Genomic DNA, 57,671 nt, shown 5'->3' on the forward strand with positions numbered 1-57,671 from the left:
ACGTTGAATCAAGCTGCAAGCACGGCAATCTGCGCTTCAAGTCTGTGCGAGTTCTTGAGTGAGGCGTTTCGATTGCTAACCCCCGAGGATCGTTCCCTTTATTTGGGAATCATGTTGCAGAGCAACCGCTTCTCCAGGTTCCTAAAGTACGCGGCTTCAACACGCAGTCATCACAATGGCGATCACGGACTTGTGTTGCACACAGCAGAAACTGTGGCCAATGTTTTGCTTGGCTTTTTAGCGGCGTCGCCGTGGCAACGCAGCATAGGTAAACCCGCTTTTGACTTAAGTCTGACACTTCTTGCAGCACTCTTACATGATGCCGCCAAGGTGGACGATTACTACCGTCTTGCGCCAGACGTCTATTCTACAAATCTAAATTGCAAACTACTTGGCCATGAGCAAACCATGCTCAAGTGGATCGCAGCGGCTTGCTCTAATTCAGGGAATTATCCACTTAAGCGTGAACTACAGCTTGAACATGCCATCTGCGCCGTGAAGCGACAGCATGATCAGTCGGGTGCTCGAAAGCGTAAAACTCCCGAGAGCTTTGTGTTGCACGAAGCTGATTGCGCAAGCGCGCGTGCATTCGATAAAGGTGAGAAAAGTGTCTTGCTGGCCCATCATTTTGTACGTGGAGAATCTGCATGAATAACCAGGGGCAGGGCAGCAAATATCCATTTGGTGAGACCGCTTTCCTACGGAGAGGGATTCCCCAACAGGAAAGTGTAGTTTGCAGTGAGTACTACTACAGCGACTTGTGTGAAATTCTCATTCCTAGAAATCGACAAGAAGAGCTGCAAAGCAGAATGCAATTGCTTTCCAAGGATAAATTTATCAGGCAACTTAACAGTCTAGATTTTCATGAAGAACTTCATGATTTTTTTGACTCTCAGCGATTCGAAGAATTAAAGAAGAAGTGGTCTGACAATCCGAACGAGCACCCCAGTTGGGTATTTCAAGATGGTGGGGAGAAGAAAAATCACTCTCAAAAGGCGTTGAAAAAAGCAGAGAATCTCAAAGTTCCAGACTCTACGAGCTTGTTTCTTAAGCACTTGAAGGAGTGCATGAGTGATAGCAAAGCATACCTAAGGGCATATAAGGGTATGGCGCGGATCTTTACAGCCAGAGCCACATCAGAATTTGTCGAACAAATTGGTGAGGACCGTGAACGTATTGGTCGCTCCTGGCGGCTGTTTGTTTCAATGTCTCAAAACAACGGCTTTAGAAGAATTATCAAGCCCAGCACGCCGATTGAAAAGCGGCTGCAAAACCTGCGATCTAACTTTCCAAATTTTGCACATGTCGTGGATCACGTGCTTAGGCAGATGCGAATCTGGTCTTTAAAAAGCTCTCATGAGCGAAGGCTCAAGCCAATTTTGCTGGATGGACCAAAGGGGACAGGTAAAAGCGCATTTGCTCGCGAATTGGCCGAGGCTCTGAACACCCGCTACGCGTATATAAACATCTCGGCCACATCAATGGGTGGGGTGCTGACAGGTACATCCAACAAATGGGGAAACGGTCAGACGGGTTTAATTTTCTCTGAATTGGCAAGAAGTGAAACAGCCTCGCCCCTTATTCTTCTCGATGAAATCGACAAGATGTCCTCATTTCAGCAGCACCCTGTTGAGGGGCCGTTGCTTGCAGCACTGGAGCCACAAACCGCCCGCGAATTGCGAGATGAATATGGGTCCATTGAGTTCGACGCTTCAAGGGTGATCTATGTCGCGACTTCGAATAATTTAAGTTCGGTTTCGGCCCCTCTTAGATCTCGGTTTGACGTATTTGATATTTCTTACCCTGATCGCAGCCAGAGATTGATCATTATTCGCAGCATGCTGGCGAAGGCCTATCGCAATGTCGATTTCGCACCGCAGGCTTTGAATTTTCTGGCAAGACAAGAAGGTGATCTTCGTTTGCTTCAGTCGATTTTGGATCGTGTGGTTGCCTGCCATGTTGATTTAACTCTTGCTCAGATGGGGTTGGGGCGAGGTGCAACGCTTCGTGGAAAACAGTTAATTCAGGAGCTCACGGTGAGGATCGCTTTGGAACAGATGGGGGCCAAGGTCAGGTTCTTTGATCACATTGAGGTGTGAAGGCCGAGTGATCTCAGCGATGATCCGCGTTCGATATATCAAAAAAACTGTCCTCCCCTGATGCTCTGAAAAACGGAAGTGCATGGGGGAGGACTCAGTTCAGTAAGGAAGATTACGGTGAACAAAAAAACCGGCTCATCTGATAAAGCTAGCAATGAAAGGTTTGCACAGGAAAACCAAAAGTCGTCTACGCAAATTAAACAGGCGTACCAGTGGGGGGTCATTAAATATATCGACAAAGAAGGAGTGGTTTATCGATTGGTTTCGGCGCCTCATGATGGTGAAGATGCTGTCTGGAGTCTGAACTCCGGCATTCTTAGCTTCGAAATTCAGGATGGCTTCGTGGACTTTCACGGGTTTTCAGGGTCGATTTATCGTTGCAAATTTCAGGATCAAGGCTTCAGTCAGCAGATGTTAATAACCATCTTGGGCTGGAGGGCGACGGAGCTCGAGCTAGGAAATGATCTTGATTTGATGCCTTTCGCGTTGTTCTTGAGAGAGTGGGAGGCAAAAACGCCAAGGGTCATGTGAAGTTAAAGAATTCAAAGTTGGTATCCACCGAGCACAAGAAGCCGAAGAAGCTGCACAGGAACCTGCGCAGCATGTCCGGGATTTGGTGGCCTTGGGCTTTACCGGGTCTATGACCGGGTCAGGCAGTGGAAAGATTTCGAGTAGTTCAAGGCAAAACATCGGGCAAGGGTTGTTTTGCGTATTTTGGTCGAAACTGGACACTGATTCCAGCATAAACTGGAAACCTAAAATCGCTCGCTGATAACCGTGGCGCCTTGCTTGGTTTTTTAACCAAACAACAGCGGCCACACCAATGCCTAACCGGAGGTTGTCCATGAGGAAGATTTTAGAAACACTGCGGCTGCGCGAACGGCTTGGGTTCACCAATCAGCAAATTGCTGAGGTCATCAAAGCCGGCCCCATCACCGCGTGAGACTATCTGTGACGGGCCGAGATGGCCGCTATCGATTATTCAATTGGCGTTAAAATAGATGAGCAGCGCTTGTTTCCTCCTGCTTTGCCATCAAGCGTGAAGCGCCCACAACCGAACTCGGCTTTCATTCACAGCGAATTGAAACGCAAACACGTCATACTCGATTTGCTGTGGCGCGAGTACAAGTAAAACAGGCAACGAAAGTTACCGCTTCAAACACAGTTCAACGCAAAACAGGAAGGAGGAAAAACAGATCTAAAAACTGAAAATCGAGACATAATTCTGACCCCAAGGGGGGGCAAAATTCAATGCAAACCCCAATTCAAATCCCAATTCAAATCTGGGTGTAAATCAACAGAATGCCGTTGGCACTGTTATTCAGGAGGCAAGTTCAGTGTTTTTTCGAATAGCAAGGGGAGAGCGCCCAAAGTGACGCCTGCAGAATCTGACTAAAGTGGCCTGTTCGGAAAACCCTAGGATAGAGGATAGGTGAGACATAGAAACTTCCGTCTCGGTGAGATATCGAATCGCTTCTTGACAAATGATTTGTGTCTTTATTTGATCAAAAGAAGTGCCTTCATCAGACAAATGCCGTTGCAAAGTTCTTGGGTGAATCGCCAACAGGTTAGCAACTGCAGATTTGTCGCACACTGTTCTTCCAAGTATTTTTTTGATTACTTGGGCAGTCCTCGCTGAATAAGTACCACGGAGGCTTCGGAAATTGGTTTGAATGTGTAGATCTACGATGTGACTAAGCTCAATATTGGGCTTATCGAGCCGAGTTGCCAGAGTCGAATTACTCAAGAGTAGTGCTGCTTTGTCACGATCAAACTCAACAGGAGCACCAAAGAATCGATCATAAACTTCATGGTGATTTTTCGAACCATGAGGCAAGATTACTTTAGTCAATTGATAATTATCGCCTGCCAGAATCTTTATAAAACGGTGAAGATTGCCCAAGCAAATATCCAAGGTTTGTGTGTGGACTATCGGCTTTCCCAAATTAATTGAAATACTTACCCAGCTATTGAACGAGGACCTTTGAGGCAGTGACGGTTCCGGAAAACTGTCAATCTCAATTGCTGGGCTCATGATGTCAATATGTTTGGCTGCGTATTCAACTGCCTCGCGCACTGTGGGCAAATTGCTGATTACCAGCGAAAGCGGGCCTAGGATGCTGATGTCGTGATACGGAGACATGCTTAAACCGAGACAGGGAAGATTCTTCGCTCTGGCGGCGTATTCGAGCATCTTGACAAAGTCATCTATCGGGACGAACTCGTTGTCTTGATTCGCAAGGTCTAGGTCCAGACCAAACCGCGAAGCAATTTCGCGAGCATCACTACCACTACTGCTCAATACCTCAAGAAATCCCAACATGACCGTCGATCTAAGTAAAAGACTCATTTGTCTCCAAAGGTCAAAAAATAGTCTTCAATGGTCAAGAGTATATGTTTTTACCAATGTAATAATCAAATGAAATATTAAAACCATATGGAGACAATAACGATGAAATTTACTACCCGCGTTGGCCGCAAAAAACTTTGGGCATTTCTGCTCGCAAGCTCATTCAGCTTATCCGCCCAAGCACAGCAGGGTAATCAAAAATTATGTGTATATGATCTTTTAGGTGCTGCGGGTGATATTTTTGCCATGGCTAAAGACTATGAAGTTGCCTCTAAAGCTTGGGGCGGCAACGTCAAAATTCATGCTTACACGGATGAGCGAATTGCCACTCAAGACTTTATCGCGGGTGAATGTGATGCAGTGTTTGCGACTGGTTTCCGTACCCGTCAATTCAACGCCATCACTACATCTATTGACTCACTGGGCGCATCCTCAATCGTCAAAGACGGCAAGGTGGACATGAACGCCAGTTACGAAGTAGTACGTCGCGCAATTCAGGTATTTTCCTCACCAAACTCCACAAAAACCGCAATCAATGGAAAATTTGAGATCGCCGGTATTATCCCTTTTGGGACGGCTTACCCAGTGCTGAACGATCGAAAAATCCAGACCGTTGAAGATCTTGCTGGCAAGAAAATTGCAGCTTTTGACTATGACAAGGCACAGGCCGTGATGATCCAGAAAATTGGTGCTCAACCAGTTTCTGCAGATATCACCAACTTCGCCAGCAAGTTCAACAATGGCATTGTTGACATGATTGCAGCACCAGCCGCCGCATATAAACCGCTAGAACTCTATCGAGGCATTGGCACCAAAGGTGCTATCAATCGTTTTCCGATTGTGATCTTGAGCTATCAGATGGTGATCAACACCAGCAAGTTTCCGGTCGGCTTTGGACTTGAGTCAAGAAAGTATTGGAGCGGTCAGTATGATCGTGCTTTGAAATTGATTCTTCGAGCAGAGCAAACAATTCCAGAGAAAACATGGAGTGACCTGACCCCTGAAAACATGATTAAGTACACCATCATGTTGAGGGAAAGCAGGGGGTCGATTGTCGAGCAAGGCATATACGACAAGCAGGGTTTGAGCATCATGAAGAAAATCCGGTGCAGTGTGAATCGGGCGGACTCAGAATGCACACCTGACAGCAAAACGTTCTGATAGTTGACCAGTCCGATATGTGACGAGAAAGGATCATATCGGCCTTTTTATCTCCTGGTCTCAACCACCCAAGCCACTCAAATCAGTCTCTGTAAGCATCTTGAGACTGCCGCTTGTTGGCGATATAGAAAAGCTGGTTTATGTCTTGCACTCAGTGAAATGCAATACGACCTCATTTCCCGACGGATATAACATGAACAAAAAAATACAGTACTGCCCAAACTTCAAGATGCTAATTGTAGGCGCATTGACAGCAACCCCAATTCTGTCTTTTTTGTCGAGCAAAGCATATGCGGGAGGAACCGCATTTGATGCAACCTCAATCAGTTCTATGGGAAGTGCCAATGCGGGGATGGCTGCCGAAGCAGGTGACGCATCTGTTCTATTTGCGAACCCTGCTGCATTGACCAGACTCAAAAGAGCGGAAGTTGTACTTGGCGCTGCATTTGTTGGTATCAACACCTCTTACACCTCCGGTCAAACACCGGATGGATCTCCAACGAACAGCGGCACTACAGGCAGCGCTGGGCAGGAATTCAATCGAAAAAGTGGATACGATTCAACTGCCCTTGCGCCCAACCTGTTCGTAGCAATTCCAATTACTAAAAAACTCGTTGTTGGTTTCGGAGGGGCCGCCTCCCATGCACTGATTGTTCGCTACGATGAAAATTTTCCGGGACGCAACCAAGGCCGCGATATTGACTTTAAGGTCAGCCGGGCAAACCTTGGGTTTGGCTACAAACTTACTCCGACTTTGTCGATTGGCGCCAATGGATCTTATGAGCGATACTTTCAATCCCTTAAGCTGAAACTGAACTATCGGGATGCCGTTGATGGGCTGTTGAACAATGGGTCAACACTTCTTGATGGGTTGAATGCCGCTGGGCTGGCACCGCCTATTCCTGAAGAAGCTGATTTAAGTTTGCGAATGTTCGGTTGGGCATTCAATGCACAAGCCGGCGCGCTTTGGGAACCCACGATCAATACACGAATTGGTATTTCCTATCGACCGAAAACGGAATTCACCGGTATGCGTGGCAAACTGAAAATACAGGAAACAGCGGAGGGTGCTGAGTTCAGGGAGTTCCTTAATGGAGGACTGATCGGGGTATCAGGTCCTTTACTCGGTGTGAACGGACCGCAGGCTGCTGGCGACTTGCTTCCGGAGCAACGAATCAAGCAAGACATCACGTTGCCGGATGAGCTTCGCTTGAGTATTTTTCATCATGCTAGCCCCAAACTTGATCTAATGGCCAGCTACACGCGTCAGGACTTTTCGGTGACAAATCTTAAATTTGTTCGGGAATCGAATGGGCGGGTACTTCAAGAGATTCAACAAAATTATGTAGCAGCCAACAGCTATCGCGTTGGTCTTAATTATAAAGCATTCAAACGCCTCGTTTTAAAAGCTGGCTACGCAGTAGAGAACAGCGTAATTGATGATGACACACGAATTACACTGTTACCCGACTCAGACAGACAATACTTTGGCTTAGGAGCACAACTTGAGTTGCGACGGGATACCACACTGAATTTCTCATATATGAAATTTGACCTGGAGCCAGGCGCAACCGGTGCCAACGGGCAAGTCAGCCCTGCTGAAGTAAGGGGGGGCGATTTTCAGGGTACAACCAAACTTGACATCGACTTTTTTGGTGTAAGCATCACCGAGCGATTCTAAAGGGCAGGCATCGACATGATAGTGATACAAAAACTGACAAAAAAACTCTTGGTCTTTGGAACTGCAGCAATATTGACTGGTTGTTCCAGCATTCAGGGCGGCATCACAAACTTTGCTATTGGCATCGTGGAAGACCGAATTGTGCCACCTATTCTTGAACTGAACGATGTAGACATGGGTTGCCAGTTTGCCACCAGCGGCTTTCCTCTAATATCAGGTGCCACGCGAGCGTTCTATGGCGACCCAGCGTTATTGGAATCATTGTTGTACACCACATCCGCAGTGTGTTCTGAGAAGCGCTCTGTTGATGAGGAACTTCGTTATCTGCGAGCCACACGCGCGAATCAAATTTCAGATGCACAAGATGCCCGAATTGCACAAAAGCGCCTTCTTGAGATCACCGCAAGACGACAGTTCTCGGCATTCAAGGTTATGCGCAGTCATTTGGAGGAGAAGTATGATTTTGAATACGGCAAAACATGCCCAAATTTTGAGCGTGATTACGATGAACTTACCTTCATATTAGGGACAGTCGCAGGCCTGCAGGCAGTGATCAACGACATCGCATCTCAGCAAATGGTCGGCGTTCCAACTGATATAGCACCATTGTCTGAACGGGCCTTGAAATGCGTTTCCAACACCAAATGGTGGGGGGTCCCTCTCGCAGCAAGATCTGTCGTTTGGAACATCCTGCCTGGCGGGGCAGAAGGCAAAGACGTCTGGGGCAGTTTCAATCGCTCAATGTTGATTGGCGAGCGAAGCGGTGTGCGATTGGCACACGTGATGTACGCAATATCGGCGCAGGCGGCTGGGGACGAAAAGCGTTTCAGGGATGCTACTAAACGTTGGGCAGCGGCGCAGAATTTTAAGCCGAGCAAGCAGTATCGCTTGGTCGAGGACATATCCACACTCACGATGATTAATCTTTCAGATCGCTACTGGTCAGCAAATATCGGTACACGTACACCGATAGCGTCAATTGGAACTTACTGGGACGAATCAAATTCTGCCGCCCAAGATATTGATTTGGGAGACCTGCTTGAGTAACAAAAATGAAGTCTCCGCAACTTGTTGCTTAAAATGTTAGCTTTACAAATCAAAAAGAGTTCAGATAAGTTGACAGACTTCCTACAATTTGGACGGTGGAAAACCATACCAGCGGGTAAACGCCCTCCTAAAATTTGCGATATCGCCATAACCCAATAGATAGGCTGTTTCCTTTACACCCAAATGCATCATCTTCAGGTACTCATGAGCAAGGCGGCAACGTACCTTGTTTAACACATCTCGATACGAGGTTCCATTCTCCCGAAGCCTTCGGTGAAATGTACGAGGAGTCATATTCAGCGTCTGAGCGCATACATGTTGATTTGGAAATTCTCCTTGTTTACTTTTCAATAACAACCGTTCAAGACGGGCTGCAATTGAATGGTTCGATTCAAGGCGCTCCAGGTCTCGCTGACAAATTGATAGCGCTTCGGACATAACCAGCGCATCGCGATGACTCAGCGGGTTTAATACTTCCGAATAATTGAGGGAGATGCCTGTCCACGATTGCCCGTAAAGCACTTCGCAACCCAACAATTCCCGGGAAAGGGCTGCATGCGAAGGTTCAGACATCGAAAATAGAATACTTTGGCATGGACTATTGCTAGCCACTGTTGCATCTATTATGTTCTTGACTGTCCCCAACGCAATTTCAGCAACGACATTGCCAATTTCTCCAAGTCCTGGTATCGGTTCAAACACCACTCGAAATTCATCGTTGACTGTTTCAGATCGAATAGCCAGTAATGACGTCCGCAACGGTACGTACCTTTCCACGATTTGCATTGACTCCTGTATGGTATTTGCTGACAACGCGGCCAATCCAACATTTCCATGCGCGCTCGGTACGAGGTTACACCCCAATCTCAAGCCAAGCCCACTGTCGCCTGTCAACTCAATGGCCTGTTCCAGCAATGCACTATAGGCTGCAACAGGTACTTCATAACCGGGTTTAGTCAAACAGGTTACATCAAGCCCAACACCCGCAAGCCAACCAAACACGTCAAGTCCTTTGGTGTTCAGTTGTTCGGCGATCTGTGGAATGTAATGAATTACCGTGTTTCCCAAATTAGTCGGGATAGGGTAGGGGTTATCCTTTGAGCGCATTGATGAAAATTCCCGGTAATTTCCAAACCGAAGGAAGGTAATAAAAATAGGTTAATAACCGTCCAAGGATGTGTTGTTTACCGTTTGTTATAAACCATGGTGGTCGAGGTAATAGGCTAAAATTCAAAGACAATAAATTCCTCGGAAAAGGACGCCAAGGCGCTTGAACAACTGTTTTTTCAGTACGCTCTAGCATCCAGGTGTTGTGCACCGTACCTATGCCCGATCCTGGTTTTTTCAAACTGGCACCGGGAAAGGCACCCCAAGGGCAGGCGTTGAGAAGAAAGGCTAATCCAGTCCATGTATTAATCGCGATGGTGCCATAACGAAGTTGGCCTAGAAGCGATTCAAATTTTTCACGTCCAATTTTTTTAATGGTTGCAGGGTGGATCACGATGTTCGCCCCTAAAGTACCGTGTAATTTTTCATTCGCGAAATCAATGGCTGAGGCCAGGTAGTTTTTGGGGCATTCACCTGACAAAAATTTGATTGTGAAGGCAGGAGCAAACACTTCATTGTTGGCCAGCCATTCAGATTCGCCCTGATCAAAGTCGGCCACCAAAAAGGTCAGCCTTCCAAATTGATCAAAAGACTCTATGCCACCATGCGCTCGAAAATCAGCGCAGCGCTGTTGACTGCCAGGATAATATTGCTCACGTCCACCGTGGGATGTCATGATGGACTTTAACTCACGAAGTAGTACCTCTGTTCCTTCCCACCCCTCTGGCACTATGAGCGTTTGCATGGCCACGCAGTTGTAACCGGAATTTTGCATTTTTTGTGTCGCAATCTGCTCAGCCTGAAAGCGAATGTCCGCTTTTGTCCATGAACCAGGCACCACAATGGTCGGGCAAACTGCACCTAGCTCGGAAGTAATGCGCCGGGTATTACGCGGTTTGTCGTTTTTCCTGTTGTTGTCTGCCTCCTTCCCCTCACCCCATACGATCAGGTCATGCGTGGCGGCAGCGCCCGTAATGTGAATGCTCTCCACTAAGGGATGTTCTACCAAATACGCCCCCAGTTGGTTTCCGCCGCGCACAATCCGAAGAGCATTGCGGTCAATTAATGGTTTGAACGCAGCGTGCAAATAATCAAAAAGATAATCATTGATCGGGTTGAGTTTAAGCAACACGACCTCGTTTTCAACAAAGAGTTTGTGGAGTGCGTCCAATGGACTGATCGCTGCCACATTGCCTGCTCCTAACACCAAGGCCAGTTTTCCAGATCTTTCACCGGCTGGTAGATCATAGGCTGAGGCAGCTTCAATCGAAACTTCATTTACGCCGCGCTGCATCCAAACCTCTGCCTTCACACCTGATAAAAGAAGTTTGTCCCAAAGGGTATGCGGGAATACTTTCAAAGCAAGTTGACCTTTCGCGACTCGGCGATAGGGTAGTTGCGCTAGAAAGGCCTTGTTTTCCATTTTGGAGAGTGTTTCAATAAGGCCATTGCAAGTGGCCATTACTGGCAACGGACCTGCTAACCATTCTTCCCCTTTCAATGTAGAGCTTGCAGGTAAACGCTTGCGACGTGCTGCAATTTCAGCCCAGCCCTCAGATTGTTGAAGAAGCGCAGTCTTGATTTCTTGAAGAATGAAAATGCGAACGGTACAGTCGGTACGGGCCCATTCATGTTTGTTCCCATCGAGAACCAACAAAGCGTCGTCACAGCGTTGAGTCTCTTCGGAAGCAGTTTTCTCTCCAGGTATAAGGTTTTGAACGGACATCTGCTCTATCGATAAATTACCTAACGACTCAGACATAACTCATCTCCTTCTCATTAATCTGAGGGCTTGTACTTGTTTTGGTGATTCGATTCTTACCGAGGATCATATCAGCCGCTTTTTCGGCAATCATGATTGAGGGTGCATTTGTATTGCCAGAAACCAAGGTGGGCATCACGCTCGCGTCTACCACTCTTAGTCCCTGCAGCCCATGCACACGTAGTTGCGCATCCACAACCGACATTGTGTCGGTTCCCATTTTGCAAGTTCCTACAGGGTGATAGATGGTGTCGGCTCTAGCGCGTATTTTTGATTCCCACTGAGAATCGCTCATGCCTTCATGCACGTCGAAAAGTTCTTTATGTCGGTAGTTCTCTAATGGTTTTTGCATCAAAATTTCACGGGTGATTTTTGCTCCCTTGATCAAAGTTTCCAGATCCCTGTGATCCGATAGGAACTTTGGATCGATCCCTGGATCATCCAAAGGATCCGCAGATTGCAAGAAAACTTCTCCTCGAGAATAGGGACGAAGCGCGCACACATGGCAAGAAAAGCCGTAGCCTGAATGTAGTTTGCGCGCGTGGTCCTCCACTATAGAAATTACAAAGTGCAATTGTAAATCTGCACGATCAATTGACTTCGATGATTTCAGAAATGCAGCTCCTTCCGCAAAAGGCGAGGACAGCATACCGGTGCCATTTCGACGCCACGAAGTAAGGTGCTTGAATAATCCCAGCGCGCCTGCCAAACCCAATCCAAAGTTGTCAGTATCAAGGGATTTGAATGCCAGTGTGAAATCCAGATGATCCTGCATGTTCTGCCCGACACCTGCTAACTCGTGCACCATGCTAATGCCATAGGGGGTGATGTCTTGTGGTCTACCAACACCGGATAACTGTAAGAGTTGAGGGGAGCCAAAAGCACCAGCAGAGACGATCACCTCGCGACGGGCTTTAACTAGAAACTCCTTGCCGCTGTGGCGATAAAAAACACCCTTTGCACGCTGATTCTCCAAAAGAATGCGACAGGCATGAGCGTTTGTAAGCACCGTTAGGTTTGAACGCTCGGTCATTATGGGATGAAGGTAAGCGGCGGCCGCTGAGCAACGTTCACCGTGCTTATTCGGGTCATGAAATTGTGTTACCTGGTATAGCCCGGTACCCTCATTGTCACCGGTATTGAAGTCTTGCTGCTCTGGTAGTCCCCAGGCTTTTGCTGCTTCAACAAACGCGCGAGTCACCGGTCGTGGGCTGTTCTGATCCGACACATGAAGTGGTCCGCTGGCCCCGTGAAATGGATCAGCACCTCGCTCGTTGTTTTCGGCATCTTTAAAGTAAGGCAATACACTGTCCCAGTCCCAACCATCACAACCCAGGTTTGCCCAGCCATCGTAATCCTGTCTTTGTCCTCGGATGTATAACATGGCATTAATCGCTGAAGAACCCCCCAGCGCCTTGCCGCGAGGCTGATAGCCAATACGCCCGTTTAAACCGGGCTGAGGCACTGTATTAAAAGCCCAGTTGTTCAGTTTTCCGTGCCCGGGAACCATCGCAACCATTGCAGCAGGTGTTCGAATCAAGGAATTGTCTCCACGACCACCAGCTTCAAGAAGGCACACTGTTACTGACGAATCTTCGCTCAAGCGCGCTGCCAGAGTTGCTCCGGATGAGCCTCCACCCACGATTACAAAATCGAATTCCATAATAATCTCCAAACTAAGAATTAGTTGCTTCTCTCAAGTCGAATACTTGATCGAATCAAGAGACCATTGGCGGGGGTCATAGTCGACCAACTCTTTAATTCCACTTCGCTGATTGGCACGAAGAGCCAAGATTTGTTCCTCCGGGGAAGCAAAGTGTCGGTCCCACTCAACTAGTTTTGATGTCATGAGCTTGTGCCAAAGGGGCGGGCAAAGCGTCAAAAAAATTGTGGTTAGGTATCCGCCGATCATCACAGGCGCATCAGGCAGTGGCATCAAGTTCTGGTAGGGCACTTCGCCTTGTGCATGATGATGCGAATGACGACTCAGGTTGAACATGCCCCATGATGTCATTCGACGGTTCGTATTCCAGGAGTGACGTGGCTGAACAGGCTGTTCAGGTAAGCGCACCATGCCGTAATGCTCCATGTAGTTCACGATTTCAAGTAAGGATTTGCCAAATAAAGCGGCCAAGCTAAAACATAGTGCGCCTGTCCAGCCCGCAACCGAAAATGCAGCTACATTCAACACCACGCTCATGAGCAGGCCTCGAATGTACGCATTGTGATAAGACATTACTGGGAGTCCCTTTTTATTCAGGCGTTCAGCTTCAATTTTTGCAGCACTGATATTTCCCTTGATAGTTGAGAGCACTATGTGAAGATATACATTGCGTCCACGTGGTGCTGTCGCTGGATCATGCTCAGTTGACACATAACGATGATGACCGTACACATGCTCAATGGCAAAGCCCGCATCGTAACTAAACGCCAGAAGCCAACGCCCAACCCACAACGAAACGGGATCCCATGTCCGATGCGTTAATTCATGAGCAACCACAGTGCCCATGATTCCAATCAAATAGCCATAGTAAATAATCCCTGAAAAATAGCGATGTACAGACGAGGTTGCCTCCCGCGCCGCAAAGACGTCGTAACTGGTAAGACCCATGACAAATTCACCTAGACCAAGTGGATCTCCTGTCGACATCGTCCACATAAAGCAAAAACCAATCAACAAAAGGAGTGGCAAAGCTAACCACAATTGAACGGTCAAAATCCAGGGCTTGCGGTACTCGGGTGTCACTGTGTCGTCGCCCGTCAACATGTCTCCTAGAACATAAAAGCCCAACAAACTCGCAAAACCCGCAGTGATCCAAGCGCCACCCGCCAAATATGCAACGACTGCGATTACTCCCATCAAATGAAACATCATGAACTTCAGATAATCACCAATGGTCGCCGGAGTTCTCTCAATCAAGGGCAAACCAACCGCTCCATAAAAGCCAGTGTTCATAACCTCTCGAACTACGAAGCGATCTGCATAAATACCTTGTGCTGCAAGCTTGTTCTCCTTTAATTCCTTAATTGCAGCATCAATCATTTGAGGCGGACCACATAAGTAGGCTTGGGTGGCACCCGCAGCTTCCCTACGAATATGGTCCGTTACCAAGCCACGCAAGCCATTCCAGTTGTGATTGGAATTATCTTCACTAAGAATGGGAACAAACCGAAATCCAGGCCAATTCTTTGTGTAAGCGTCAAGGCGATGTAATTCGTATAGATCTTGTTCGGTGCGTGCACCGAACAACAGCGTAACGGGGCGCCGATCACCCTTGCGCTCCATCTCCTCAAGCATCCCAAGTATTGGAGCCAGGCCACTACCACCGGCGATAAATACAACCTTTTCTCCACCCTCACGTAGCCAAAAGTCTCCACCGGGACCTCGTACGGTTAGTATTTCCCCTTCGACCAGCTTATCGAATACATAAGTTGAAAACCGACCACTAGGCACTCTGCGAATGGTGAAGCTGGCCAGACCTTGGTTGTCTGGTGCATTTGAAAATGAATAACTACGAGGTGCGTTTTTGACAGAATCCAGCGTCAACTCGGCGAATTGGCCGGCCTTGTAATTGATTGGCTGATCAAGTTGCACGTCAATTCTCGCTATGTCGTGTGTCAAGAACTCGCGCTTCACAATGCGTCCCGCTACTGGCGAAGAAGTAATCGCGGCGCTCTCGTCCATTTCCACTTCAATGTCCGACTTCAAGCGACTTTGACAAGCCAAAATGTAGCCTTCAGCAATCTCTTCCTCAGAGAGCAGGTACGCGCTCTCAGTCAACTCCTGAACCCTGCCGTCCTTGAGCTTACACTTGCAGGAACCACATCCTCCAACTCTGCAAATATTGGGAATTTCGACGTTTTGACGCAAAGCAGCTAGAAGTAGCGTTTCGTCGGCTTCAACATGAATGAGTTTGCCGTTTATATTGGCTTTGTGGGTTGAGCCTTTGTTTAGAAATTGAAGCATGTCCGCCTCCAAGTGATTTTTATAATGTGAGAAATGGCGATAGACCAAATGAGAATTATTATGCGGAGGGGGTCATTTTCTGCAAAGAGGTGCGTCGGACAAAAAGGGGTCTTTTTCCGCCAATCTTATGCAGTAGTCGTTTGATTTACCTTTGAAGGAAGCTAACTCTTACATACTTCAGATTAAAGAAGTTAACGCGATGTTCAGATCTCTCAACTTCTCGGCACTGACGTCCTTACCCTCGTAAACGAGCCGCTTACCGACCATAAAAGCCAATGGCATGTTGACTGCGTCAACAGCAATTAGACGACCTTCCCTGATATAGAAAACCGCAAATGCATCACCCTCGATGTCGCGGCGAACGACGCGTTCATCATGGTTCTGTGACAATCCCACCATTTGCAGGCGAAGGTCATATTGATTCGACCAGAACCATGGGACGTGGTGGTACGGTTTGTCCTCTCCCATCAGGGTAGCCGCCGCTGTACGGGCTTGTTCGACAGCGTTGGCGACCGATTCGACCCGTTGCATTTGTTTGAAAAAAAGATTTCGGTGGCGGGTACAGTCGCCGATAGCCAGGATGGAGGGATCATTGCTGCGGGTATGTTCATCCACTAAAATACCGTCATCACAAGCCAGTCCAGCGGACTCTGCCAGTTTGGTTTCTGGTACTACTCCTACAGAGACGAGCACAATATCGGCTGGCAAGGTATTCCCGTTCGCCACTACTACGCCAGTCACATGACCGAGACCGTCAGTTGCGAATTCGGTAGCCGTGGTGGTCAACCGCACATCCACTCCCGCGCTGCGGTGCTTTGAATAAAAGAACTCTGAGATCTCTGGTCCTGTGACACGTTGCAATAGGCGTTCTGAGGATTCGAGCACAGTGACGACTAGGCCTGCCTTGATGGCGATTGCTGCCACTTCTAGGCCGATGTAGCCGCCACCAACGATCACCAGCCGTTTACCCGGATTTAGTTGATCACGCAGGACATCGGTGTCGGCGATATCGTGCAGATAATGAATTCCCTTCAAGTCCGCGCCGGGTACTTTCAGACGTCGCACCCGTGACCCAGTGGCCAGGACGAGTCGATCGTATGTCAGAGTGCTCTGATCAGACAAGAGAATGGTTTTATTGCTCCGATTTATCTGCTCAACGCGCACGCCAAGTTTAAGCTGGTGGCCCGCGTTCTCGTATACCGACGATGGTTTCAAGTACAGCGACTCTCGGTCAACACTACCCGCCAGGTAATTCTTCGACAGAGGTGGGCGCTGGTATGGGGGGTAGGGCTCATCTCCTACCAGTACTATATTATGCGGGTATTTTTTCTGGATTAATGTGGTCAGTAGCGCGCCTGCTGCATGCCCACCTCCAACGACAACTGTCGTCTCTTTTTCTTTCGTTGTCATGAGCGCCCTCTCCAACACGTTATTGAGACCGGATTATCCAGCTGGACAATATTATGATTGCGCCCCCCTAACAGCGGTCGGGCGTCTCTGTTTGCTTGTAAAGGAATTAACTTGTATTCTGCGTCAAAGAGATTATCGCAGTGGGGTCAATTTAACCATCATCTCCGAATAGCCACGCACGAAGTTCGACTGCACTCGTTCGGGCTCACCAACAACTTCTATGTTTTCAAAGCGCTTGAGTAATTCCTCCCACAGGATACGCAGTTGTAGTTCGGCCAGACGGTTGCCCATGCATCGGTGAACGCCATAGCCGAACGACAGGTGGTTACGTGCGCCAGAACGGTCGATGAGGAATTGATCCGGATCCGTAAACTTGCGCTCGTCCCGATTTCCCGATGCATACCACATCACTACTCGATCACCTTTTTTGATAGTCCGTCCCCCAAGCTCAACGTCTTGCTTGGCGATTCGGCGCATATAGGCCAAAGGTGTTTGCCAGCGGATGATTTCCGACACCATGTTTGGAATTAGCGCAGGGTTTGCTTTGAGCTTCTTGAACTCTTTCGGAAACTGGTTCATGGCTAGTAAGCCTCCACTCATGGAGTTGCGGGTAGTGTCATTACCACCGACGATGAGTAGTGCCAGATTGCCAATAAACTCCATCGGACGGTTAATCAAGTCACGAGTATCCTCACTGCTTTGCAACAAGCTGATCAAATCAAAGCCTGGCGCCTCACCTGCGGCGCGGCGTGCCTGCTTATCTCGCCAAAGTCGTGAAAAATCGCGGGCCATGTCGGCGGCAGCGTCGAACATGGCCTCCTCGTCGGTGAACTCGCCACCGGTGGCTGATGCGGCACCAGCTAAAAGGTCTGACCAGTAAATTAGTTTGTCACGTTCGTCGTAAGGGAAATCCAAAAGCGTGGCCAGCATGCGTCCGGTTAGCTCCTTTGATACCGTTGGTACCCAGTCAAAGGGTTGGCCCACGGGAAGACTGTCGAGCACATCCCCTGTGCGAGACCGGATTAGGCTCTCCATTTCTTTCAGGTTCTGAGGAGCCACTACGCCTTGCACGGAGCTCCGCTGTGCATCGTGTTTTGGTGGATCCATGGCGATGAACATTTCCACCGAGAGGCCTTCAGGGGGATCGCCAAGGATGATGACCGGCTCGGCGGAAAACAGGTCATGGTGTTTATCGACGAACAGGATGTCCTCATAGCGAGTCACCGACCAGAACGGACCGAATGGACTGTTTTTCTGGAAGTGCACCGGGGCTTCATCACGCAGTCTCTTGAAATAGGCCCGCCATTGCCCTTGCCTGTACAAAAACGGATTGCTCACGTCAATGTCATCAATTCGTAGTGTACCTACGTCTGGCAGCGGGTATTCAACAAAGCTTGGCGTGGGCCTGCGCGCGCCAATTGTTTTCTTTTTGGCACGCATCAAAAATTTCAGACCCTGAATTTGCAAATGCATTGGTATCACCTTGGCGGTGGCATTAATCACTCTGGTCTGAATTTGGTCAAATGTTTTGGATTGTGTTGACATGGGGCTCTCCGATATTTACATCTGAAATTCTGGGAGTCGAACGGTCATGCCGTCCATCGCTTCAGTGGTTTTAACTTGGCAGCCCAAACGTGAGGTTTTTGCCCGCTCTGGCGTCATCGATAGCATCTGCTCTTCCCCATCACCGAATGAACCGATCTTTTCGAACCATTCATCTGCGACTATGATGTGACAAGTGCCACAGGCGCATTCCCCGCCACAGTCCCCATCGATTCCTGGAATGGCGTTATCGACTGCGATTTGCATCAATGATGATCCAGCCTTGAATTCGATAACGTGAGTTGTATTGTTATGCTCAATAAAAATGATTTTGCCCACTGCGTTTCTCCTACTAGTAACTATCATCGCTAGTGATAGTAAATTGCCGTCAACACAACGGCGAGGTCATTTCTTGACGGCACCGGGTCATTTCAAGACAATGCAGTTATTCTCATCCTTGATAGGTGGCGCTGATGACGCGGCAAGCGAATATTTCCCAAAACCTTACAGCCGATATCCCATCAAATTACTCACGACTTATTGCCCGTGAGCTGGATCTGACGGCTAGACAGCTACCAGTTCTGTTACGTGGAACGGGACTCGGAGTTAGACAGTTTCTGAGGGAGGATGGCTTGCTCTCGGCAACTCAACAAGTTCTGATTTTGCGAAATGCGTTGGTGTTGTCTGGCCAGCCCGAATTTGGTTTAATGTTGGGCAAGCGCCTCACGCCGGCGACGCATGGTGCTATGGGGTTTGCCGCTTCAAGCAGCCCAAATTTACTCAGTGCGCTACAGGCTATACATATATTTCTGCCAACGCGGGTAAGCGTCATTGAATTAAATTTGCAGCAAGTTGAAACTCACCTCGAATGCACACTGCATTTTCGGATGTCGCTTGATGCTGACATACAGCGTTGCATGGCAGATACGATAATTAAAGTTCTTCTGGAGTTTGGTGAATTCATTATTGGTCGACCTCTAAATGAGGCTGAAATATTTTTCCCCCATCAGGCACCCGAGTACCATGCGCTGTACTCCGACTATTTGTCGGGGCAGATTCTCTTTAATTGCGATCATTTAAAACTCAGGTTGCCGATGGCGTTGTGTCTGGAGCCGAACGCCTCTGCCAATCATGAAAGCTATCGCTTTGCTCTGCAGCAGTGTGAATCCATGCTCGCGCAACTTCAGACTCACAAACCTAGCTATCAGACGAGAATTAAAAAGATGATGTTGTCCCGTCCGCCCGGAACCCTTAATGAAGATGAAGCGGCAGCTTCTCTATTCATGAGCAAGCGCACCATGGCACGTAAACTCAAAGAGGAAAACACCGGATTCCGGCAAATCCGAGATGAGATTATGTCTCAACAGGCTGCAAGCTACCTGTGCGACAGCAGGTTATCCATTGAGAACATCGCTGTGTTGATGAACTATCATGATAGTGCCAACTTCAGGCGTGCTTTTAAGCGCTGGTTTGACCAACCGCCAGAGACGTTCAGGCTAAATACCAAACCTCAGGCTATGCAATTTAGTTGATTTATGATCTAAATCAACGGTTGATTGAGCTGCTTTAACCGGTGCAAGTGTTCGCCCTGAGCATTTTGATTGATCAAACCTTTGATAATAGCTTGCCAGACGAAATTGCCAATGTCGTTCGGTGTATGGGAGCCATTTGGATCAAACCATGTTGCAACCCAGTTGAGGGCACCAAGGCCAATCAGTCGAAGAAGACGACTATCCACGTCTTTCTGAATAACTCTCTGGCTGATCATTGTTTCGAGAATATCTATCCAAAGAGACTCGTACTGGTCACGCAGTTTTATGATTTCCTTCCGTGCCTCTGGACTCAAGGCTCGCCATTCAAACAGCAGCACATAGACCATGTCGGAATCACCCAGCAGAGCTCGAAGATGTGCATTGATGCAAAGACGCAACTTCTCGACTGGGTCATTCGAACTGGCATAGGCCAATTCTACCTCTTCTGTTACCAGGTAAATTCCACGGCGCATCAGTTCAACAAGAAGTGCCTCCTTGGTGTTGTATCGATAATAAAGGCTGCCTGGCAGCATATTGCAAGCTTCAGCGATTTCCTTAAGTGAGGTTTTCTCAAATCCCTTTTCGCGAAAAAGTCGTGCTGCATTTGACAAAACATTGCCCTGATCATCCAGTTTACTATCGGGTATGGGCGGTTTTTGAACCATAGTTTGTACATCTCCTAAGTGGGGACATTGTATTTCTCATCATTGTCAAAATGGACCGAATCTACACACAAATAATATTCCATTGTGTAAGTCGTTGCCCTTCCGCTTGAACATATTCTTGACTTTAGTTGGTTCACCAACCAAAATTAAGATGTGTGTAAACTTTTAGGCGATTACTATCAATGGCAATAATTGCTTTTGGTCTTTTTTATGCCAATCCCAAATGTTAATGAGCGATCAAATCTGATGACTGAGCCAAACAAAGTTCACCAATGTGGTGCCGTAGAGACTGCGCGGCGTTTTACCGAGCAGGTCCCTCACAACAGCGATCTAGGTATGCAGGTAGTCTTTGTGAATGGCAGTAAGGTGTGTATGCGTCTAACCCCACAGGCATGGATGTTCGCCGATTCCGAAAAAAGGGAAGTAAGCACGAGTATTTTGTATTCACTAGCTGACTCGGCCAGCGGTCTTGCGGTATTCGCTGAGGCACAGGAGCTAACTCCTATAGCTACGTTGAGTTTGCATATGGATTACCTAAGACCCGCTGTTGATAGTCATTCATTGTTGGCGGTGGCCACTTGTCGCCATCTTATGGACGACGTAGCCTTCATCTATTGTGAAATCTTCTGTGAAGGTGATGATGTGCCGCTAGCAACAGGTAGTGCCACATTTATAAGAAATACCCAAGGCCAACGCTTCCAAGTGGCTGAGGCTTCAAGGGGAAGAGCATGAGTCGTACTGTCGATCCTGCTCATCCTCGTCCCACCCCATTTGATGGAAAGAGCGAGTATGACGCTTGGCAGACCTTACTTGATAGTATTCCATACTCACGGCATTTAGGACTCGAGGTTCAACAACACAATGAGGCGATATTTGTTCAACTGCCTTACCGTGACGCTTTTATTGGTAATTTCATGTTGCCAGCACTACACGGCGGTGTAATCGGAGCCTTGATTGAGATTACAGCGCGTATCGCTGCCCAAAGAGAAGATACGCAACTACGCAGCCCCCGTATTCTGGGAAGCAACATCCACTACCTTCGCTCAGCCACGGCGCAAATTACTTTCGCGAACGCGGAGATTGTGCGTCAAGGTCGGCGTACCAGTTTGGTGAGGGTGAGCTGTTGGCAGAGTGAAAGGACTGCACCGATCGCAAACGGAGTTGTTCAGTTGCTGTTCTCTACTTCCGGGAAGAATCAAGATGGTATTGGTAACAAATAAATCATGTTCTGTCGAACGAGACGGATTTCTCGCCGCTGATGGTCGAGAGATTACCTTGTGGCGGTGGCCTCAGTCTGACGGACGCCCCATGCTTCACTGGGCACACGCGACTGGTTTCCATGGTCGTCTTTATAAGCCACTTCTTGATGAACTGTCCGTTGAGTGCAACATCATAGCTTGGGATATGCGTGGACATGGAGCAAGTTCTGATGCAGCCGTTGCTTCTACATTTCGCGGTTGGGAGACCTACTATCAAGATCTAACCGCGTTGTTGGCAAAGTTGGATGAACCAGTTTGGCTTGGAGGTCATTCAATCGGTGCTACATCAAGCATTATGGCGGCTGCTCGCCAGCCAGACAAAGTGTTGGGATTGATACTTTTAGAGCCGGTGATAATGGATTCATGGCAAAGCCGAATGTTGTGGTTGTCCAAGCTGTTGCGTCGATCACACCGGTTGTCGTTGGCCGCTGGAGCCGCACGCCGACGGAATGTGTTCGATTCTTATGTCTCAGCTCTGGAAAACTATCGTGGTCGAGGTGGCTTCAAGACTTGGCCCGAGTCTTGGTTAGAGGCTTATGTCCAACATGCCTTTATACAGGATGGAGATCGTCTTCGTCTTGCATGCTCGCCGTTGTGGGAGAGCTCCACATTCGCTCAAACCGAGCATAACCCGTGGCCTGGCATTCGTCAGTTGAAGTGTCCTGTTGTTGCAATAGCTGCGGAGCGCGCTTCAACTTTCTCATCATTAGCGCAAAGACGTCTTGGAAAGATATTGCCCTCAGCCGAAGTGAGGGTTCTGGCTGGAACTACGCATTTTTTGCCTATGGAACAAACTGAGCTAGTTCGTGATGCGATGCTTAAAATCATGTTGCCAGAATGCAGGCGGAACTAATTCAGAGATTGATCAAATTGCAGTTGTGAGGAGCAAATTAGTGGACAGTCAAGCCCAATATGATTTTATAGGCGTGGGAGCTGGCTCCTCCGGAAGTGTTTTGGCCAATAGGTTGAGCGAAAATGGCAAGTTCACGGTATTGGTATTCGAGGCAGGGCCTAGCGATAAAACCAATATGTTCGTACACATGCCAGCGGGTATGGCTAGTCTTATGCGCAGCCATAAATACAATTGGCGATTTTAGACATCACCACAAGTGCGTATTCTGGTGAATTCGTCCATTTCCTCGAAAGAGGTTAATTGGCCGAATGCACTTACACAAATTTATTTACAGGCCCATATAGGCATCGTCCATTCTGAGGCATATCTGTTTGCGACTTTCCAGCATCTGATAGTGGAACTCGATTTCCATATTAAATCTTCTTTCCCACGGCATGTATTTGGCCTGATGATCGACATTCACGAAGTCACTTGGATTAATGTAAAAAGTCTCTTCGCGCGGTTTTCGCATTGCCTGTAGATTAGTTCCAGAACGAGTTGTTTCCATTCGCTCATCTGATAAATCGTCAGGGCCAACATCTTTGTTAAATTTGATATCTAGTGGCTGTTCCTGTTCTTTGGATTGATAATCTGAAGATTCACTACGCAATGCCTTGATTGTTTTTTGACTCATATCATAACTTGTGATTCGACCTTTAAATTTATAAATGCGAGTCGTGTCCTGGAGTCCGCTAACTTGTTCTGCGAGGTGTATTGTAACGTCGGAGTTTGGGCCCAAGCCAGAAAACTTAGTCAGCTTGATTTGGTTGTGTTCGACAAGACGTTCGACAACAAATTCGTGAACCTGCTGTGTGATTAGTTCCTTGGCTAAATGATCAAGTTTAGAGTTGTCGTCCTTACCTACACGGTGAATGCTATTGAGCTTCGGTTCGAACACGACACCTTGCAGGCTTGATACGATATCGACGATGTGATTATCAATCCAATCCAGCCGTTCGAAAATTGCTTCCTCATTTTCTTTTGTCGATGAAATGTCAAAGACGAGTTGCCAATAACGGAGTTCACTTTCTGAGTCACTAACCAAGTCGCCGACTTCAATTGACCTATCAATTTGATCTCTGTAAGTGGCTGCAATTCTGTGGAAAAGATTTGCTTTTGTAGTTTTGAATAATCTAGCACTTTCAGATACCTGGCCCTCTGTTAGTGATTGCGGATTTTTCACCTTAAGTTTATGAACTACATAGAAAGTCATTTAGTAGCCTCCTGCTAACAGATGTACAATCAATCCAATCCAGAAAAATTCGGTATTCGAAAAAGGCACGTCTTTCTTTTGACGTTTGACACCAATGACCCACACTGTCTCTAGATCAATATTGAACTTGACTGTTTGACGCACAGGACCAACTGATAAGCTGAATCGAGTGCTCAGTCCAAGATCTGTCAAGACATTCCGAATATCGCATTTTTGACTGTAAGAATTTGACCAAAAGAACAAATCTTTGGAGTCGAATCCGAGGAACTGAAGCAGGTCTAAAATGTGGATGAGATTCACAAGATCCTTTTCTTTCATCGATTCGCGGATCACATAATGAGCATCCTCAGTGAAGTTACCGAGTGGATCAAAGTTAGAGTTGAGTTCAAATGGAATTCGTTTAAGAGCCAATATTTCTGATGTTTTTGCAGGTGTTGCCTGCACTCGGTGAATCAAGTCAGCAGTATCTGCATTATCAGGTAATTGTTTTTCAAGGCGTTCGTAGAAGGCTCGGCTCAGGAAAATGCCGTTCGTTTTCGTGTGAGCGAAGCGGGCAGGGCGTAGGTTAGGCGGAAATGATCTAAATATATTTTCAAGATGATAGAGCCGGCTTGCGATTTTCGGGTTGGCAGTGGAACAAGGATTTATCGTATTGCTAGATTGGTTGAGGTAATCAAGTGATCCGAGAATGTAGTCTTTGACGTTAAAAGTACGCAGATTTATTGACTCATCGAGTTGATGAGCTGAACCTTTAAGGCCGTATCTTGAAGCCAATGAGAAGGCGAAACTTTCGCTTTGAGTATCAGTGTTCCCGAGCGCGCCTTCACAAAATTGACTGTTGTACAAGGAGTCGATAACCTCAAACCCGCGATGTGAATAGGTTTCTAGTAGCGTGGTTGTTCCTGCATGCCCGAGAATTCTGCTCGCGACAAATAGTGTTTTGCGATTCACGTTTTCGGGTGTTGTATGAATCAATCTTTCGCCGGTTAACGGATTGTCAGGATTGCAGCAAATTGCACTCTCAAAAAGTCCATATGTCAGCTCGTCAGCAAAGGTATGTCGCAGGGTGTGAATACTCCCTCTGAAAGTAACATTTCGAATGATTTGGTTTAGACGCAAACTAATCTCGCGCGCAGAGGACTGAATCAAATCGCCAAGGTAACTTGCTTTCGCTGTGATTGCTCGGTGCTTTATTCTTTGAAGGATCCCTTTCTCCTCACTTGTAATTTTAGTTTGAGATAACACATAGCGATTGGAAGCAGGAAATTTGGGTCTAAAAACAGAATCGCCCACCACCCTGAGCAGCGGGGTAGTATCTAGAAGCTGCAGATTGACGGGCTTTAGAAAGAGAGACTCAGTTTTCCTCAGACCAAAACGACGAAGAAGAACAAAAATTGCTTGAACCGCTTCGGGCTGGGTTTCTTGAATTTTTTTAAAGATCAGATTTAGTTCTTTCTGAGAAAAGAGATGTGTGGCTGGGTTATAAACCGCACCAATACTGTCGAACTTCACGGACATCAAAGGATTCAGTTCTGCTAGTTTGGAGAATAGGTCCCTAATTTGACGCAGATCGTCTTTAGCAGATTGCAGGATCTGTTGTCTGTCCAGTAGGTAGCCGTTAATGGTTTCAATTGCCTCATCGAGTTGTTCATCATCGATTTCCTGCTCGAGGTTGGTCTCTTTAAAAAGATTCCCAATTCTTCCGTAGTAATTGAGCTTGGTGCTTTTAGCCAAACTTTTTCGTCCAGAGGGTCTTCTACTCTCTATATCTTTGGCATAGCTTAAAAGTGCCGATTTACACAGAGAGGGTCTCGCTGCAATTTCTGTACTTAGTCTTAGCATCGCGCCAAGGGCGTCATCCATGATTGCTTCAATATGGCTTGCGACAGATTTACACAATAGCCCTTGTTCATGGAAGTCAGTTAAAGTGTCCGAGGTGGAGCTCTCCTCGATGGCTTGGTCATGGGTGCCCCCAGAAAAGTTATCCTTAATTTCGAGTCCTGTAGCGCTAACAAATGAGCTTGTAGCGGTCGCTTGGGATGGATTAGGGTCTTTGTTACCGGGATCGGGATATGCAATCGCATCGGTCGCTATAACTTCATGCGAGAGATACTTAGTTGCGGGCGCTAGTCGAGCGTTACTTGCCACGTGATCTGTGTCAGGATCAGTGAGTTGTTGAAAGCTTAGATAATTTGAGCTGCGATGCTTGGTGTCGCCTGAGGCAATCGCGGACAAACAACCGGGTAATTCGTATAGTTGGTAGGATTGCTCAATTTCAGCGAAATAATAAAGTAGGTCTTTTTTGGTGTTAAGCGATGATCCACTGACTCCGAGGCGATTTATTTTAGCCTGCAGGTCACGCCCTAGTTTTTCCAAATTATTGCTGCTCTGGCGAAAGCTTAGTTGATTGACCAGCCGTTCATAATAGTGAATTGACAGGCGATGAAGCTCGTGCCGTCTGACCGGAGTGAGCGGATGGGGCTGCGTATCGACAAAATGAATGTCAATAAATGTTTTATCGGATACTGTTCCAAGCAGGTAATTTCCTTTTAGAACCTGCTGAATTGCTATTTTACAGGTAATGCCATTTAGCTTGATTAAAGAGAGTGCGAACAGAAATTCAAGATTGACCTTTTGTTTCGCCTGGGTGTTGGATTGGAGGATCTCCATGATGCCTGGGTGAGACGCCCGGTATTCCGAATATTTTCGACAAAAGTCGATTGGCACTCTCTCGTTGACGGTACGGCCAACACGCGAGAAGAATTTCATGTCAAGGCCTGGTGCTAACTTTCGAAGAAACCGAGTGAACTTGTAAAAATAGATATCAAAATGAATCCGGTTGCTTAGCTCCAATTGGGCTTGTTTGAGTGCTTTGTCAATTCGATCTTGTGCTTTCTGTTCAGGTCGCAAGCCTTCAATAATTGATTCCGCATCTTGGTAGGCCCTCGCTGAAACTGACTTGTGTAATGCTTTATGTTCAGTCCTTCGCAATTGCAAGCCAAAGCGTTTGGGTATCGACTGCCCCCACACATCAACGTCTTTGCTACTGAATTCAAAATCAATGGATTCACTAATATTTAGGAACTTTAAGATCCTATCTGCAAAGTCACGAACTCGTTGGTGATCCTTATTCATTGTTCTTAGGCTTGATGCGCCGTAAACTGGAATCTTGTCGTTTTCATGGCCTAATAGTCCATCCACAATGTCTCTATCGGTGATCTCGCAGTGGTTACTGACAAAGTGACGCAAGAAATTGGCCTGTAAGGTATCGAAATTTTCAAGGAGTGTTATATCCGCAGAAATACCTTCAATACCGTTTTCTGTCAGGAAAAAGAAAAATGGGATACCTTGAGTGTTTGAAAGGCTTGGCGTGACGAGAAGCGATTCGATTTGTTTCGAAAGCTTAGGCGTGTTGGTTCGAAGTAGATTGGCGAGGCGTTTAAGAGCATTTCGATAGGAGATGCCAATTTCATCAGCGAGCGATTTACAAAGTGGTACCACACGTCTTGGCTCCCTTAGTAAAACATCTTTGTCATCAACAATCGTGAGATCAAAAGTGTCTGTGAATAAATCAAGATCGCAATATGCATCTTTAACGGGTCGCCCGCCCGTTGTTAGATAGATCCGGAAGATCAAGTAGGTAACCCAAGCATTCCAAGACATGCAAAGTGATTTGCTGTTTATGGCATGCTTTAATTGGCTAACCATGATAGCTACATCGGCTCTAAATTTCTCAAGATCAAAAGCGTAAGGGGAGCCCGCGACGTTTTTCTCTTTGTGGATTACGGAATAGTAGGCGCATTTCGAAGGAAGCTCTGATCGAGCGTTTTTTTGTATCAACATTGCTGCCGATTCTGGATGCCCTTGTGCAAGGAGCATCAGTCGTCGGCTGCTTTGCAGCCAGGCATTCGATTCAAACCCGAAATGTACTTTTACCTGATCAATTTTCTCAGGATCGAACTTTCTATCAATCGCCAGGTCGTAGAGGCTCTCATGGGTTTGAATATTCCATTGGTCCTTTAGAAAGTTTTGGAGTTTGGTGGGTAGAGATCTCCGCTCTATCCTTTCGGACGGCAAAAGAGCTGAATGAAGAAAAGTCGTTTTGCCGATATGTTGAAGTGATGGACGAAGTCTCCATATCGCGGAAAAATCCTCCATGAATCCAAACTCCGGTTCTGGCAGATGATGGACTCTGAGTGCTAGCGCACCTTCAAGGTTGGCACCGATTTGATATCCGATCCAAATTAACACGTCTGCTAAAGTGTCATTGGTGATTTCGCTGGTGTTGCCCGCCTCCAAAGTTGCGTAGGCACTGATATGTTCAGCCTGAAGCGGCAAGTGTGGGTTGGTCGGGAAATAGGTCGAAAGGTTGAAATCAAGCAGTACTTGCCCAATGGCTTTTGCCTCTAGCTCAGGGGCGTCCTGATTGTTGTTTTGTTGTCCCTTGGTATGACCGTCAATGTTTGAACCAGTGTGGTCGTCTGGTTGCGCATTACTGAAGTTCTGTTTAAAAAGCGCTTTTAACCTCCGGACTTCCTTGCCATCATCATCGTTTATTTTGTACCTGTTCAATTTCAAAGACTGGATCCCTGAAAGAGAGTCTGGACCAAAGTAAAGAACAGGTTTTTCAGACGGAGAAAAGAAATTCAAGAAACTCTTCTGAATATTCCTCTGATATTTCGTTTCGTTATCGTTTGGAAGAACAGTCGTTGATCTCGATAGACGAAGTTCAGTTTCTAACTTTTCCTTGAATACTTTTTCACTTTTCGATGGCTTGTCGAAGCGTTGAAACAGATGGATCAGAAAATCACGGTTTTGGTTTTCGTTTACTGGCGCAAAAGTTTGGCGTATCTCATTGAGAAATTTAAGATGGGGCATGCGAAATATCACGCTTCCATGGGTGAAACAATAGCATTCAAACAACTGCTTTAATATTAGCAAAGCGGTTTGTGTATAGCCGAAATTGGGATGCTGCTGCCAACTTTGAAAAAGCAGCTCAACAATTGGGTATTCACCGCGTGAAATTTGCTGAGCTCTGAAAATCGGTCGTTTTGTATTGATAGTTTGTAATTGCTGATCACATGCTCCGTAAGCATCGTAGCTTCGGATTATATGGATCAGATGGTGGAGGTTTCTGTAGAAATCATCTTGGTGCGACCATGCTTGTAAAGTTTCCCTGTAGTGCGTAGTGCATAGCCAGCCAAGGCAGTAATGGAGAAAGCCCCCTCCCGCAAAAGGGATAGTAATTTCCGACTCAACCTTATGATTACGTAGCCCGTTATGAAGACGTAGATCTTCCCCGATTGCCCAGCTTCGTCTTAAATTGGTTACAAAGTGAGCGGGAAGGTCTATTTTGTCGGTTACCGCTGCAAGCGCATCCTCAAACTGGCCACAGTCTTGGATTAGATTTGGATTCCAGTTGGGGATATTTTTCATATGGCGGTGTCCCAGCTTGACAACATCGTTGCAAATATCGTTACGATTGCACCGAGAAGACTTGATTTGAACAAGCTATATCGCTTACACTTCGAGCAAGTGGATTGGGGGCTCCCGGTCGGCGCTATAGCCTCGGTGGGTTTCATCGGGGCTTTTCGCTTTTTTGGGGCGGATAAACTTTTAAGCCCCAATTTTCATATCCTTGCCCGACGTTTTTTCGACCTCCAGAGCAATAAAACTTCTCCTTCAAGATTTCAAAAGCACTGTTTGGTTGATCGGGGCGCAGAATGTTAAGGCCAATCGGCCTAGCGACGAGGTCAGCCAGTTGCAGGCCAGGGGAATCCACCTTTTTATCCGCAAAAATAATCTCAAAAGGGAAGTTGATTCCAACGCGATTTGCTCCATCGGTCATCCGACGAAACTCAAGCTCTAACTCGTCGTCTTCTTTTTTACCTCGACATTCAAAGACTACGTGGGTGAGTTGCTTGTGCTGACTCTTCTCCTGCAGGAACTCATAGAGTGTTTCCAAACAAAAGCCTAGTGCTAAATGATAGGGGTTCTCGTTTTGGTCAGGCGAGCCTTTGAGTTTTGATTTGTCGATGACACAACTAGCCAGAATAAAGTTGTGGGTTTTGATTAGTTGACTCAGTTCGTCCAGGAATTTGGTTTTTTGCAGCTTGCTTTTGAAGGTGAATGCGCCTTTTTCTTTTCTGATGTCGTGTTCATGTAGTACAACCAAGTCATGACCGAAGTGCTGGAACTTGAATTGGTGCAGTGCGGAAACAACGCGATTGGCGTAATGCCTTTTGTGAAATATGCAAAAGGCAAGGACGAAAATTGGATAGTTTGGATCCAAATTTTGCATGCCATGGTCACCACTTTCGTCGACATAGACGATGTAGTCACTGAATAAGCTGGGTGTGGTTTGGTCGGTTTTGCTGCTCATTGTGGTCTCGCAGTGACTTTGAAAAGTCTGTGACGAACAAAATTCAGTCGCCTACGGATGTGCCGCAAAGTGGGCCGAGACTCCAAAAACCACAAAAATAGCGAAATAGTACCGAGACGTTAAATGGTGTTATCTCACAGTTTGTGTGTGAAAGCAACAAAGTATAGAAATGCACATCGTCTTGAAAAGCGCGAATTAACGTCGTTTAGAGTGAATGTAAGTTGTATGAGATACATCTTTTCCCCTTGGCCTCCGAAGGTTCGATCCCCGCCAGCCGCGCCATTCTTTGTATCATTGAGCAAATCATTCGTGTAAGTTAATGAAATGCTCAACACCCTACACATCACCACATTCATCAATCGCACCCCGCCTGATGTATACGCTTTCGCCTCAAACCCCGAAAACCTTCCCTCTTGGGCGGCAGGCCTGGCCCGCACTGAAGTAACAAAACAAGGTGATGCCTGGGTGGCTGAAGCCCCATTCGGCAAAGTGAGAATCACATTCGCGCCAGCCAACAACTTCGGTGTGCTGGATCACGATGTGCAGCTTGAGTCGGGCGTGGTGGTGCACAACCCCATGCGAGTGGTGCTCAATGGTGAGGGCAGCGAATTGACCTTCACTTTGTTTCAGCAACCGGGTATGTCGCAGCAGCAATTCGAGGAAGACGCCCAAGCGGTAGCACATGACTTGCACACTTTGAAAACACTTCTCGAATCTGAAAGCTGATGCCGCCACGTCCCCCCACGGTTCCGCTGGCGCCCAACGCGATTCAAAAAGGCACGCCGCTCAAGGTGTTGATGAACCGAGAATCGATCGAGTGCCTGGCGCAGAACATTCTGTATGTGCACAAGACATTTCCGGCGAAAACATTTTGCCAGCATGCGTTGACCGATCTTGAACCACTTGAGCTGATGCAGCGCGCGCAACACATTGCCAAATCGTTGCGCGAATTTTTACCCGGCAATTACAAGCAAGCGGTGTCCATTCTGATCGACTCCTTCACCCCGGCAGAAACCGAAGTAGGGTCCTTGGGCTTAGCAGGGTTTTTCTACATGCCACACAGTTTTTTCATTGCCGATTTCGGTTTGGACCCAAGTTACAATGGTGGCGAAGATCCATTCGATGTGTCCATGCAAGCGTTGCGTGAACTCACCATGCGTTTCACCGCTGAATTTGCCATTCGACCTTTTCTTATTGACCAACAAGAACGCACCCTGGCACAAGTTACCCAGTGGTTAAGTGACCCCAACCCGCATGTGAGGCGATTGTGTAGTGAGGGCACTCGCCCCAAGCTGCCGTGGGGAAAACGGATCCAGTCGTTTGTGGCCAATCCCCAACCCACTTTGCCCATACTCGAATACTTGAAAAATGACGAGTCGCTTTATGTGCGCCGCAGTGTGGCCAATCACCTTGGCGACATTGCCAAAGACCACCCGGAAATTGCTTTTTCTACATGCGAACGTTGGCTGCAGGCGGGTGCGTCTTCTGAATTGAAATGGGTGGTACGCCATGCAGTTCGCTACCATGCCAAGAAGGGCGATGCCAGGGCTTTGGAAATTCGGGTGAAGGCGAAGGTTTGAATCACGACAATCAAGCTTAAATCGAGGTATTTGTTCATGCAACGGCATTCAAAAATCGCCAACAATGAGGTTCCCGCGCAGTGGGGAACATGGTCGTTTTTGGCGATTCCTGCCTTCGTTTTTTTGTTTGGTGTGGTGAGCCTGCTTTGGAATCAGCCGCTGCTGCTGGCCCTGATTTACGTGGTTGTTAGCGTTTTGACTTACATCGCTTATGCCATGGATAAATCAGCAGCCAGGAAGGGAAAGTGGCGTACCTCTGAAAGCACCTTGCACTGGTTGTCCTTGTTGGGTGGTTGGCCCGGCGCACTTGTGGGTCAACATAGGCTCAGGCACAAGTCGAACAAGGCTCCGTTTCGGTTTGTTTTCTGGTTAACGGTATTTCTGAATGTCGCTTTGTTCCTTGTGCTGGCCTCCCCCAATGGCCAAGCGTATTGGGTATTCTGACCGTCGATTGGAAAAAAGGCCAAACGAAGTGAATCACCTGCACATTCCTCTCATCAAAACAATTTTCACGGCGGCAGACGCTCTTGACTTGCCGTTGTGGATAGGCGGTGGCTGGGCAATTGATGCCCGTTTGGGTCGAATTACGCGCGAGCACGATGACATAGATCTAACCTTTCCCGCAGACAGACAAGCAGACTTTGAGAATCTGATTCTCCAAATGGACGGGCAGATTACTGAACAAACCGACTATGGCTTCTTGGCGGTAGTTCAAGGTTTGCTTCTCGATTGTGAGCCAGCCTATTTCAACGATTCGGCGTACGAAATTGAAGACACGCCGCCCGGTTCATGCCCGATGCCAAAAGAGGGTGTGATTGATCAATTGCCCATTCGCTGCAACAGCTGGGCGGCAATACTGTGGGACTATTTCTATTACGAAGATGAAGTGCCTCGTGCGCAGTGGCCACAGAAACATGTTTTTTCCCATGTCCTTGTTTGCGAAGCATTGGGCGATAACACCGTGATCAGTTTGAGAAAGCAGTTCGATACACGCTAAATAAATTTATTTTCCAACTGTCGATTTCGCGTTGTCTCGTTCGACTATCCCGGTAGGCATAACTTTCAAGGAGATCACGATGTCGAACAACACAGGTACAGTGAAGTTGCACAGGGTATTGCGCGCGCCAGCAGAGCGGGTTTACAAGGCTTTCACTGATAAAAGCGCGTTGGAATACTGGAGCCCACCTTATGGCTTCACGGGCACTATCCATGAAATGGACGTTCGCGAGGGTGGCGGTTACCGCATGTCGTTTAATAACTTCAGCACCGGCAGTAGTCATACATTCGAAGTGAACTACATTGAGCTTGTACCCAATCAACGCATTCGCCACACGGATCGCTTTAACGACGAAAGCCTTCCTGGTGAAATGGTGGTCACTGTTGACCTCAAAACTGTGGCTTGTGGTACCGAGTTACGGATTGTTCAGGAAGGAATTCCCTCAGTCATCCCTGTTGAAATGTGCTATCTGGGCTGGCAAGAATCGCTGGAGCAACTGGCCAAGTTGGTTGAGCCTGATATTCCAGATCATAGTTAAGAAAAATTGTATTTCGGCGCTTGACCCGTGTGAGGCAAGCTGGGATATTGATGATTCAAACCGATACCCCATTCCCCACATGAACAATCACTACTCCTTCATTGGTGGCCAAGAAGGCCAGTGGCGTGTTACCCGTTGCGATACCGTTGTGGGAGCGCCTATTGAGGCTGTGCCAAGGCTGAATGTGGTAAACACTGCTGCAAGCCAGCTAAGCCAGCGCGGCACCTGGATGCTTCAGGGTTTTACCAGCAATGTGCGCTATGCCGAGCGTCATGAAATCAATCAGCTGCGCGCAAAGCAAGAGGGATTGAGCCGCCCAGCCTCGACTTGCGCTGCACTGATTCCAATCAAGAAAAATGCGCAGTGGTGGGCTTTGTCGCAAGACGAACGTCGGGCAATATTCGAGGCACAGTCCCACCACACGGAAATTGGCTTGGCCTACTTGCCTGAAATTGCCCGGCAATTGCACCACTCGCGCGATCTTGGCGAGCCCTTTGACTTTTTAACCTGGTTTGAATTCGCACCCGAGCACACCGATGCGTTTGATGAATTGCTCGTAAAATTACGCACCTCGGAAGAATGGAAGTATGTGGAACGTGAAGTCGATATTCGTTTGGTGAAGGATAGTCTGTGACAATTCAATGTGCAGTTTTTATTGCAACCAGCCTGGATGGTTTTATTGCCCGCGAAGACGGCAGCATCGACTGGTTGAATGAGGCCAATCAAGTGGTACCACCTGATGAAGATTGTGGTTATGGTCAATTCATGGCCGATGTGGATGTGTTGGTGATGGGCCGAAATACCTTTGAACAAGTGCTGACCTTCACGCCTTGGCCCTATGGTTCAACCCCGGTGGTGGTGAGCCGAAAGGGAATTGAGTTACCGGCCAGCGTACCTTCCAGCGTGTCAGTTAGCAGTGAGCGTCCTGCAGTGCTTATCGAAAGGCTTAGCCAGCAGGGTGTTAAAAAGGTGTACCTGGATGGTGGGCAAACCATTCAAAGTTTCTTGGCTGAAGGTTTGGTCAACAGCATCACGGTGACTACCATTCCAGTGTTGCTGGGCAAGGGAAAACCGTTATTTGGCAAGTTATCGTCAGATGTAAAGTTGAAACACAAAAGCACCAAGGCTTATCCGTTTGGATTTGTGCAAAGTGAATACCTTGTTCACAGGGCAGTGTAAATCGCAGTTTGTATTACAACAATGCCAATCCTCCCCGACCTGCTTCAAGCCAATCTGAACATTGTTTTCTGCGGTACAGCCCCCGGCACGGTATCCGCCCAGCGCGGCGCCTATTACGCCAATGCGGGCAATGCATTTTGGCGTACCTTGTTTGAAGTGGGTTTAACGCCGCATCAGGTTTCACCGAAAGATTTCCAGGGCATCACTCAATATAAATTGGGGCTGACTGATCTCGCCAAGCAGGTATATGGTGCAGACAGTTCATTGAAAAAATCGGATTTCGGGCCTAGCCAATTGCGTGAAAAAATTCTGCACTTCAACCCTAAAATTCTGGCTTTCACCAGCAAGCGTGCCGGGCAAGAGTTTCTGGGTTGTAAAGTACAGTGCGGTTTACAGCATGAAAAAATTGGCAACACAGTGTTGTTTGTGTTGCCATCGCCCTCTGGCCTGGCTCGAAGCCATTGGCGTATCGAACCGTGGCAGGAATTGGCGGCTTTATGCCGGTGATGCCGTGGGGCGAACCACAATTTCACTGGTGTCTACATCGCTGGGCTGATTGATGACATGTGCGATTGCAGTTGCAATTGCCTCAGGTTTCAATGCGATTTCGCGGAAGCTTTTCATCGCTGTTGCTGCAGCGGTATCCGTAATGGTGTTGGCCAATTCCGATTCCACCACACCTGGATAAACACAGGTCACGCGAAGGCGGTCATTCTCTTGACGCAAGCCGTCAGAGATCGCCCTGACCGCATACTTTGTGGCGCAATAAACCGCACCGGTCGGCACCACATAAAGTCCACCAATCGAAGAAATGTTGATGATCTGTCCACTCTTCTGTTCATTCATGATCGGCAAGACAGCTGCAATCCCGTTTAGCACGCCCTTGATGTTGACATCGATCATTTGATTCCATTCATCTGTTTTCAAAGCATTCATCGGCGAGAGCGGCATGACTCCCGCGTTGTTGACAATCACATCGACACCACCATATGTTTCAACCGCCAGGTCAACAAGCGCCTCAAGGTCGGCCAGTTGAGTTACGTCGACTTGTTGGTATGTCACCTGACCGCCATTCCACTTCAAGTTGTCTGCAATGGATTTGAGTCGGTCGGTCCGTCGCGCACCCATCACGATTCGATGACCTTGTTCGCTGAGTAATCTTGCCGTTGCTTCACCAATGCCGCTGCTTGCGCCGGTGATTAAAATTGTCTTGCTTGCCAACGATTGTTGCATCTCAGAACCCCCTGAATTAGGTTGAAAGTTGAACTTCCATAGTAAGGATTGGGCTTGATTGCGAAAATGCAGATTCCTCTTGGAGTATTGCCTAGAAGTATGTTTTTAATATTCCTACAGACTGCGAGTAATATCGTTAACCGGCAAGTGGCGCATTCGCGAAGGTGGTTGATATGACGGATGAATTATTCGGGTTGCGAGACCCTCGCATGGTGGCCATAACTCAACAATTGGCGACCACAGAGGGGTATTCTGAGTCAGCACTAAGCGGCGTTACATTCATGCGCTGCAACGGGGCATTGGCCAGAATGCCCGCGCTGTATGAGCCAAGCATCGTGATTGTGATTCAGGGTACAAAACATGGATTTCACGATGGGAATATTTACACCTACGATGCAAATCATTACTTGGTGGTGTCTGTCCCCCTTCCGTTTGATGTTGAAACCCAGGCCACTGCAGAGAAGCCGCTTTTGGGTTTGATCATTCGTGTGGATTTTGAAATGGCCGCTGAGCTGTTACTGGATTTGAAAGAGTCCGTTGTGGATCAGGGTGAAGCGGTGCCGCCTTTGTTTGCATCCCGAATGGATGCAAAGCTGGGTGATTCAGTCTTCAGGCTACTTGAAATATTGCAGTCTCCGACCGAGTCGCGCGTGCTGGGTTCTTCTGTCATCAAAGAAATCACATACCGGGTTTTAACAGGCGAGCAGGGCAGAAGCTTGCGCCTTGCCTTTTCATCTGACAGCTATTTATCGCGGGTGGCAAAGGTATTGAAACTGATTCACTCAAACTACCATTGTGCACTCGATGTGGCTACTTTGGCTCAAGAAGCCAATATGAGCGTTCCTACATTTCATGCGCACTTCAAGTCGGTGACATCAAGCACGCCAATCCAGTACATCAAGGCAATCCGGCTGCATCAGGCCCGACTCATGATGATCAGAAAAGGCATCAGTGCTGCCCAGGTGTCGGCCATGGTGGGCTACGAAAGTCCGTCACAATTCAGTCGGGAATTCAAACGATACTTCGGCCGCACACCTGTGCAGGAAAGTCAGTACAGCCAATCCATTTTGGCGTTGTCTTAAGCCTAGTAATACAAAAACTCCAAGGCTTCTTTCAATCGATCGCCTGTTGTTCTCATCCGTTCCCAACGTTCCATGGTCACATCGCCTTGCCGGAATTCGCGGAAGAAGTCGTTTGAATCAAGCTGGGTCATCACTGCTTCAATATTGCCCGGCATGCTGTTTGAAAACCCGAACTTCTCGCGCAGCATTTTCATGCGCTGATCCATCGACTGCGCCTCTTCTTGCGCCGCGCTGGAAACCTGGACTGGCGAACGGGGTGTAACCAGTATCAATACGGAACGTTGCAGGTCGTTGGTGCGTTTGTTGGAAAACAGGTATTGCAAACCGGGTACGTCTTGCAGACCTGGCACGCCATCGCGGTTGCTGGCGCTCGATTTCTCGCTCAGACCACTCAACACCAGTGTGTCGCCAAGGTTCATCACCACGTTGGCATTGGCGGTGGTTTCACCAATTTCAATTTGGTAGGCCACGCGCGGGTTTTCGGTGGTGGCATTCAGGTTGGTGCGTTGCGCTTCCACTTTCAGTTGTATGCGGCCTTGCGGTAAAAATACAGGGGTTACGGCCAGCTTGATACCAATTCTTTTTTCCAGTGGCACCACTGTGGTACCACCCTGCACACTGGTGGATACAAAACCTGCACTCAAATTCGTGCCCGAGAAAAACTCGGAAGGCAGGCCTTCGATTGCAGCCAGAGTGGGGCGTGCCAGCACTTCGTTCAGCGAGCTGTTGGCGTTCGCGATGTTCAGTGAATACGACAGGGCGGGAATGGTCACTGCCCGTGTAATCGCTGTGCTGACATCGGCAGGCCCGCCGTTGGTCACGGTTGAGTTGTTCACCCGGGAATAAGCGGCCACATTGCCCGCCACATTGCCCAGTTGCAGGGTGAGTGCGTTCAGCAGGTTCACGCCCTTGGATGTAGAAATCAATTCCTGGGTCGACAGCAAAATGACATCAATCAACAGCATGCGCGGGCCGCCGGCGGGGTCTTGGGCTGCGGGTGCTGCTTCAGTTGCTGAGGTTGCTGCGGCTGGCGTTTCAGTGGCAGTGTCGGGCTGAACCTCGGCGGGCGGTCGCGGCGTTGGGTAGGGAATGGCAGGCAGGTCGAATGCTTGCGCAAGTTGCTCTGGCTGCTGTTTCAACGACACCTTTTGGCTGCTGTAAAAACTTTTCCATTGCGCAACACGGCGATCCGCGCGTTCAACTTCTGGTCCGGCATTGTTCAGGTTTTTCAACACATCACGCATCACATTGGCACGCTCGAAGTCTGCGCACGAGGCGTACACGGCAATGCTTGAGCGAATGAATCCATGCGACAACTCTGTCGCAACCTTTCTGAATTGTGTGGCCATGGCACAGGCGGTTTTTGCATCGCCCGTAACATATGAAGCCACCATGAGGCCGTAAATGGACACGGCACTTTCAGGCGTTAACAACAGCACTTCCGAGAATGCGCGCTTGGCTTTGTCAAACTGCTTCAGGTCCATTTGGGCCAGGCCCAGAAACTCTTGGGCAATCCAGTTGCTGGGGTCGATGCGCAAGGCTTGTTCATAGCCTTCCATGGCCATCTCGCCTTTTTGTGTGTCGCCCTGGCGCGCTTGCAGGTGGTACACAAAACCATTCAGAGAATGCAGGTGAGAATTTCGTGGGTCAAGCTGCAAAGCCTCGTTCACGGCGAAATGTGCCTCGGGCAATTCAAGGCGTTTGATGTATTGCACCGCTTCGGTTACTTTGCTCAGCATTTCCGAATCGCGCATGTCGGTAGGCACCAGCGGTACCTCTTTCACCATGTCAACGAAGGAACGCGCTGCGTTGTCCTGTGCGGTGGCAGGTTGTGCAATACACACAGCCAGTGCCACAGCGGTGGCCAGTTTACGAAGGCGCATGTTGGGAATGAATGTGTTCATGATTTAGCGTGGTCCTGTGGATGTAAATGTGAGTCGGTCCATGGATGATCCAGCCCGCCCGCGCATACAACCCAGTTTTTCACCGGGGGTTACTTGATATACGCCGGGGCTACCGCCACCGCCACCATAGGGGCCATACTTTCTGCCCGTGTTGGTGGTGAAGCTGACTTGGTCAACCAGGCTACCGCTGCGGTAATCAACCCGCACAATGTATTGGCCTTTGGGCAATGTCACGTCAACGGGCCAGGTGTCGCCACCGCCTTGGCGGGGTGCCCAACCGCCGGGGTACCTGAACTGCACACGGTCGACCACACGGCCAGCACCGATCCGAAAGCCGGTCACATATTCGTTTTTACACGTCGCCATGTCACTCCAGAATCCGCCGCCACCGCCGCCTGCGCGGGCTGGGCCTGACACTTCAACTTTGTCGCTTGATGTGGGTGAGGCATTGCGGCCTTCCAGTTCTTCGCCGTTGTCAAACCAGTGGGTAATTGCAGTTTCGTAGTTTTCTTCACCGAATGCTCGGCGCAAATCGGAGTAGCGCGCCATGTAGCTGTACAGGCTGAAGTTGGGGCTGCCCTGGCGGCCTTGTTCAATGCCGTAATCCAGCCAATGCCTGGTCACACACAGGCGATCGCCCAGTTTGCAAAGTTTTTGTACATCGGTGTAGCGGTGCCAGTAAAACGAGGCACCAAATTCAGGGCTGCCCTGGCGGCCTTTCTCAAATCCATCGTCGGCCCAATGCGTAGCCAAGTCAACTTTGGCTTTCACCACGTCCTGGTTGTTGTCGTAGTAAAAGTCCCAGTCAAACACCGAGGCTGCAAAGCGTGGGTCTGGTGCCGGTTTATGTTTCTTTTTCTTACCCAGTTTTTTGAATGCATTGCCTGCGTCGTTGAAGGCTTTGTTCACTGAATTCGTGCTGGTGCTGGCCACATTGCGTGCCTTGTCTTTTGCGCGGTTGTATTCGCGCTCTGCAGCCTCGGCCTGTTTTTTGGCCTCTGCTTCGGCAGCGGCTGCCGCGTTGGAAATTTTCTTCAGTTCGGCATTGGCAGCATTGGCGGTATAGCCACTCAGGTTTTTGTATTCACCCGCAATTTTTTTGTAGGCTGCTTCAAGCTGCGCACCAATACAACCCTGAATTTTGGATGGGTCAACGTTGGCACCACCTTGTCCCTCGAAAACCTGGGCAATGTTGGTACTGGCTTCAATGGCCACACTGGTTTTAATTTCAAAGGGGTTCACGCAACTGGGCGGTACTTCAATACTCAGGGTGTTTCCACTCATGGTCACGTTCACGGCCTGGCCCACAAAGTTGCCACGCATGCTGATTTCCTGCGAGCGTTGGTCCACATCGGCCAATGCTTCCATTTTGACTTTCACGCGGCCCAAGGGCCCGAGTTTCAAATCAATCATTTCTCCGGCTACACCATGCAGGCCTTCCATGCCTGCAGAAGCATCCAGCCAGCCCATTTTTTGACCCAGAATATAGGCGTCACCTGCCAGCCGCATCCACGGGCCTCCGTCGGCCAGGGGGCCAAGCAGGGTGATATTGAAATTGTTGGGGTCGGTTGGGAATGGCTTGGTGTTGTCGCCGAAACGGTATTCCTTGGGCGGGTTGGGATTTCGCACCTGGAATACAGACAGTGGTTTGGTCACTGTCAGCAGCATGTTTTTGTACGACTCAATGTTGCGAATGAAGCCGCCACCATAGGGGGCAAGGCGGGCATCAGGCGTGGCCATTGCAAACATTACACGGGCATGGTCTTCCAGCGTGAAAGCGGGGGGCGTGGCCATACGGAACGTGAAATCGGTCAGGTCCATCACACCGGCCGGGTTCAACGGTGTTTGAAAATGCGTGATGATTTTCTTGTTCGGTACAGCGCGGTAAATGGCATTGCCTTTGAAGCCAAAAGTCAGTGCGTTGTTGACAAAGAATGTGGCGTCGGTCAGGTCCATTTCAGGCATGCGAAGTGGCAGCCGGGCATTCGGTTCAAACTGAAACTCAATGAATGCCTCGGGCGACAGGGCGTCTGCACCTGCTTTTTTCATGGTATCGCCGTGGCTAATGGCCGTGGCCATACCAGCGCCAGCACCCGCACCACCCACCAGGTCGGTGGGAATGGGCATGACTACAGCAGCACGCAGGGTTACGTCATCGCCCTGCACACCAAAACCTTGCATGGCCAGTTTAATCGCACCGCCCAGGTCGGCACGCGCAGCCAGTTGTACGCCACTTGCGAATGCAAGCGAGTTCACATTGAAATATTTCTCACGCACGACCTTTTGCAGGCTGGGTGGCATTTTCACGGTGTCCAGCGCAAAGTCGCTGGTTGATATGGAAATGATGGGTGCGCTCAGCTTGGTGCCGCCCATCAGTTTTTGTACGTTTTCTTTCAGCAGGTGGGGCATTGCCAGTTCTTTGTCCAGCACCACCAAAAAGGTTTGCTGTGCAGTGTTGCTGGTGAAAAAGTAAAGTTGCACCGGGCCTTGCTCGGTGAAATAACAACCCTTCAGCCCGCCGCCACAGCTGGTTTGTTTCAAGGCACCCACCATGCCCTGCAATTGCTCTTTGGCATTGTCCAAAGGCAGTGCACCCAGCATGTTTCTCAGGGTGGGGGAGATTTCAGGTATGTTCTGCGCATGGGTTGGTGCGTTGAACAGAAAAACGCTTGCGAGTATCAGGCCCGCCTTGGGCAGTGCGCGATGAAACCGGTTCATGGATTGGTGACGCTTATTTTGATTGGTAATACCCGCAAAGGCGGGTTGCGTACTTCTCTTGTGTGTATGCTGCACATCCACCGGCTTATCATTCCATGCACGCAGCATATGAATAGATTGAATAAAAGCCAAAACCCGGGACTGCTCGGGATATCACATAAATGGGTGACAAGTGTTTGAAGGGGGTCTCATGAATTTTTTGTCTCGAATGCTGATTGTTGTGTGTGTGGCTTTGCCACTGTCGTCTGTTTTCGCAGCAGACACCGCCCAGCCCTTGCAAACCATTCAGTCCCTGGATGCACCCCGCTACATGGGCACCTGGTTTGAAATTGCCAAGTATCCCAACCGTTTTCAAAAGCAATGTGTGCGCAACACCAGCGCCGAATATTCATTGCAAAAAGACGGCACCGTGAAGGTATTGAACCGTTGCCAACTGGCCAGTGGCGATATGGAGGAAGCGCAGGGGCAGGCCCGTCAACTTGGGGGTGTGAAGTCGCCCAAGCTTGAAGTGCGTTTTGCACCCGCCTGGTTAAGTTGGCTGCCCATGGTGTGGGGCAAATATTGGGTCATCGACCTGGATCCTGAATACCAAATGGTAGCCGTCAGCGAGCCCAGCCGTGAATACCTGTGGGTATTGGCCCGCACGCAACAAGTGGACAAAGCGAAATACGATGCACTGCTGCAACGCTTGAAAGCCAAAGGGTTTGATTTGAGCAAGCTAGAGCTTTCACCGCAGGGCAGCTAAGCATGCGCCGGTTAAATCCAAAGAAGCTGCTGCTCAGCAAGTGGACTGCAGTGAAGCCTGTGAACAAGGAAAAACATTTTCTGATTCGCAGTGTGGTGAGGCCGGAAAGCGACCACTTACCAGTGGAGCAGTTTGAACTGGAGGCTGTGCATTCGGGCAGAACACAAATTATTCACTGGCGGGATTTGCAAGATGAAGACCAATGGTTGCAGGGGTGGAAGTAGTTCATTTCCACCTTCCCTGTGCCTCAATTACCAAGCCCCTTGGGCCGTGCACTTCATTCTGGTTTGCATACGCCCAGTTCAGTGCTTTGCACATTTCGTCTGAAAACTCGTTTTCGTTTTGCTGGTGCAAATCCATGAATTGCTTGGAGGCCACCATATTGCGCAGTTCCTCAAGCAAGCCTGGTTCGTTGATGTAACGCACCACACCATGCACATAGTTTTCAACTGATTCGGCCACGCAGTAGTCTGCGAGGCCAAGCGAGGCAAGAATGTCGTAGTCACTTCGTGAATGTGGCTCGGCACCAATCAGGCTGATTACAGGAAGACCCAGTACCATGCAGTCGATGGTGCTTGTGGCATTGCCAAATGGAAACGGGCTGAGTGCCAGGTGGTTCTGGTTCAGCAAATTCAAGTACGCCTCATAGCCTGTGCGGCGGGCCACCACTGCCGTGGGAAAGTATTGCAACAAGCGGCGTTCGGTCGACAAATGCCCCACGCCATACTCGTTGGGGAAAAACATGAAGCGTAGCGGCTTGGCCGACAAGCGTTCAATTTCCTTCAGCGCGGTAATAAATCCGAGGTTAATCTTCATGGTGTTGCAGGGCACTGCTATCGAAACCACAGCATCGTCGAGTACGGGTGAAGGCGGTAGCTTCAAGTCTTTGTGGGCCTCCGCGACATTGCCGATTTCGCTTTCCAGAATCAACATGTTCTCGTTCACTACACCTGGGCCGCCGAATACGCGGCTGGTTACAAACGCCACGTCCATTTCGCTGCTGAAACTGCTGGCGGGGTGGCCAAAGCTCATGGCTTGTAGTGGTGCCCAACGCAGGTTGGCCAGTGAAATTCCCCACGAGCGCATGCCCACGCTCATGAACCAGGCAATGTCGGGTGTGCACTGGTTTAACACCGGTTGCAGGTTCATTTCTTCTTCGGGTACTTCAATGAACTCATCGAACAGGCTGATGGACTGTTCATCCACATCGGCTTGCATCGACACCATCACCATGTAGTAATCGTTTTTCAGGCGCTTGATCATGGGCGCATACCAGCGGTACATGGCGTGCACTGACTTGAATGTTTCGGCTATCACCGCCATCACGGGTTTGTTGTCGATGTTGCCGCTGTGCCGCACGCTGCCATTGGGTTTGGCCTGAATGCCTTTGGCCTTGTGCACACGCTTGAACCACAGGTTCAGGTGCTTTTTGATTTCATGTTTTTTAGGTGATGTGCTGTAGCTGCACAACATCCAGATATTCGAGATCAAGGCACGGTACTGGTCTAGCGGGCGCAGTGCACTGTAAGGGTTGTACTCTTCCAGTAGAAAGGTGCGGCCTGCATCGCCGGTTACGGTCAAGGGCAAGCGGTCGAGCAGCAAGCCGATGGCCAACAGCGCCGAGGTCTCGGTGCTTTCCAGTGTCAGTTCCACCAGGTCGGCTGGGTCCAGGTCGCCCACGTTGGCCAGTAATAGCGCACGCACCAACGCCGGGTTGTCGGTCAGTTGTTTGGCTTTGCGCTCATGGGCTTTGTTCAACAACAGTTTCAGTACCGCGCGGTTGTTGCCATAGCCCGACACCTCGAACACATGGCTCATGAAGCGCTTTTGTTTGGTCAGCACCAACACGCTGTTCAAGCTGAGCTCGTGTTTCAGGTCGGTGAGCACATTCACATACAGTGCGGCAAAACGGGTGCAAAGTTCAGTCGTGCCTTGAATGCTCAGTTGCATCAGGCTTGCATAGGGCTTGTTTTGACATTCATTGACCAGCACGGCCAGTTGGTGGATGGTTTTCTCTGTGTCTTGCCGCTGCATGTAAACGCCACTTTCAATGGCTTGCAGTTTGGTATCAATGTCATCAAACAGTGGTTTTAGTTGTTCTTCCAGGCTGGCTGTGGTCATGGTGGGAAACATCTCGAACTTAAAGTTGAACGGTACGGCCAGTGGCCGAGGCTTGCGCAATGGCCTGGCTCAGCGCCAAGCCTTCTGCTGCAACGCCCGTAGACAAGGTGTAGGCATTCAGTTTTTCATCGCGCATGGCTTGCGCAATGTCGGCGTAGTAGTTGGCAAAGGCCTCGATAAAACCGGAAGGGTGCCCAGCCTTGAAGCGGTTGTAGCGGGGCTGCGCGGTTATTTCACTGCCAGTCGAAATTCGGTCGAGCAACATGCGGTTGCCGGCTTCATCTGCGGCCTCAATCATCTCCGGGCTTTCCTGGTGCCATTGCAAGCTGCCTTTGCTGCCGAATACCCGAATGCGCAAGCCATTGCGGTAACCCAACACGGCTTTGCCGTACCAGGCGTTCACCATCAAATTGTTGCTGTACTGGATTACGGCGTCCACTTCATCAATCAAGCCAGGCGCCACGTTGGTGATGGCGCGTTGCCAGGCATTCACGGCAAGTGGCGTGTTGCCGCACACAAAGTTCACCAGGCTGTGCAGGTGTACAAACAGGTCGAGCGATACGCAACTGATGTCGCCGTCTTCAAGCCGCCAGGCCTGAATGGCGTGGGTTTTTTTCTGGTTGCTCAGTCGCATGTAGGAGTCTTGCGGCATTTCAACCATCACCTTGAATACGCTGCCAATGGCACCACTTTCCACGCGGCGTTTCATCTCGCGCACGGCGGGGTAGCCCGTGTAGTTGAATATTGAAAACACTTGGGTGTTGTCGGGTTGAATACGGGCCAGCAATTCTTTGCACTCTTGCACATTGGCCAGCAGGGGCTTGTCGGAAATAACCCGCAAGTGGTGATCTAGCGCCAAGTGAATGTACTGCGCATGCGACTTGATTGGCGTGGCAATCACCACCGCGTCTACCTCATTGGCCACCGCATCAATCAATGCTTCCGCACTGGGGTAGAGCTTATTGGCGGGTACATTGTATTGGCGACCCGACTCTGCATTGAATTCTGGGTTGCGGCTAAAGCACCCCGCCACCAAGTCAAATTCATTGTCCATTTTCATGGCAATTTCATGCACACGGCCCACGGCCGAATTGACGCCGCCGCCAATCATGGCCACCTTGATTGGTTTGTGCAGGGGCTTCAGTGATGTAGCTGGGTTTTTCATAGTCAATGTCCTTTGCGTGTGGCTTTAACCATTGAAGGTGTAAAGCCTGCGCTGTGTGGCGTGGCTGGCCAGTGTTTGAAGTTCGGCTGCGTTGGCGCAGCGTGCAAACAGCAGGGCCATGCGGCCCACTGGGCTGGGGGCAATCAAGTCGCCCGTGGCGGCAATGGGAACCCAGCGCTCCATGTGCACCGGGTGGTTAAAGTGCAGGTGCTGCAACAAACCTTCGTGCGGCAAGGTCAGGGTGTGGCGCAAAATAAAATTCTGTTTTAAGGGACCAGGTGCGGCACGTTGACCCAAAAAGCCTTTGGCGTAACTGGCCACATAAGGAAAGCCGGTTGAAAGTTCGATCAACTGGCTGTACAAATCGCCGGGGCAGCGGCGGGTAATTTCTACCAGCCAGAATTGATCGCCCTTCAGCAAAAACTGGGTGTGCACCAGGCCGTCGCACAGGCGCAGGCTTTGTGCCAAATGTTCAATTTCACGGCGAATTCGGGTGTGTACCTCGACCGGGAAGTCGATGGCCAAGTGGCTGGTGTCAACCACAAATCGGTTGGCCGAGCCATGTTCGATCACCACAAAATCTTGCATCACGCGACCATTCACCACAAAGGCCGAGTGGCTGTACAACTGGCCTTCCACGTATTCCTCGACCAAACAATCGCCACTTTTCGATTCGGCCTTGGCCGTACCGATTGCTTTTTGCAGTTGGCTGGTTTCACCGGCTTGTACCACCGTAATACCTCGACCGCTGTACGCATCTACAGGTTTGACAATCACGGCGCAGGCGGGCGTTTCATCGTTGCCAAACACCCGTGGCACCGACAAACCTTCGCGTTGTGCGTAGTTGCGAAACTTCTGTTTGTGGTTGATGGTTTCCGTAGCCTCCAGCCGGTCGATGCCGGGAAAATGCAGGGTTTCCGACACTTCGGCGCAGGAATAATACGAGCGGTCGTTGCAGCCCGGTACCAAATATTCAATGCCCAATTGGGTGCACAAATCGGCCAGTGCAGCGGGGTTGGAGTAATCCAGTTGCTGGTAGCCCGGCGTGGCCTTGGCCAGGAAGTCGTTGGGTTTGCCACCCGCAAAAACTACCGTGTGCCCGGCGTTGCGCAGGGTGTTCAGGATAGGCCCCGATGAGAAATTGGTGTCCACCAACAGCACTTTAGCCACGGCTGGCCTCGTCGATAATCACACAGATTCGGGCTACGTCTTCCAGCGCCAAGTCGGGGTAAATCGGCAGGCACAGCACTTGTTCAGCCGCTTTGTGGGCATTGGGCAAATTACGGGGTGCCGCCGAGGGCAGGCCACGATACATGGGCATGCTGCTAATCAAAGGGAAAAAGTACCGGCGGCCATTCACGCCGTGTTCTTGCAAACGGGCGTACAGCGCGTCGCGTGTAATGGGATAGTGGGCATTCACGAAAATCGGAAAGTAAGCGCCGTTCCATTCCACATTCTCGGGCACAGCCATGTGTTCGATTCCGGGGACATTGGCCAGCAATTCGCGGTACAGGGCCTGAATTCGATGGCGTTTTTCAATGGCCTGGTCTACATACTTCAGTTGCAGCATGCCCATGGCGGCATTCAGTTCGCTCATTTTGCCGTTGATGCCGGGTGCCATCACAGTGACCTCATCGGCAAAGCCAAAGTTTTTCAGGTAATCAATGCGTTGCTTGGTTTTGGTGTCTTTGCACACAATCGCGCCGCCTTCAAAGGTGTTGAACACCTTGGTGGCGTGCAGGCTAAGTACCGACAAATCACCCGCATTCAAAATGCTTTCATCGTTTTGCTTCACGCCAAAGGCATGGGCTGCGTCGTAAATCACTTTCAGGCCATATACATCTGCAATGCGTTGAATCTCGGTGGTGTTGGCGGGTAGGCCATAGCAGTGCACCGGCAAAATTGCACTGGTTTGCGGGGTAATGGCTTCTTCAATGCGGCGGGGGTCCAGGTTCAGGGTGACTGGGTCCACATCCACAAAAACCGGTTGCAGGTCATTCCACAGCAGCGAGTGGCTGGTGCACACGAAGGAATAGGGCGTGGTGATCACTTCGCCTTGAATGCGCAAGGCTTTCAACGCAGTCATCAGGGCGATGGTGCCGTTGCAAAACAGGGAAATGAACGGCACGCCCAAATGCTCACACAGCGCCTTTTCAAGCTGTTGGTGGTAGGGGCCGTTGTTGGTCAGGGTTTTGCTGTCCCAAATCTGTTCCAGGTAGGGAATGAACTCCGCAAGCGGCGGCAGCGCTGGCTGCGTCACATAAATTTTCCGATGGTCCATACCCAAGCCTTTCTATTTGATTTTCCTCATTATCCCGGCTGGGTTGCACAATCATTTGTTAAATATCAGGCCTCTTTCCCCTTCAGAAAAATGTTTTCCCCCATTCAGGCTTGCTATAGTGGCGCATTGAATTTGGCCCAAGAACGGCCTCTTATCTATCTATTTACCGGGAATTCACCATGTTTGTTGCCGGCAACGGTGTGGGTTGGCTTGAGGCCGTTATCTTGGGGCTGATCCAGGGGCTAACCGAGTTTTTGCCCATTTCATCGAGTGCGCACCTGCGCATTATTGGCCCCATGTTGCCCTCGGGGCTCGACCCTGGCGCAGCCTTCACCGCCATTACACAACTTGGAACCGAACTCGCGGTGCTGGTGTATTTCCGCCAAGACATCGCCCGAATTTTTCTGGCCTGGTGTGCATCGTTCAAAGGTCATTCTTCTCTTGATTCGGATGCGCGCTCAGATGCCCGCCTGGGTTGGCTGGTGATTGTGGGTACCCTGCCCATTGCAGGGCTGGGGCTGTTGTTTCAGGACTTGATTGAAACTTACCTGCGCAATTTGTACTTAACCGCCATCATGTTGATTGTGTTTGGTCTAATTCTTGGTTTGGCGGACAAGGTGGGCAAACGCCAAACTGAATTGCGCGACATGACCTGGCGCGACGGTATTGTGTTTGGTTTTGCCCAAGCGCTGGCGTTGATTCCCGGTGTCAGCCGTTCGGGCGGAACCATCACCGCAGGTCTGCTGATGGGTTACACCCGCGAGGCGGCAGCGCGTTATTCATTCTTGCTGGCGGTGCCGGCGGTGTTTGCTTCCGGCTTTTACCAGTTGTACAAAAGCTGGGGTGTAGCCGGCCCTGTCAGCCCGGCCAATACCGCGCTGGCCACCTTCATTGCCTTTTTTGTGGGCTACGCGGTCATTGTGTGGTTCTTGAAAATTGTCAGCACACGAGGCTATGGCCTGTTCGTGGTGTACCGTGTGGTGCTGGGTGTGGTGGTGTTGGCGCTGTTGGCCGCAGGGGTGTTGCAGCCGCTGTAAAGTTGTAAGGAAGTAGTATGCAGGTGTTGTGGTTCAAACGGGATTTGCGTTTAAGCGACCACATGCCGCTGTTTGAGGCCATGCGCAATGCCAAGCACCACGGCTTGGTGTTGCCCCTTTACATTCACGAACCCAGCCAAATTTTAGATGCGCACACAGCGCGCCAGCACCAGTTGTTTGTGCATGAATGCCTGGACGACTTGCAGCAACAGTTCGCCAAGGTAGGCGGCTACTTGCACGAAGAACTGGGCGAAGCAGTCGATGTATTGGCCGCCTTGCACGCCCAATTCAAATTCACCCACCTGTGGGCGCACCAGGAAACCACACAGTTTGCACAGTACCAACGCGACCGCGCCGTTGCCGCGTGGTGTAAAAGCGAGGGTGTGGTGTTTCACGAATTGCCGCAAAACAATGTGCAACGAGCCCGGGGTAACAAGGCGGACTTTCAAACTTACTTGAATCGCGCTGCGCAAGAAGAAATCAAGAACCCGGCTGGGCGCAATCTGCAGGCTTTTTTCGCACCCAGGCCACCCCCTGTTTTGAAGCGTTGCAATGTGCCCAATGCAGCCGGGGAAGACAAACCCCTGCGCATGAAGGGGGGGCGAACACAGGCACGCGCAGTGGCTGCCAAATTCTTCACCCCAGCAAAACTGAAAAGTTACCCCTTCTCCATTTCCAGCCCCTTGAAAGCCTGGAATGGTTGTTCGCGCCTGTCGCCTTACCTGGCCTATGGTGTGGTTAGCGACCGCGAGGTGCTGCAAAAACTGAACGCGCTGGTGAACACCGTGCACGGGCAGGGTGATTCGGTCTTGATTTCAAAAGTAGAAGATGCTGCCCGGTTTTATGTGGACAGGCTGATTTGGCGGCAAGGCTATTTGCAGCAGCTGGAAAACCACACAGGTCTGGAAACCGATGCTTTTTACGGTGATGAGCCTGCAGAAGTGAATCAGGAATTTCTGAACGCCTGGCAGCATGGCCGCACAGGCTTTGCCTACATCGACGCTTGCCAGCATTTTCTACAACAAACCGGCTGGCTGAATATGCGGGCGCGGGCCACGCTGGTGTCGTTCGCATGCGTGCAACTTGGCCTGCCTTGGCAGCCTGTGGCTTTGTATCTGGCACAGCAGTTTCTGGATTTCGAGCCTGCCATCCATTACGGGCAGGTGCGCATTGCCTCAGGCACTAGTCACTTTTCACAAATGCTGGTGTACGACCCATTGAAGCAGCAGGCCGAGCAAGATCCCAAAGGAGAGTTTGTAAAGCGCTGGTTGCCTGGGTACGGCACGGCCGGTTACCCGGCGCCCATCATCGACAATGCGGAATCGCTGAAGCAGGGCAAGGCACGTTTGCATGCCATGCGGCAGAACAGGCTTTTATAACTTGGTATTCCCCCGAAGCCCCGCACTGACATAGTCATGGAACAGCCTGCGCATTTCCTTAGGCCCGTCAGCCTGCGTGGCCAGTGGCAGCAAGGCTTTGTCATGTATCACCATGGAAAAGTCGGCCAGGCCATGAATGGCTGTGTTCACCGCCAAATGGATTTTGAATCGCAGTTGAGTTTCCGAATACTGCGGCAACATCTTGAGCAAAGTAGGTGCGAACACGGCCATGTAAGGATTGAAGAAGCGGGTCAAAAAGCGTTGCCCCTGTTCGCCGGTTTGCCAGGTCAGACGCGACAAAAACTGAATACAGGTGGCCCCGGTTTGCCCACTGGCGAACAGTCTCAGAAATGGGTCAAAAATCAGTTCGCTTAAGGCTACCAATTCCTTGTGTTCGGGCAAGCCGCGCACAAATTCTGCATGGGCCTGCTTGCAATACACATCCAGTTGGGCATTCACAAACTCCACGACTTCTTCCACCAATTTGTCTTTGGTCTTGAAGTGATAGTGCACCGCCGAGCGGTTGCTCTGACCCGACAATAGGCGAATACGGCTCAATGTAACCCCTTCGATGCCGTGCTGCGCAAATTCATTCAGTGCAATCCGTAATAGCTGTTCCCGAGTATCAACAACAGGTGCGGCGTCGGCAGGTTTGTTCATGTGTTTGTTTTTGTGAGTAATTTTCCACTTGCCTGATTTAATACCTTGGTATTAATCTAGAGTGATTAAATACAATATAACCATAAAATCAGGAGACATGCGTGAAACTTTCACAAGTATTCACCGCAGCAATCACTGGCCTTGCACTGGCCGTGTTGGGGGCTTGTTCGTCTGAAGACGCACGCACAACAGCCAACCCGGCTGCTTCGCCTGCGGCCAGTGGCAATGTGCTCAGCAGCGAGTCACTGCTGCAAGCCATGGGTGGCACTGAAACTCCTCTGGGTTTGGGTTGCGGCTGGATTGCTGCAAGCGATCCTGACAAAGCCAATATTGCGTTTCCCGACAGCGAAGCCAAATACTGGGTGGCTGCAGCGCCTGTTTCACCGCAAACAAGGTTACGAATTGATGGTCGCTACCCCGATGCACGTTACTTTTCCTACAACGCGTATGATGCAGCCCTTCGCCCAACCGACGCGGTGGCCGACTTTGAGTTGACCCCCACAGAAAACGGTCGCGAGGGCAACCCGTTTGCGCGCAAGGGTGCCCAGCCCGGTGGGGCCTACACGGCTTATCTTGAATATGGTCCCTCCCCGGTTCAAAATCCGGATGTGCAGCGCAAGCCCAATACCTTTTACACGGGCGAAATTGGCCTTGGCCCGCTGAACATTCCGAACGCCCTGGCCGTGTTTATCTACCGCGTGTATGTGTCGAACACTGGCGAGTTTTTTGATGGCGGTGTGGGCTTGCCCACCTTGACGCTTGAAACTGCAGATGGCAGCCGCGAACTGGGCACCCTCCCGAACTGCGCGGAACCGTTGTTGCCCAATGCGGGCGGTGCTTTGCCAACCTTGGGTTTGAATGAACTGTTGTTGAGTCTGGATTACCCCAACCAACTGGCTCTGCCTTTTCCCACAGCCACCAATCCACCAAACACGCTGAAGTTTTTTAGCCTGGGTGACACCGCATTCCGAATTATGGGCAATGTGACCGGGCAAGACACCAGCATGCTGGGTGGCCGGGTTGATTCCGGTTCAGGCGGCTTTTTAAGCAATGTACACAATGCCTATACCAGCACTGGTTTTGCGCGGCGCTATGGCAGTATTGCCATGGTGCGCGCCAAGGCACCCACGTATCGCGGCCAGCCGGGCGTAGAGTTTGGGCAAGAGCAGTTGCGTTACTGGTCGTTGTGCGGCAATGAATTTGCAACCCAACGTTTCACAGATTGCGCGGCCGACTTTCAGGTGCCACTGGATGAGCAGGGATTTTTCACGGTGGTGATTTCCGACCCGGCCGACCGGCCTGCCAATGCCACTGCCGAGAACGGATTCTTGTGGTTGCCTTGGGGCCCGTATCCTGATCAACTGCTGTTGTATCGCCACATGCTTCACAACCCGGAATTTGAAGAGGCCATACAAAATGTGGACAAGGGTGTTGCATTGGCGGAGGTGATGAAAGATTTCGCGCCTGTCGGCATTTATTGCGACCCAAACGTTTTTACACAAAGCAATCGCAGTGGCGAGGTGTTCGCCCTGTGTGAACAAGATCAAAACACCAATCGATAAAACTATCCACAAGGAGACAACGAAATGGCAGTGCAAAAGTTGAAACACGGGTTGCTGGCCGCAGCAATCGTTTTGGGGAGTGGTGCAGCGCTGGCCAATGACCTGTCTGAACTGGGCAAAAGCCTGACCCCGGTGGGTGCCGAGAAAAAAGGGAACGCTGCGGGCACCATTCCTGACTGGACCGGTGGTTTGAACACCGTGCCCAAGGGCTTCAACCCTGAAACCGGCTACGTTGATCCCTTCGCTGGCGAGAAGCCCCTGTTCACCATTTCCTCAGCCAACATGGCCCAGTACGCGGCCAACCTGACACCTGGCCAGATGGAAATGATGAAGCGTTACCCCACGTACAAAATGAATGTGTACAAAACACACCGCACTGCGGCTTACCGCCAGAGTGTGTACGACGCGGCCAAGGCTGAGGCACCCAATGTGAAGCTGGTGGATGGTGGTAACGGCGTGGAAGGCATCAAGAAATCCAATATTCCGTTCCCTGTACCCAAGAGTGGTGTTGAGGTCATCTGGAACCACAACTTCCGCGATCTGGGTGGTTCAGTAACCCGTTACTCAGCAGACTTCCCGGTGCAGTCCGATGGTTCGTTCACTGTGGGCAAGCGAATCGAAACAGTGGCCTTGGCTTCTTACATGGACAATCCTGAAGAGAACCGGATTCTGTACTTCATGAACCAGATCACTGCACCTGCCAATTCAGCCGGTGAAGTGGCATTGGTGCACGAACCAATTAACCAGGTGGCAGAGCCTCGTTTGGCCTGGCAATACAACCCCGGACAACGCCGCGTAATTCGCGCACCTGAATTGGCCTATGACTCACCCGGCATTGGCGCCGACGGCTTGCGGACCAACGACGACTTGAACGGCTTCAACGGTTCACCTGACCGTTACGAGTGGAAGTTGGTGGGCAAAAAAGAAATGTATGTGCCCTACAACAATTATCAAATCGCCGACCGCAACCTGAAGTACAAGCAGATCATTCAGAAGAACCATGTGAACCCCGACTACATTCGCTATGAGCTGCACCGTGTGTGGGTGGTGGAAGCCACGTTGAAGCCTGGCAAGCGCCACATTTATGCCAAGCGGGTGTTCTACATCGATGAAGATTCTTGGGCTGTGTTGCATGCCGACCAGTACGACAGCCGCAACACCTTGTGGCGTGTTCGTGAAGTGTATGGCGTACAGGCATACCATGTGCCTGCATTCGCTGGTACAGGTGAAGTGTTGTACGACTTGCAGTCGCGCCGCTACCTGGTGGGCGGTTTGACCAACGAAGAAAAGTTTGCCGAGTTTGGCAAGAAGTACTCGCCTGCTGACTTCTCAACGGCCGCCCTACGCCGTATGGGTCGTTAATCCAGCAGTAATCAGCGATAATCGCGGTTTGAATGTTTCAAACCGCGAGTCGCCCCATGGCCCTTCGAGCCACTGTTTACAAAGTTCAACTGGATGTGTCCGACCTGGACCGCAACCACTTCGCCCAATACCCGCTTACGCTTGCATTGCACCCTTCTGAAACCGAAGAGCGCATGATGGTTCGTCTTTTGGCGTTTGCCATGCATGCTGGGCAAGATGTTCAGTTCGGCAAAGGGTTGTCAGCGGAAGATGAGGCTGCGGTTTGGGAAGTCGACCCCACCGGGCAAATCAAGGTGTGGATTGATGTGGGCCAGCCCGATGAAAGCCGGATTAAAAAAGCCTGTGGTCGTTCAGACCGCGTGGTGATTTACTGCTATACACGTTCCGCAGAGGTGTGGTGGAAGCAGAACCAGGACTGGCTGAACAAACTGGACAAGGTGCAGGTGCTGCAACTGAGCGCGGAAGATGGCGCAACGCTTGCCGGGCTGGCCCAACGCAACATGAATTTGGCCTGCACCATTCAGGAAGGCATGGTGTATTTGGGCGAGGCGGCTGTGCAGCCGGTCACCCTGAAAAACACATCCTTATAGGGAGGCAGTATTGCATGTACTTCAACACCTCAAAAATCAGCCCTCGCGAAAACTATCAGTTGTTAACTGGCGCCGTGGTGCCCAGACCCATTGCATGGGTGAGCACGCTGAGTGAAAGCGGCGTTGCAAATCTGGCACCTTACTCATTTTTTACCGTGGCCAGTTGCAAACCGCCCGTGCTGTGCGTGGTGCAGGTGAACCCACGCGACCGTGCCGAGAAAGACACCTTGAGCAATTTGCAAGCCACACGCGAATGTGTGGTGAACATTGTCAGCCACGTATTGGTGGATGCGATGAACACCAGTTGCGGTGACTACCCTCCCGAAGTGGATGAGTTCGACAAAGCAGGTTTGAGAAAATCGCTGAGTAAAGCCGTAACCGTACCCGGTGTGGAAGACGCACTGGTGCGCTTTGAATGCAATTTGCGCGAGGTCAAACTGATTGGCGAGGGTGCACTGGGCGGCTCAATGATGCTGCTGGACGTGTTAGGTGTTGAAGTCAATGACTCAGCCATGCGCGCTGGCCTGATTGCCAACGACCTGCTGGACGCCGTGGGCAAGCTTGCGGGCGATGGCTATTGCACCACCCGCAGCAATTTTGATTTGGCACGACCAAAGATTTCTTAGTGTTAAGCGGCTGAACGCGCTTTCAACAAAGGCAGCGAGGCCACCAAATCAGCGAAGCGCTGGCCTTGCACCATCACATGGCTGCGCAGCAATTCATTCGCGGTGTCGCCGTCTCCGGCCAGAATGGCCTTCACGATTGCATCGTGTTCATCTAGCGAAGTGGGAATACGGCCGCGCACGCGCAGTTGCAAGCGGCGGTAGGGGCGCAGCCTTCTGCGAAGTCCCCAAGCTTGTTCCATCAAAAACTCATTGTGGCTGCCACGGTAAATGACACCGTGAAACTTGTCATTGAGCTGGTAGTACTCGTCGGGGTCGCCACCTTTTTGCATGGCTGCCTTGCATTCCTCATGCGTGGCCACCAATTCCTGTTGTTCTTCATCGGTCAAACGGCGGGCGGCAAGGCGGCCGCACATGCCTTCGAACTCACCCATCACTTCAAACATTTCGACTAACTGCTGGGCGCTGAATTGCGCCACCACGGCGCCCCGGCGTGCGCGCAACTCAACCAGGCCGGCGGTGGCCAGTTGGTTCAAAGCCTCTCGAATGGGGGTTCGGGACACGCCAAAGCGTTCTGCCAACTCGGTTTCGTCCAGGTGTTCGCCGGGCGGCAGCTTGCCGAAAGCGATCAGTTCTTCGATTTGGTCCCGGACGTCTTCTGACAGTTTTTTCTTCATGGGGCGATAAAAAAAATGAATCAGCGTTATTGACAATGTATACGACCGCAATTAGTCTTGTATACAAGAAATCAAATAACGCATGCAAAATGCGATGCTCTAAATACAATCATAAGAGAGCACAGGCCCAAACACAATCAGTTTCGGCAAACCCTCGAGGAGACAGGAATGAATCACGCAGCTGGCGCGGTCAAAGCGCTCGCATTTGATGTTTTTGGCACGGTTGTAGACTGGCGTGGCAGTGTTGCACGCGAAGTCGCGATGATTGCCAAACACCTGAACATTCAGGTGGATGCTTTGGCGTTTGCCGATGCCTGGCGTGCCGGTTATGCACCGGCCATGGACCGGGTGCGCAAGGGTGAGCTGCCCTGGATGCACATTGACAGCCTGCACCGCATGATTCTGGATTCCATTGTTGAACAGTTTGGCCTGGGCCAACTGAACGATGAACAGCGCAACAACCTGAACCAGGTGTGGCATCGCTTGAGTCCCTGGCCCGACACGGTGGCCGGCCTTCACGCCCTGAAAAAACAATTCACGATCACCACCCTTTCCAACGGCAATTTTTCACTGCTTACCGCCATGGCGAAAAACGCAGGTTTGCCTTGGGACTGCATAGTGTCGGCGGAGCTGTTCAAGCACTACAAACCCGACCCCGAAACCTATCACGGCGTAGCCGGTTTGCTGAATTTGCCCATTGAGCAGGTGATGCTGTGCGCCAGCCATCCCAGTGATTTACGCGCCGCCAAGGCACAAGGCATGCGCACTGCCTATGTCATGCGTCCCTTTGAATTTGGCGAACACGTGCCCTTGCCCAAAGTTGAGGCGGGTGAATTTGATTTCGTAGCACAAGACTTTGTGGACCTGGCTCGCCAGTTGGCAACCTAGGCCCACCTACACGGAGCATTGAATGAGCAAGATTTACCGGATTGGCCAGATTGTGCCGAGTTCAAACACCACGATGGAAACTGAAATTCCCGCCATTTTGCGGGCCCGTGAAGCGGTGGAAGCAGAACGTTTCACTTTCCATTCCAGCCGCATGCGCATGCAACATGTGACCAAGGAAGAGTTGGCCAAAATGGACGCCGATTCAGACCGCTGCGCACTGGAGTTAGCCGATGCCCGCGTGGATGTGCTGGGTTATGCCTGCCTGGTGGCCATCATGAGCATGGGCCTGGGTTATCACAAAAAATCAGAAGAACGTTTGCACGGCCGTACTGTGGAAGCGGGTGGCCCGGCGCCGGTTGTGACCAGCGCAGGTGCACTGGTCGATGGTTTGAAAGCGATTGGCGCCAAGAAAGTGGCGATTCTGACGCCTTACATGAAGCCGCTGACGCAACTGGTTGTGGATTACATCGAGCACGAAGGCATTGAGGTGCTTGACAGCATTTCGCTGGAAGTGTCGAACAACCTGGAAGTGGGTTTGCTGAACCCATTGGCCCCGGTTGAGCACACCAAGAAACTGAACACCGCCAATGTGGACGCCATTGTGGCCTCGGCTTGTGTGCAGATGCCGTCGCTGGCCTCCATTCAGCAAATCGAGGACCGCGCGGGTATGCCCGTATTGTCTTCTTCGGTGGCAACGACTTACATGATGTTAAAGAAATTGGGTCTTAAGACCTATGCCCCGGGTTTCGGCTCGCTGTTGTCCGGGAAATATTGAACGAACCCAGAAATTTCGTTCGGATGTGGAAAGCGTTTGCGAATCACTCACCTGATTCAACAACGTTCAATTAAAAAGCAAGAGAGGAGACTTACTCATGCGCAAGTTTTTTAAACCCCTGTTGGTCGGTGCGACCGTGGCTGCATTTTCAATGGGTGTGAGCACCCATGCACTGTCCGCTCAAACCATTAAGATTTCACACCAGTTTCCAGGCGGCACCATTGACGAGGGCGATTTCCGTGATCGTCTGGTTCGCAAATTTGCTGCTGAAGTTGAGAAGCAAACCAAGGGTGAATTGAAGTTCGAGATTTTCCCGGCCAGTTCGTTGGTAAAAACACGCGCTCAATTCGCAGGTTTGCAAAAGGGCTCACTGGACATGACTTTGTATCCATTGGCCTATGAAGGCGGCAAGATTCCCGAAGTCAACATTACCTTGATGCCCGGCATGGTGACCAGCTATGAGCAGGGTCAGCGCTGGAAAGGCGCGCCGATCGGCAAGGCCCTCG

Annotated in this window: 53 protein-coding genes (2 of these 53 running past the window's edge); 32 read left to right on the forward strand and 21 right to left on the reverse strand. The window is 50.0% G+C overall.

Annotated features, from left to right (window positions below; translation table 11 throughout):
- The 4 genes from LMED105_RS00790 to LMED105_RS16740 all read left to right on the forward strand — a co-directional run.
- Positions 1 to 651 carry the 3' portion of a hypothetical protein gene (locus LMED105_RS00790; protein ID WP_008247202.1) on the forward strand. Its footprint begins 501 nt before the window's first position, so the window shows 651 of its 1,152 coding nt (coding positions 502-1,152); the start codon falls outside the window, past its left edge; it ends in the stop codon at positions 649 to 651.
- Complete coding sequence (locus tag LMED105_RS00795) at positions 648 to 2,099, forward strand: AAA family ATPase (RefSeq protein ID WP_008247205.1); 1,452 nt, start codon at positions 648 to 650, stop codon at positions 2,097 to 2,099. The genes LMED105_RS00790 and LMED105_RS00795 overlap by 4 nt, the downstream gene beginning before the upstream one ends.
- 117 nt (positions 2,100 to 2,216) lie before the next feature.
- Positions 2,217 to 2,630, forward strand: coding sequence for a hypothetical protein (locus LMED105_RS00800; RefSeq protein ID WP_040512017.1), 414 nt, complete (start codon positions 2,217 to 2,219; stop codon positions 2,628 to 2,630).
- Positions 2,631 to 3,063: 433 nt separating this feature from the next.
- A complete protein-coding gene (locus tag LMED105_RS16740) occupies positions 3,064 to 3,231 on the forward strand; it encodes a hypothetical protein (protein WP_008247210.1) in 168 nt (55 codons plus the stop codon).
- 189 nt (positions 3,232 to 3,420) lie between these two features.
- Here LMED105_RS16740 and LMED105_RS00805 read toward each other — a convergent pair whose 3' ends face one another.
- Positions 3,421 to 4,449 (reverse strand): AraC family transcriptional regulator, encoded by a 1,029-nt coding sequence (locus LMED105_RS00805; protein WP_040512019.1) that lies wholly within the window; start codon positions 4,447 to 4,449, stop codon positions 3,421 to 3,423.
- 102 nt (positions 4,450 to 4,551) lie between these two features.
- Between LMED105_RS00805 and LMED105_RS00810 the strand changes: the two genes are divergently transcribed.
- The 3 genes from LMED105_RS00810 (at position 4,552) to LMED105_RS00820 (ending at position 8,338) form a co-directional block, all read left to right on the forward strand.
- The gene (locus tag LMED105_RS00810) at positions 4,552 to 5,610 is read left to right on the forward strand and encodes a putative solute-binding protein (RefSeq protein ID WP_008247221.1); all 1,059 of its coding nucleotides are present in this window, start codon (positions 4,552 to 4,554) and stop codon (positions 5,608 to 5,610) included.
- Between the two features lie 193 nt (positions 5,611 to 5,803).
- The gene (locus LMED105_RS00815; protein WP_008247222.1) at positions 5,804 to 7,291 is read left to right on the forward strand and encodes an OmpP1/FadL family transporter; all 1,488 of its coding nucleotides are present in this window, start codon (positions 5,804 to 5,806) and stop codon (positions 7,289 to 7,291) included.
- A 15-nt stretch (positions 7,292 to 7,306) separates the two neighbouring features.
- A complete protein-coding gene (locus tag LMED105_RS00820; RefSeq protein WP_008247224.1) occupies positions 7,307 to 8,338 on the forward strand; it encodes a hypothetical protein in 1,032 nt (343 codons plus the stop codon).
- Positions 8,339 to 8,419: 81 nt separating this feature from the next.
- On the opposite strand, the gene LMED105_RS00825 is transcribed toward LMED105_RS00820, so the two are convergent.
- The 7 genes from LMED105_RS00825 to LMED105_RS00855 all read right to left on the reverse strand — a co-directional run bounded on the left by LMED105_RS00825 (position 8,420) and on the right by LMED105_RS00855 (position 18,465).
- Entirely contained in the window at positions 8,420 to 9,445 is a 1,026-nt protein-coding gene (locus LMED105_RS00825) for an AraC family transcriptional regulator (protein WP_008247225.1), read from the reverse strand.
- Positions 9,429 to 11,207: an aldehyde dehydrogenase family protein gene (locus LMED105_RS00830; RefSeq protein WP_232222687.1), complete on the reverse strand. Its 1,779-nt coding sequence runs from the start codon at positions 11,205 to 11,207 to the stop codon at positions 9,429 to 9,431. Before LMED105_RS00830 ends, LMED105_RS00825 begins: the two co-directional genes overlap by 17 nt.
- The gene (locus LMED105_RS00835; protein ID WP_008247230.1) at positions 11,200 to 12,870 is read right to left on the reverse strand and encodes a GMC family oxidoreductase; all 1,671 of its coding nucleotides are present in this window, start codon (positions 12,868 to 12,870) and stop codon (positions 11,200 to 11,202) included. The genes LMED105_RS00830 and LMED105_RS00835 overlap by 8 nt, the downstream gene beginning before the upstream one ends.
- A 33-nt stretch (positions 12,871 to 12,903) precedes the next feature.
- A complete protein-coding gene (locus tag LMED105_RS00840) occupies positions 12,904 to 15,174 on the reverse strand; it encodes a fatty acid desaturase (protein ID WP_008247232.1) in 2,271 nt (756 codons plus the stop codon).
- Between the two features lie 177 nt (positions 15,175 to 15,351).
- On the reverse strand, positions 15,352 to 16,584 hold the full coding sequence (locus LMED105_RS00845; protein ID WP_008247233.1) for an NAD(P)/FAD-dependent oxidoreductase: 1,233 nt from the start codon (positions 16,582 to 16,584) through the stop codon (positions 15,352 to 15,354).
- A 132-nt stretch (positions 16,585 to 16,716) separates the two neighbouring features.
- A complete protein-coding gene (locus LMED105_RS00850) occupies positions 16,717 to 18,129 on the reverse strand; it encodes a cytochrome P450 (protein ID WP_008247244.1) in 1,413 nt (470 codons plus the stop codon).
- 15 nt (positions 18,130 to 18,144) lie between these two features.
- Positions 18,145 to 18,465 (reverse strand): 2Fe-2S iron-sulfur cluster-binding protein, encoded by a 321-nt coding sequence (locus LMED105_RS00855; RefSeq protein ID WP_040512148.1) that lies wholly within the window; start codon positions 18,463 to 18,465, stop codon positions 18,145 to 18,147.
- 134 nt (positions 18,466 to 18,599) lie between these two features.
- Between LMED105_RS00855 and LMED105_RS00860 the strand changes: the two genes are divergently transcribed.
- Complete coding sequence (locus LMED105_RS00860; RefSeq protein ID WP_008247248.1) at positions 18,600 to 19,658, forward strand: AraC family transcriptional regulator ligand-binding domain-containing protein; 1,059 nt, start codon at positions 18,600 to 18,602, stop codon at positions 19,656 to 19,658.
- A gap of 8 nt (positions 19,659 to 19,666) precedes the next feature.
- Here the strand turns inward: LMED105_RS00860 and LMED105_RS00865 are convergent, their stop codons facing one another.
- Positions 19,667 to 20,323, reverse strand: a complete 657-nt coding sequence (locus LMED105_RS00865) for a TetR/AcrR family transcriptional regulator (protein ID WP_008247251.1) — start codon at positions 20,321 to 20,323, stop codon at positions 19,667 to 19,669.
- 396 nt (positions 20,324 to 20,719) lie between these two features.
- On the opposite strand from LMED105_RS00865, the gene LMED105_RS17120 reads away from it, so the two are divergent.
- The 4 genes from LMED105_RS17120 to LMED105_RS17125 all read left to right on the forward strand — a co-directional run bounded on the left by LMED105_RS17120 (position 20,720) and on the right by LMED105_RS17125 (position 22,679).
- Positions 20,720 to 21,055: a PaaI family thioesterase gene (locus tag LMED105_RS17120; RefSeq protein WP_350105378.1), complete on the forward strand. Its 336-nt coding sequence runs from the start codon at positions 20,720 to 20,722 to the stop codon at positions 21,053 to 21,055.
- On the forward strand, positions 21,052 to 21,543 hold the full coding sequence (locus LMED105_RS00875; protein WP_008247256.1) for a PaaI family thioesterase: 492 nt from the start codon (positions 21,052 to 21,054) through the stop codon (positions 21,541 to 21,543). The genes LMED105_RS17120 and LMED105_RS00875 overlap by 4 nt, the downstream gene beginning before the upstream one ends.
- Positions 21,544 to 21,631: 88 nt before the next feature.
- Positions 21,632 to 22,435: an alpha/beta fold hydrolase gene (locus LMED105_RS00880; protein WP_008247257.1), complete on the forward strand. Its 804-nt coding sequence runs from the start codon at positions 21,632 to 21,634 to the stop codon at positions 22,433 to 22,435.
- Positions 22,392 to 22,679 (forward strand): NAD(P)-binding protein, encoded by a 288-nt coding sequence (locus LMED105_RS17125; RefSeq protein ID WP_083797051.1) that lies wholly within the window; start codon positions 22,392 to 22,394, stop codon positions 22,677 to 22,679. The genes LMED105_RS00880 and LMED105_RS17125 overlap by 44 nt, the downstream gene beginning before the upstream one ends.
- Before the next feature lie 84 nt (positions 22,680 to 22,763).
- Here the strand turns inward: LMED105_RS17125 and LMED105_RS00890 are convergent, their stop codons facing one another.
- The 3 genes from LMED105_RS00890 to LMED105_RS00900 all read right to left on the reverse strand — a co-directional run bounded on the left by LMED105_RS00890 (position 22,764) and on the right by LMED105_RS00900 (position 30,069).
- Positions 22,764 to 23,687, reverse strand: coding sequence for a hypothetical protein (locus LMED105_RS00890; protein WP_008247259.1), 924 nt, complete (start codon positions 23,685 to 23,687; stop codon positions 22,764 to 22,766).
- Positions 23,688 to 29,123 (reverse strand): site-specific integrase, encoded by a 5,436-nt coding sequence (locus LMED105_RS00895; RefSeq protein ID WP_008247264.1) that lies wholly within the window; start codon positions 29,121 to 29,123, stop codon positions 23,688 to 23,690. It abuts the gene before it with no gap.
- Between the two features lie 142 nt (positions 29,124 to 29,265).
- Positions 29,266 to 30,069 (reverse strand): DUF3800 domain-containing protein, encoded by an 804-nt coding sequence (locus LMED105_RS00900; RefSeq protein ID WP_050771113.1) that lies wholly within the window; start codon positions 30,067 to 30,069, stop codon positions 29,266 to 29,268.
- A gap of 324 nt (positions 30,070 to 30,393) precedes the next feature.
- Here LMED105_RS00900 and LMED105_RS00905 point away from each other — a divergent pair, with 324 nt between their 5' ends.
- The 8 genes from LMED105_RS00905 (at position 30,394) to LMED105_RS00940 (ending at position 34,870) form a co-directional block, all read left to right on the forward strand.
- Positions 30,394 to 30,795, forward strand: coding sequence for an SRPBCC family protein (locus LMED105_RS00905; protein ID WP_008247267.1), 402 nt, complete (start codon positions 30,394 to 30,396; stop codon positions 30,793 to 30,795).
- Complete coding sequence (locus LMED105_RS00910) at positions 30,795 to 31,649, forward strand: DNA alkylation repair protein (protein WP_008247268.1); 855 nt, start codon at positions 30,795 to 30,797, stop codon at positions 31,647 to 31,649. Before LMED105_RS00905 ends, LMED105_RS00910 begins: the two co-directional genes overlap by 1 nt.
- Positions 31,650 to 31,685: 36 nt before the next feature.
- On the forward strand, positions 31,686 to 32,093 hold the full coding sequence (locus LMED105_RS00915; RefSeq protein WP_008247269.1) for a DUF1294 domain-containing protein: 408 nt from the start codon (positions 31,686 to 31,688) through the stop codon (positions 32,091 to 32,093).
- A 28-nt stretch (positions 32,094 to 32,121) separates the two neighbouring features.
- Positions 32,122 to 32,646, forward strand: a complete 525-nt coding sequence (locus LMED105_RS00920; RefSeq protein ID WP_040512153.1) for a nucleotidyltransferase domain-containing protein — start codon at positions 32,122 to 32,124, stop codon at positions 32,644 to 32,646.
- 79 nt (positions 32,647 to 32,725) lie between these two features.
- Positions 32,726 to 33,184, forward strand: a complete 459-nt coding sequence (locus LMED105_RS00925) for an SRPBCC family protein (RefSeq protein WP_008247271.1) — start codon at positions 32,726 to 32,728, stop codon at positions 33,182 to 33,184.
- A 79-nt stretch (positions 33,185 to 33,263) separates the two neighbouring features.
- Positions 33,264 to 33,818 carry a chlorite dismutase family protein gene (locus LMED105_RS00930; protein WP_008247273.1) on the forward strand — a complete coding sequence of 185 codons (555 nt, stop codon included), beginning with the start codon at positions 33,264 to 33,266 and terminating at the stop codon, positions 33,816 to 33,818.
- On the forward strand, positions 33,815 to 34,363 hold the full coding sequence (locus LMED105_RS00935; protein ID WP_008247275.1) for a dihydrofolate reductase family protein: 549 nt from the start codon (positions 33,815 to 33,817) through the stop codon (positions 34,361 to 34,363). Before LMED105_RS00930 ends, LMED105_RS00935 begins: the two co-directional genes overlap by 4 nt.
- A gap of 21 nt (positions 34,364 to 34,384) precedes the next feature.
- The gene (locus LMED105_RS00940; RefSeq protein ID WP_008247277.1) at positions 34,385 to 34,870 is read left to right on the forward strand and encodes a mismatch-specific DNA-glycosylase; all 486 of its coding nucleotides are present in this window, start codon (positions 34,385 to 34,387) and stop codon (positions 34,868 to 34,870) included.
- Here LMED105_RS00940 and LMED105_RS00945 read toward each other — a convergent pair.
- Positions 34,859 to 35,596, reverse strand: a complete 738-nt coding sequence (locus tag LMED105_RS00945; protein WP_008247279.1) for an SDR family oxidoreductase — start codon at positions 35,594 to 35,596, stop codon at positions 34,859 to 34,861. The genes LMED105_RS00940 and LMED105_RS00945 overlap by 12 nt on opposite strands.
- A gap of 173 nt (positions 35,597 to 35,769) precedes the next feature.
- Here LMED105_RS00945 and LMED105_RS00950 point away from each other — a divergent pair, with 173 nt between their 5' ends.
- The gene (locus LMED105_RS00950) at positions 35,770 to 36,678 is read left to right on the forward strand and encodes an AraC family transcriptional regulator (RefSeq protein WP_198006766.1); all 909 of its coding nucleotides are present in this window, start codon (positions 35,770 to 35,772) and stop codon (positions 36,676 to 36,678) included.
- Between the two features lie 2 nt (positions 36,679 to 36,680).
- On the opposite strand, the gene LMED105_RS00955 is transcribed toward LMED105_RS00950, so the two are convergent.
- The gene (locus LMED105_RS00955; protein ID WP_008247291.1) at positions 36,681 to 38,582 is read right to left on the reverse strand and encodes a secretion protein; all 1,902 of its coding nucleotides are present in this window, start codon (positions 38,580 to 38,582) and stop codon (positions 36,681 to 36,683) included.
- A 3-nt stretch (positions 38,583 to 38,585) separates the two neighbouring features.
- Complete coding sequence (locus tag LMED105_RS00960; RefSeq protein WP_198006767.1) at positions 38,586 to 41,300, reverse strand: lectin; 2,715 nt, start codon at positions 41,298 to 41,300, stop codon at positions 38,586 to 38,588.
- Positions 41,301 to 41,490: 190 nt separating this feature from the next.
- Between LMED105_RS00960 and LMED105_RS00965 the strand changes: the two genes are divergently transcribed.
- Entirely contained in the window at positions 41,491 to 42,045 is a 555-nt protein-coding gene (locus LMED105_RS00965; RefSeq protein WP_008247295.1) for a lipocalin family protein, read from the forward strand.
- 2 nt (positions 42,046 to 42,047) lie between these two features.
- The gene (locus LMED105_RS00970) at positions 42,048 to 42,269 is read left to right on the forward strand and encodes a TIGR02450 family Trp-rich protein (protein ID WP_008247296.1); all 222 of its coding nucleotides are present in this window, start codon (positions 42,048 to 42,050) and stop codon (positions 42,267 to 42,269) included.
- A 1-nt stretch (position 42,270) separates the two neighbouring features.
- On the opposite strand, the gene LMED105_RS00975 is transcribed toward LMED105_RS00970, so the two are convergent.
- The 4 genes from LMED105_RS00975 to LMED105_RS00990 are packed head-to-tail and all read right to left on the reverse strand — an operon-like array spanning position 42,271 to position 47,612.
- Positions 42,271 to 44,166 (reverse strand): hypothetical protein, encoded by a 1,896-nt coding sequence (locus LMED105_RS00975; RefSeq protein WP_156799466.1) that lies wholly within the window; start codon positions 44,164 to 44,166, stop codon positions 42,271 to 42,273.
- A 19-nt stretch (positions 44,167 to 44,185) separates the two neighbouring features.
- Positions 44,186 to 45,331, reverse strand: coding sequence for a Gfo/Idh/MocA family protein (locus tag LMED105_RS00980; protein ID WP_008247299.1), 1,146 nt, complete (start codon positions 45,329 to 45,331; stop codon positions 44,186 to 44,188).
- A gap of 24 nt (positions 45,332 to 45,355) precedes the next feature.
- Complete coding sequence (locus LMED105_RS00985; protein WP_008247302.1) at positions 45,356 to 46,501, reverse strand: acetyl-CoA carboxylase biotin carboxylase subunit family protein; 1,146 nt, start codon at positions 46,499 to 46,501, stop codon at positions 45,356 to 45,358.
- On the reverse strand, positions 46,494 to 47,612 hold the full coding sequence (locus tag LMED105_RS00990; RefSeq protein ID WP_008247304.1) for a DegT/DnrJ/EryC1/StrS aminotransferase family protein: 1,119 nt from the start codon (positions 47,610 to 47,612) through the stop codon (positions 46,494 to 46,496). Before LMED105_RS00990 ends, LMED105_RS00985 begins: the two co-directional genes overlap by 8 nt.
- A 179-nt stretch (positions 47,613 to 47,791) precedes the next feature.
- On the opposite strand from LMED105_RS00990, the gene LMED105_RS00995 reads away from it, so the two are divergent.
- Both LMED105_RS00995 and LMED105_RS01000 read left to right on the forward strand, forming a co-directional pair.
- Positions 47,792 to 48,649 carry an undecaprenyl-diphosphate phosphatase gene (locus LMED105_RS00995; protein WP_008247305.1) on the forward strand — a complete coding sequence of 286 codons (858 nt, stop codon included), beginning with the start codon at positions 47,792 to 47,794 and terminating at the stop codon, positions 48,647 to 48,649.
- A 17-nt stretch (positions 48,650 to 48,666) separates the two neighbouring features.
- On the forward strand, positions 48,667 to 50,028 hold the full coding sequence (locus tag LMED105_RS01000; RefSeq protein ID WP_008247308.1) for an FAD-binding domain-containing protein: 1,362 nt from the start codon (positions 48,667 to 48,669) through the stop codon (positions 50,026 to 50,028).
- Here the strand turns inward: LMED105_RS01000 and LMED105_RS01005 are convergent.
- Positions 50,023 to 50,688, reverse strand: coding sequence for a TetR/AcrR family transcriptional regulator (locus tag LMED105_RS01005; RefSeq protein WP_008247309.1), 666 nt, complete (start codon positions 50,686 to 50,688; stop codon positions 50,023 to 50,025). The genes LMED105_RS01000 and LMED105_RS01005 overlap by 6 nt on opposite strands.
- Positions 50,689 to 50,789: 101 nt before the next feature.
- Here LMED105_RS01005 and LMED105_RS01010 point away from each other — a divergent pair, with 101 nt between their 5' ends.
- From LMED105_RS01010 to LMED105_RS01025, 4 genes are read left to right on the forward strand one after another with little or no spacing between them, the layout of a single operon-like run.
- Positions 50,790 to 52,250: a hypothetical protein gene (locus LMED105_RS01010; protein ID WP_008247310.1), complete on the forward strand. Its 1,461-nt coding sequence runs from the start codon at positions 50,790 to 50,792 to the stop codon at positions 52,248 to 52,250.
- 24 nt (positions 52,251 to 52,274) lie between these two features.
- Positions 52,275 to 53,612: a DUF1329 domain-containing protein gene (locus LMED105_RS01015; protein WP_008247311.1), complete on the forward strand. Its 1,338-nt coding sequence runs from the start codon at positions 52,275 to 52,277 to the stop codon at positions 53,610 to 53,612.
- A gap of 32 nt (positions 53,613 to 53,644) precedes the next feature.
- Positions 53,645 to 54,202 carry a YaeQ family protein gene (locus LMED105_RS01020; protein ID WP_232222688.1) on the forward strand — a complete coding sequence of 186 codons (558 nt, stop codon included), beginning with the start codon at positions 53,645 to 53,647 and terminating at the stop codon, positions 54,200 to 54,202.
- A gap of 14 nt (positions 54,203 to 54,216) precedes the next feature.
- Positions 54,217 to 54,828 (forward strand): flavin reductase family protein, encoded by a 612-nt coding sequence (locus tag LMED105_RS01025; protein ID WP_008247313.1) that lies wholly within the window; start codon positions 54,217 to 54,219, stop codon positions 54,826 to 54,828.
- A gap of 2 nt (positions 54,829 to 54,830) precedes the next feature.
- On the opposite strand, the gene LMED105_RS01030 is transcribed toward LMED105_RS01025, so the two are convergent.
- Positions 54,831 to 55,502, reverse strand: a complete 672-nt coding sequence (locus LMED105_RS01030; RefSeq protein ID WP_008247314.1) for a GntR family transcriptional regulator — start codon at positions 55,500 to 55,502, stop codon at positions 54,831 to 54,833.
- A gap of 168 nt (positions 55,503 to 55,670) precedes the next feature.
- Here LMED105_RS01030 and LMED105_RS01035 point away from each other — a divergent pair, with 168 nt between their 5' ends.
- From LMED105_RS01035 to dctP, 3 genes are all read left to right on the forward strand, one after another.
- Positions 55,671 to 56,390 (forward strand): haloacid dehalogenase type II, encoded by a 720-nt coding sequence (locus LMED105_RS01035; protein WP_008247316.1) that lies wholly within the window; start codon positions 55,671 to 55,673, stop codon positions 56,388 to 56,390.
- 22 nt (positions 56,391 to 56,412) lie between these two features.
- Positions 56,413 to 57,165, forward strand: coding sequence for an Asp/Glu racemase (locus LMED105_RS01040; RefSeq protein WP_008247318.1), 753 nt, complete (start codon positions 56,413 to 56,415; stop codon positions 57,163 to 57,165).
- Between the two features lie 97 nt (positions 57,166 to 57,262).
- Positions 57,263 to 57,671, forward strand: the beginning of a protein-coding gene (gene dctP / locus LMED105_RS01045; RefSeq protein WP_008247320.1) for a TRAP transporter substrate-binding protein DctP. It continues 608 nt past the right edge of the window; the window shows 409 of its 1,017 coding nt (coding positions 1-409); the start codon lies at positions 57,263 to 57,265; its stop codon lies off the right edge, out of view.

The organism is Limnobacter sp. MED105, assembly GCF_000170915.1.
Classification (GTDB): Bacteria; Pseudomonadota; Gammaproteobacteria; order Burkholderiales; family Burkholderiaceae_B; genus Limnobacter.

Bases quoted from the DNA above. Each gene is read 5' to 3' on its own strand.
- LMED105_RS00795 (WP_008247205.1), top strand. From the start codon at position 648: ATGAATAACCAGGGGCAGGGCAGCAAATATCCATTTGGTGAGACCGCT.
- LMED105_RS16740 (WP_008247210.1), top strand. From the start codon at position 3,064: ATGGCCGCTATCGATTATTCAATTGGCGTTAAAATAGATGAGCAGCGC.
- LMED105_RS00805 (WP_040512019.1), bottom strand. From the start codon at position 4,449: ATGAGTCTTTTACTTAGATCGACGGTCATGTTGGGATTTCTTGAGGTA.
- LMED105_RS00810 (WP_008247221.1), top strand. From the start codon at position 4,552: ATGAAATTTACTACCCGCGTTGGCCGCAAAAAACTTTGGGCATTTCTG.
- LMED105_RS00815 (WP_008247222.1), top strand. From the start codon at position 5,804: ATGAACAAAAAAATACAGTACTGCCCAAACTTCAAGATGCTAATTGTA.
- LMED105_RS00820 (WP_008247224.1), top strand. From the start codon at position 7,307: ATGATAGTGATACAAAAACTGACAAAAAAACTCTTGGTCTTTGGAACT.
- LMED105_RS00825 (WP_008247225.1), bottom strand. From the start codon at position 9,445: ATGCGCTCAAAGGATAACCCCTACCCTATCCCGACTAATTTGGGAAAC.
- LMED105_RS00830 (WP_232222687.1), bottom strand. From the start codon at position 11,207: ATGTCTGAGTCGTTAGGTAATTTATCGATAGAGCAGATGTCCGTTCAA.
- LMED105_RS00835 (WP_008247230.1), bottom strand. From the start codon at position 12,870: ATGGAATTCGATTTTGTAATCGTGGGTGGAGGCTCATCCGGAGCAACT.
- LMED105_RS00840 (WP_008247232.1), bottom strand. From the start codon at position 15,174: ATGCTTCAATTTCTAAACAAAGGCTCAACCCACAAAGCCAATATAAAC.
- LMED105_RS00845 (WP_008247233.1), bottom strand. From the start codon at position 16,584: ATGACAACGAAAGAAAAAGAGACGACAGTTGTCGTTGGAGGTGGGCAT.
- LMED105_RS00850 (WP_008247244.1), bottom strand. From the start codon at position 18,129: ATGTCAACACAATCCAAAACATTTGACCAAATTCAGACCAGAGTGATT.
- LMED105_RS00860 (WP_008247248.1), top strand. From the start codon at position 18,600: ATGACGCGGCAAGCGAATATTTCCCAAAACCTTACAGCCGATATCCCA.
- LMED105_RS00865 (WP_008247251.1), bottom strand. From the start codon at position 20,323: ATGGTTCAAAAACCGCCCATACCCGATAGTAAACTGGATGATCAGGGC.
- LMED105_RS17120 (WP_350105378.1), top strand. From the start codon at position 20,720: ATGTTCGCCGATTCCGAAAAAAGGGAAGTAAGCACGAGTATTTTGTAT.
- LMED105_RS00875 (WP_008247256.1), top strand. From the start codon at position 21,052: ATGAGTCGTACTGTCGATCCTGCTCATCCTCGTCCCACCCCATTTGAT.
- LMED105_RS00880 (WP_008247257.1), top strand. From the start codon at position 21,632: ATGCTTCACTGGGCACACGCGACTGGTTTCCATGGTCGTCTTTATAAG.
- LMED105_RS17125 (WP_083797051.1), top strand. From the start codon at position 22,392: ATGCGATGCTTAAAATCATGTTGCCAGAATGCAGGCGGAACTAATTCA.
- LMED105_RS00890 (WP_008247259.1), bottom strand. From the start codon at position 23,687: ATGACTTTCTATGTAGTTCATAAACTTAAGGTGAAAAATCCGCAATCA.
- LMED105_RS00895 (WP_008247264.1), bottom strand. From the start codon at position 29,123: ATGAAAAATATCCCCAACTGGAATCCAAATCTAATCCAAGACTGTGGC.
- LMED105_RS00900 (WP_050771113.1), bottom strand. From the start codon at position 30,069: ATGAGCAGCAAAACCGACCAAACCACACCCAGCTTATTCAGTGACTAC.
- LMED105_RS00905 (WP_008247267.1), top strand. From the start codon at position 30,394: ATGCTCAACACCCTACACATCACCACATTCATCAATCGCACCCCGCCT.
- LMED105_RS00910 (WP_008247268.1), top strand. From the start codon at position 30,795: ATGCCGCCACGTCCCCCCACGGTTCCGCTGGCGCCCAACGCGATTCAA.
- LMED105_RS00915 (WP_008247269.1), top strand. From the start codon at position 31,686: ATGCAACGGCATTCAAAAATCGCCAACAATGAGGTTCCCGCGCAGTGG.
- LMED105_RS00925 (WP_008247271.1), top strand. From the start codon at position 32,726: ATGTCGAACAACACAGGTACAGTGAAGTTGCACAGGGTATTGCGCGCG.
- LMED105_RS00930 (WP_008247273.1), top strand. From the start codon at position 33,264: ATGAACAATCACTACTCCTTCATTGGTGGCCAAGAAGGCCAGTGGCGT.
- LMED105_RS00940 (WP_008247277.1), top strand. From the start codon at position 34,385: ATGCCAATCCTCCCCGACCTGCTTCAAGCCAATCTGAACATTGTTTTC.
- LMED105_RS00945 (WP_008247279.1), bottom strand. From the start codon at position 35,596: ATGCAACAATCGTTGGCAAGCAAGACAATTTTAATCACCGGCGCAAGC.
- LMED105_RS00950 (WP_198006766.1), top strand. From the start codon at position 35,770: ATGACGGATGAATTATTCGGGTTGCGAGACCCTCGCATGGTGGCCATA.
- LMED105_RS00955 (WP_008247291.1), bottom strand. From the start codon at position 38,582: ATGAACACATTCATTCCCAACATGCGCCTTCGTAAACTGGCCACCGCT.
- LMED105_RS00960 (WP_198006767.1), bottom strand. From the start codon at position 41,300: ATGAACCGGTTTCATCGCGCACTGCCCAAGGCGGGCCTGATACTCGCA.
- LMED105_RS00965 (WP_008247295.1), top strand. From the start codon at position 41,491: ATGAATTTTTTGTCTCGAATGCTGATTGTTGTGTGTGTGGCTTTGCCA.
- LMED105_RS00970 (WP_008247296.1), top strand. From the start codon at position 42,048: ATGCGCCGGTTAAATCCAAAGAAGCTGCTGCTCAGCAAGTGGACTGCA.
- LMED105_RS00975 (WP_156799466.1), bottom strand. From the start codon at position 44,166: ATGACCACAGCCAGCCTGGAAGAACAACTAAAACCACTGTTTGATGAC.
- LMED105_RS00980 (WP_008247299.1), bottom strand. From the start codon at position 45,331: ATGAAAAACCCAGCTACATCACTGAAGCCCCTGCACAAACCAATCAAG.
- LMED105_RS00990 (WP_008247304.1), bottom strand. From the start codon at position 47,612: ATGGACCATCGGAAAATTTATGTGACGCAGCCAGCGCTGCCGCCGCTT.
- LMED105_RS00995 (WP_008247305.1), top strand. From the start codon at position 47,792: ATGTTTGTTGCCGGCAACGGTGTGGGTTGGCTTGAGGCCGTTATCTTG.
- LMED105_RS01000 (WP_008247308.1), top strand. From the start codon at position 48,667: ATGCAGGTGTTGTGGTTCAAACGGGATTTGCGTTTAAGCGACCACATG.
- LMED105_RS01005 (WP_008247309.1), bottom strand. From the start codon at position 50,688: ATGAACAAACCTGCCGACGCCGCACCTGTTGTTGATACTCGGGAACAG.
- LMED105_RS01015 (WP_008247311.1), top strand. From the start codon at position 52,275: ATGGCAGTGCAAAAGTTGAAACACGGGTTGCTGGCCGCAGCAATCGTT.
- LMED105_RS01020 (WP_232222688.1), top strand. From the start codon at position 53,645: ATGTTTCAAACCGCGAGTCGCCCCATGGCCCTTCGAGCCACTGTTTAC.
- LMED105_RS01025 (WP_008247313.1), top strand. From the start codon at position 54,217: ATGTACTTCAACACCTCAAAAATCAGCCCTCGCGAAAACTATCAGTTG.
- LMED105_RS01030 (WP_008247314.1), bottom strand. From the start codon at position 55,502: ATGAAGAAAAAACTGTCAGAAGACGTCCGGGACCAAATCGAAGAACTG.
- LMED105_RS01035 (WP_008247316.1), top strand. From the start codon at position 55,671: ATGAATCACGCAGCTGGCGCGGTCAAAGCGCTCGCATTTGATGTTTTT.
- LMED105_RS01040 (WP_008247318.1), top strand. From the start codon at position 56,413: ATGAGCAAGATTTACCGGATTGGCCAGATTGTGCCGAGTTCAAACACC.